A 46,664-nucleotide genomic window follows, 5' to 3' on the forward strand; every position below is an offset into this window, starting at 1 on the left:
TTTCCGGCCGGTTTATTTTATGATTTACGATTGACGAATCCTCTTTTTCGCCGGAGAGAATAGTGTGTATAATCTATAATCGTAAATCTAAAATCATAAATCGTAAATCGTAAATCATAAATCCCAATATGTCCGGCCTGTCTCAATGCTGTTCGTAAAGCAATTGATAATCTTTTTCCTTGCCTTTTTTAAACCATCTTTTGGGGACGACTTTCCAATCGTTGCGGCATTGGGGGTCCAATGTTTTTTTGTCCCGGATGTATTCCGTGATATAGAAACGGACATCTTTGGGCATGATTTTGATGATCCGGGAGTCGATTTCCGCCTTATCCCAGCCCAGTCCTTTTGTCAAATGACCTCCGCCGCCGTTTGCCCGGTAAGAGTTGATGGCTACGCTATACGTCCGGTTTTCATCGAACGGCGTACCGTCGGACATCGAAAGGATGTCGACCCGTTCGCCCGGTTGCTTTGTGACGTCGACGGTATATTTAATTCCGGCAGCACAGGAGTAGTTGAAAAAATCCGAAGCAAGTATATAGTAGCCTTTGTTGTTTTTCAGCAGCTTGCCGGTAGAGTCACTTTTAAAACGCAGCAGATGGTCTTTGGCCGATTGCATGGTGTTGTATTGCAATCCATAGGCATATTCAAGATAACGGTCGATTTCCTTGCCGGTGAAAGACAGGGTGTAAAGTCCGTTTTCATAACTGTATAGGTTGAACATGTCCCGGATGGTCACAGTTCCTTTCTGTATGAGAGCATCCATTTGTAATACGGTACTGAAAGAAATATCGGCTCCGGTGGTTGCCAGTTGTGCGTTGTGGATGAAATCGGTAAAGGCAGAGGGACCGAACAGGCCGTCGCGTCCGGACAAAGGCTCTTTAAATTCTCCGATTTCGGTATTGATGTATGCTTTTACCTTTTCAATAGCCGGAGCAAAGCGGTTCAGGTAAGCCGTATCTTTTTCAATTTTTGACAGATCGATTAACGCTGTCGTGATATTTTTGTCGTAAGCGTTTCCCACGCGGGTCAGCGTAATGTCAATCTTTCCGAGGTAATTGGCATGGGATTTCGGGTCGAGGATCACAACCTTGTGTCCGGCATTGTTCGTAATTTCCATTTGTTTTGCCTGGTGGTCGTGGCCGAGGATAATGACGTCGAAACCGTCCACCTGTTGGGCAACCAATACGCCTGCATTTTCATTGCGCGGAGTTTCGGCGTTTTCTCCTGCATAATTGTAGTTGAAGCCGGAATGGAAAAGTCCGACGAGTAAATCCGGTTGTTCTTTCTTTTGGATTTCGCTTACCCAATAGCGGGCTGTCTTTACCATATCTTCAAAATCCATACCTTCCCACAATTTTTTCGGCAGCCATTTGTATATACCGGGAGTGGTCATGCCCAGAACGGCAATTTTCAGTCCGTTACGCTCAATAACGGTGTAAGGCTGAAAATACGGTTGTCCCGTGGCTGTATTTATTGTGTTGGCCGAAAGCCAGGGGAAATTTAATTCGTGAACGATTTTATCGTATACCGGATGCCCGGCTTCGATGTCGTGATTGCCGACGGATGCCGCATCGTATCCCAGATAATTCATCACTTCTGCCGTCAGGTTGGTCACACCGGTATCGATGAAATTATAGTAATAGTCGTTGGGCTGGCCTTGCAGAAAATCTCCGTTGTCCAGAAAAATAACACGGTTGCTGTCCTGCATCCGGGCGTTTTTGATTGCCGTAGACACATTGGCCAGACTGCTTTTGTTCGGACGATCCCGTTTCAGGTCGTAATCGTATATCGTTCCGTGGACATCCGAAGTACAATAAATAGTCAGCGTGGCCTTTTCCGGTTTGGAATTACAGGAAACAGCCAGAGCCGATAAAAGAATGAGGTTGATCAACAACCGGAAAAAATGTGGTTTCATTTTGTTAGCATTTGAATTTTACACCGTAACAAAAGTAATAAAAAGAAACATGTAATCGGCCGGTTGTATAAATTGAAAAAATGTAAAAAATCCGGAGAAAATTTTAATAAAATTGTATTTTTTATATATTTGCAGAATTCCTCTACTTATAGATAGAGTGCGACCCCAAAATACAACAGTTTTTAAATATTTACACTCCCTCTACTTATAGATAGAGATACAGCCTTTAATTGATAAGGACTATACCTTTTCACGGGACAAAGATAGTATCTCTGTTATAATATCCATTAACAAAACGTGCGAATCTTTTATCATTTCGTTTTACTTGCCTTTTTTTCCTTATTTTTCTGCGAATTAGTGACTAACTTCCTGTTGCTGTTTGATTAACTCTCCCGGAGTACAATTAAATTCGCGCATACAAAACCGGTTAAATTGTACAGGAGAGTCGAAATTAAACAGGTCCATCAGTTCCTTGATTGTGATGTTCGGGATCGCAGCTTTTATAAATACCTGGTGCCGGATTTGTTTCAGCATCCATTGCCTGGGCGACATTCCGAACTCTTTTGAGAATTTTGCATAAAATGCGTTCTTACTCATCTTTAAAAGTTCGATTAATTCTTCCACATTTTCCGCCTTGGTATAGTTTTTCAATACCATATCTTTAAACTTCAATTTTTTCCCCATGATGGGAAAAAACAATTGTACAATTTCTTCTTTTGTATAAAATCCACGCAGATACAGAAAGAATTCCTTGTGTTTAATCTCGTGTAAATGAGCGCAGTTCATTCCGCTTTTCAGGCAGAACACCAGCAGGTCGATAAACTCGTTGAGCGGATGTCTGATTTCCAAAGGCGTGAAATCATAGTGAATATCGTTGCATAAATCATAATAGGATTGCAGCATATTGACGTCGCATACGTTTCGTACCATTCCGAAGCTGAATAACAGCAGCTTACAGTCTTTTTGGGTATAAGCGTCAACCAAAGCTCCCCTGGGTAAAAGTACCATTTCCGAAGAGGAGATTTTACGGTTGTCATACTGATTGCAACTGATAATGCATTCACCTTCAATGAGAATGACGACGTTGTTGTATTGCAGTTTGGGTTCATATACGTGCGTGCCGGGTGGAACTTCCAGGTATTTGAATCCGGTGTCGATTTCTACCTGGTAATTTTTACAACTTTGGTGTTCGTTTACGTAAAGTAATTTGTTTAATAAGATTTCCCCCATGTTCTTTGTTTTTACTTATTTGAACAATATTATGTTGGCTGTGTTTCAGCAAAGTTTCAGTATATATTTTTCTAATCATCAGATATACAGGTTTTTATGATGCTTGTTTGTATGTCTGATTTACATGTAATTTTTGCTGAAACATTTTCTTATACATTCTTGTTGTTAATGTGTTGATATACATATGATTATGACTTTTTATTTTCATGCACACTCTATCTATAAGTAGAGTTGATTTTTTATGTCGGAGAGTGGTGTGCTGCTTGACGAAAAAAGTGTAATAAAAATAAAAACTGTGTGTTTATTAATCATCTTAAAAGTTTGACTATGAGAAAATTAGTGCAATTATTCGTTTTAATACCCTTGTTAGCTGCGGGCTTATTGTCCTGTAACAAGGAGGAAGAAGTAGTGAAAGACCGGGGTACCGGTAATGTGAAAATGTCTTTCGGCTTTTCAGAAAATCCGGAAGGCCGTGCAGTTCCTGCTTCCGGTAAGAAACCAACGACAAGCTGGAGAGACAATGTGAAAGACCTGATTATTTTGTTTGCCAAAGACGGGGTTGTCGTAGATGCCCGTTCGGTTACCCCGCCAACGGCGGCAGATTTAAGCGAGCAATCGGTGAGCCTTAAAAATATACCGGCCAATACCGATTGCGACGTGTATGTTATAGCCAATTCCGGTCAAACCGGTATCAGCCGTCCGGGTTGGACGCCTGAAAATGCCAAAGGCCGGCGTACACAGGATTTGCTGATGGCTTTGACAACAGCCACTATGCCGGCCGGAGTAACCGGAACCGGTTATAATTCCCCGGCTGAAATTTTCATGGCCAATCAACGTGTGACAATTCAGGCGGACAGGGATAACAATATAACAACTCCTTTTGCCCTGACCCGTGTCGTGTCCCTGATCCGGGTGCGCCTGGTGCCGAAAGGAGACAACCTGAGTAAAATCGATTTTACCGGAACAGGTAAGGCTTTTATCTTTTTACGTCGCGTAAGTCCGTCGATGAATGTGCTGAAAGCTTTTACCGCTGTAGTTCCGACTGACGGGGTATTTGTAAATCAATCGTTTTTGGGCACAGAGCCGACTACCGGATATGCCGGTACGGGAAATATTCTGGGTAATGGAGTAACCTGCTACCGGGATTTCCTTTGTTTCCCCGGAGGTAGTGCAACTGCCGGAGCTCAGAAGTTCGATATTATGATCAAAGGAACGACCAAGACAAACGACTATATTCCGGCCGGAGCCACGAGACCGTTGGCGATTAATACACCGGTGTATTGGAGTGGAGCTATCAGTCAGGCTGTAGCCTCCAACGGAATTCTGGAAGTAGTTGTTACCGTTCAGAGTGTAGGTGACAAGGACGAACCTGAAGTCGGTTCTTACGGAAATCTTACGATCAAAGTAAATTTGGTAGATTGGGGTAATATAACTCAGACGGAATTACCTGTTTAATGTGTTGCCGCTTCTCCCGTAAAGGCGGTTTGGCGGGAGAAGCGGCTTTTATCTTGTTTTTTAATCGGAAAGGCTATGAAAGATATCAGTATAATCACGCTGGCAATGATCCTGCTTTGTATCATTTCGGTGGTGGCTGCCTCGCCGGTGACCTGTACAAAGAAAAGTAAGCCCGGTCGTAAAATCCAGTTGGAGGACCTGCCTGCCGAAATTCAGCATCTGCTGAAAGAAACCTGTTCCGGGGTTTGTTCTCCGCCCGAATATTTGACGTACCGCGGTAAATATTGTGTGGTATTCCATAACGGTGAGCTTTGGTTTGACGAACAGGGCGAATTGATCAAAGCTTGTTATTTGTTTACACAACTGACGGAAGGACTCCGGACATTGTTGCCCGGTAAAATCCGCATGCTTGTTGCCGAGCATTATCCGGGTACTTATATCTCCGGATTCGAACGTACGAAGGAAGGGTATACCCTTTTTGTTTTCGGACAGGTGGACGGTGAATTGTATTTTGATACTGACGGGGAAATCCGTATTCCGGGAAAGGATAAAAATAAGAGTGTGAAAAGTGTGAGGTTGCAGACCGTGGGAGATTTTGCCACCGGTGAGAGATTTTAGGAAAACAATTGTTTCCGCAAGTTGATTGTGGATTTGTGTGCTTCATTTACGGTTTACAGTCTGTTGACGGGGTGTGTGAAATGGATAAGAATAATAGAAATTGTAAATAAGATTTAAACGAGGGACGGGAAAGCGGGAAGAGAAAAAATAGACGTCAGAGCAATCTGTCGGCTGAAATAAAATATGAATATATGAAACTGAAACCAATGCGACATTTATGGAAGGAAAGAATCGTGGGGATGGTTTTGTGTCTGGGGTTGTTGTCCTGTAGCGGTGATTATTACGAGAAGGGAGAGGACGGGGAGCAGGGATTCCTGGCGCTGAAAGTGGGAACTTCCGGGACGGCTTTGACAAATTCGCCGGCCGGGGATATGCGCTTGTTGCTCTCCCGCCGGGGAGGGACGGACAACGGTAAGTTCAGTTACGAGATATACGGAATCAACCGCACGGGTACGACCCTTACATCTAAAATACGTACCGGTAACTGGTATCTTACGATGGTGTCCCCGCAGGGGGCTGCCTTGAGTAATCCGGTTGCCGGACGGCCACTGTCAGGACAACCCATGTACCGGTATGTACCGACTGTTGTAAACGGGAAAAGTACGTTTGCCCCTGAGTTTTTTTTCGGAAAAATCAGTCTGCCTGAGGTGCGGGAAGATCAGACGGTAACCGTCAATTCGGCCAATGTGGCACGCAATGTGGCGAAGGTGCGTGTGTATGTGGAAAGTGTGCGTAATATCGATCCTGCGCGGGAGCAGAACATACGTCTTTATAAGGTGCCCTTGCGGCTGGATTGGGAGGGGAAATTGCTGCCCTCAAAAACAAATCCCGATACGCTGGCATTGCCTTTACAGGGAAAACTGAATTTTACCTCCCGGGGGGACGGCACTTTCCGGAGTGATACGATGGTATTTATTATTCCGGCCCACCGTGGCACGGATTTCTGGAATGCAGACGGTACACTCAATCCCAATCCGACGGATTTGACTACGCTGCAGATGGATGTCGGGATCGATTTCAGAGACGGAAACGGTACGGTTGTCTGGTTGCGGAAGACGCTTCCTGCGGTGGTACGCTGCAATCAGATTCTGGATGTCAAACTGATCCTGAATGCGCTCGATATGTCTCTGGAATGTAATGTGACAACCTTGCCCGTTTGGGAGGAAGTTGCGGCTGACGATCCGAATTTACATTAATGTAATTAAAAGATATGAAATCGAAGATGAATAAACGATTCGGCAAAAAACAATGGTGGATGGCACTCTGTCTGTGCGTTTGTTTTCTGGCAGGCTGCGAAGAGGCAGAGCTGACTCCTGATCCTGTTCCGGGAATAAACGGGATGCTGCCCTTTAATCTGGGCTCTGCCATGTCGTCACAGAGCAAAGTGCGGGTAATCCTGTTTTCCGCTCCGACAGAAGCCGGAAACAAAAGTTTCCGTTATAATAAATTGTTTACCGGGCTCAGCGGATTCAATGTACCGCTTTATCCGGGGGAATACAACGATGTTTATACGGTTATCGACGAAGAGGAGGACCTTTCTTCCGTGGCCGGCTGGTCTTCTTTTGCCGCCGTGAAAATCAGCCGGAACCTGCCGGCGGTAAATGCCACTAAACAACGTTATTACGAATATAAAAATATACATGCCCCGAATGACGGGACGGGCAAAATACTCTATAACGGAGCCGATATCAGCAAGACGGGCTTGCGGAGCAGTGTGTATACCATGGCCCGCGTGTTTTTGTCTTTCGATCTTAATCCGGTTTTGGATGGGGTAAGCCTTCGTTTCCGGGAAGCGGAACTGAGTAACGTACCCGGGTTCGGTTACCTTTATCCCAAAGCCTATGACGGTACCGGTTACGTGAAAAAAACGATTCCTCTGGGGACTTCAACCGTAACCGGAGGCCTTTATAAGTTCGAAACCCAGTTGCTGGTGCCCGAATACCTGCTTGCTGCGGCTAACAACCGGCGTATGACATTGACAGTCCGGGCCGACCGTTACCGGGGAGCCGTGAAAGAGGGAAGTTCGGAGTATACCGTAAACGTGGGGAACGATATTGTTGCCGGAAACACGAGTCGGGATGTCAACCGGAATAAGGTATATACATTCAAATTTACGGGAGTAACCGGATTGGGGCAACAGGTGGACGACTGGCAGGTAAAGGCTGCCGTGGAAGCCTGGGATGAGCGTACTGTGGAGTCGGAAATCGGAGATGCCTACGGTTTTTTCCTGCAAACGGAGAAAATCGACGACTTTAAAGCTTACCGTATGCCGCGGTATGTGAGTTTTAAGGCTACGGGGCCGGGAAAGGTGTGGGTGGATAAGCCCCGGGAGCTAAACCGGGAGGATACGGTTGCCCGGAATGATTTTGTGTGTGATGTGGTGTGGGACGACGATAGCCACCGAAGCGGACAGTTGGCTTTGAAACTGGGCAACTGGCGCACGGGAGTTGGTTTTTCTGTCCGGATAAAGCTTAGGGCGAACAATATCGAAAAGACGTTGGTCGTCAACTGTGCCGGAGCCCGTTTTGCTAGCCGATATTTGGACGCAATGTCATGGGCCGAAGGTATGGGGTATACGAATGAAGCGAATACGGGTTTTAATAATGGCATATCGCAAGATGCTATGATCCGGTTGTATTCACAGGGGGACGAATATAGGGGGTGTGCCGGTTATTACGAGGGAACTGCGAACGACCCGTTGACAGGTCGGGGCTGCTGGCGGATGTCTACGATTCGGGAAGGTTTATTCTATATGAGATTAAAGGGTGGTCAGTATCTTTCTCATAAATTATGGGCTTCCGAAATTATGTGGAGTAATAAGGCGTATACAGCCAGTGGCAATGGACATATACCTACTGGTGATTTACATCATCCTGGTGATCCATATTATCCGCCTGCATATAGAAATTCTCTTCTCAAGGTACTTTGTGTGCAGGACGATAAACTGGAAAAGTATTACCAGGTGGAGGTAAACAGGGCCGATCATTCCGGGGAGGTGAATTTTGTAGAGGCTCAACGGATTTGTCAGAACCTGACCGAGGGCGGTAAAACCGGGTGGCGTTTGCCTACGGTTGCTGAAGGGGGCTATGCCCTGCTAAAGGCGGGGCGTGAAGGGATACCCAATAATTTCAATGCCGCTCTGTATTGGCTTGCGAACGGGCAGGCTGCCGGTCTTACTCAGCCCGGCGGGACAACGCCTCCGGGAGGTGTGGCCAATGTCCGTTGTGTCAGAAACAGATGGTAAGCTTATGAGTCGGGATGAAAGTATAAGACAGGGAACGGGTGAATGGGGAAGCTATTTTAATTTTTGATTTAAGATTGAAAAGTCGGAGAGTTTCAAAAAAGAATTTACAATGAAAGAAAGCTTTATGAAAAAAACGGTCGGAACTATTTGCCGGTGGGGGTGTTGCTGCCTGGTGTTGCTGCTTGGCGGCTGTCAGGAAGAGATCGTCTCCGGTCCGGATACCGGGGAGGAATTGTTTTCCCTGGGCTGCAAAGCCGAATCGATGAGCGAGGTGATTACCCGTGCGACTGCAACCGAGGAAAACAGGATCAATAACTGGGCGGTACTGATATTCAGAAAATCGGGAGCCGGCACTGCCGCCGATAATGTGCTGGAACGTATGGTTTCGTTTACGGGCAATGGCAGCAACCAAATGTTTGCCGTACCTCAACGGGAGGGAGAGCATTATGTATACGTCGTGGCTAATGCCAATAATTTGCTGGGCGGTATGCAGGATGGCGTATCCCGGGAATCTGCTTTTCTGGCACTGAAAAAAGCAAGCGCTCCGGGATCGGTGGCGCCTCCTTATGTGATGTGTTCTTCAAAAATCGTGCTGCCCCGGCTAAGTGTAAATGCTTTTAATACGGCTACGGGAGGAACGGTCCGGGTCAAAAGGAATGTGGCGAAGTTTACGGTAGAGGTTACAACTATAGATACAACTTTCCGTGCCGAAACGATCAGCTATATGTCGCTGGCGACAACGGGCAGCCTGGCGGCTTCAAATCCCGATCCGGCGACTTTGACACTGACCGGACGGGTAGATTTTTCAGGCACTCGTTTGTCCGAACCGGTTTATTTGTTTGAACAGCGGACTTCCATGCGGGATGTCAACTGGAAAGGTCCGGGTTTTTATCTGATACTGAAGGGGTATTATCAGCGCAGTACTTTGCCTTCCTACTATAAAATTGCTTTGCCTTCACCTGCCAACACGTTTGCCGACATAGAACGGAATGTGTACTACCGTCTGCGGATTACAGCCGTGAAAAATGCCGGTCATGCTACTTTCGCCGAAGCGCAAAACAGTGTCTTTGCGAACGACGTTTCGGTGGTGATCGATCCGGATATGACGGGTCTGGATGGGATAAATGAGGTGTATACAAACGGCTTGTATGAGCTGGGGTTGAATGCTTCGGAGTTCCATTTTTGCCGGGACGGTCATTATACTACGGTTTTGACTAAGGTTGTTACGAAAGTACTGGGGGACGGAGCGGGTGCTTCTTTGGATATGATTTACGAGACCGGTAATACGAATTGGCAGTTGAAGAATAATGGGGGCGGTAAATATGAGCTGAGTTTTATAAATAACGGAGCCGGCCAGCCGGATTCCGACGGTTTTTATACGATCACTCTTCGTTTCGGGACTTTGCGTAAAAAAATCAGAGTCAGGGTGAAAGAAGCTGTACTCCGGAACGGGGCGACCGTTCAGAAATTCAGGGCCGGTAACGGCCGGATTGATAAAGCGGATTGGCTTCCGGAGGATTGGATCGGTTTGGGCGTAAATTCCACCTACGATGTTTCTTATTTCTACGGTGAAATCATGAACTCATTGAACGAAAACATTTTTATCCTTACCCGGCCCGGTGGTCGTGCCGGCGAGTGGAGGAAAGTTTTCCTGATGGCTCCCGACCATGTGATAGAAGTGCATATCTATAAAAAATGACATATAAACAGACACATAAAATAATGAATTCGATGAAAACGATCTATTTCTTACTGTTGACCGCTTTGTTGGCGGTCGGGACGGCTGCATGCAGCAAGGAAGACAACGGCGGAGGGGCTGCCGGCGACGGTTTTGGTAAAGTAAATATGGCTTTCAGCCTGGAATCCGAGCCCGGAATACGTGCGATACCCCGGTCAACAGCCATGCCGACGACCAGTTGGAACGGTAATATCAAAGATATGCTGATTCTCTTTGTGGAAGACGGAACCGTGAAGGATGCCCGCAGTATACTGCCGGTTCCTGTCTCCGGCGATATGGCGGCCAAGCATTTTGCATTAACGAACATCAAGGCGTCGGCGACGGGTAAAACGTATGACGTTTACGTGATCGCCAATTCCCAGCAGTCCGATATCCGTGCCGAGAAAGCTACGGGAGGCTCCTGGGATGTGAACAGTTGTGTCGGTTCGCCGGTTACGGGCCTGCTGATGAAACTGGCCGTGAATACTGCTTTTACCCCCCAGGGAGCAGCCGAGGCCGGGTCTACCGGTTACCTTGAGTCTGCAGAGGTTTTTGTGGCGAAGAAAACGGGGGTCCGGATTCTGGCAGACCAGACCAACGACCTGACTGCGGCGCCGTTTCGTCTGACCCGTATCATTTCGATGCTGCGCGTGCGTATCGATCAGTCGAAAAACGGTAACAATGTTGTCGATTTTACCCATGCGGATGCCGGTTTCCGTATCCGTCGCGCAACCGTTTCTGCGAATCCGCTCGGTACGTTAGTCCGCGGGGGCATCAAAGACGTACTTTATACGAAAGGAGCTTTTCACGATGCGGAGCCGGCCAGCGGTTACAGTGGCGGAACGATATTGAATCCCGACCGGCACATTACACTGTGGAAAGACATCCGGATGTTTCCGGGCGGTTCCGTTGCCACCGGAAGCGAGAAATTTGACATCGTACTGACGGGCAAGGCCCCGGCCGGATATGTGCCTATGGGACATACGACGGGTTTGGCAGCAGCAGCCGATGTTGCGTGGACGGCAGCCGTAAGTACGGCCGTCAACCCGAATTATATCCTGGAGATCAATCTGACACTCGAACGGAAAGGTATATGGCTGGAGGATCCCGCTAATCCCGGTATTCCGGAGGTGGGCCAGTACGGAAATGCGGATGTGAACATCGAGCTGGTACCGTGGGCGGGAATCGTATCGGAAGATATTCCCGTTTGAGCCGGCACAAGGGAAATATCCGGTAAGATATTGATTCCTCCGGACGGCGGACTTAGGCCGGAAAGGGCGGGGCGGTTTCCATAACAGGGGATACAAATAATTCAAAGTGGAATGATGATAATGAATAAAATAATAAAAAACGGCAGAACCTTATTGGGCGGGTTATTGCTTGGCTGTATGGCCGTATCCTGTACGAAGGACTATTTCCTGGACGAAAATAATTACTGGATTTATGTCCCCCAGATAAAGGACCGCAGTATCCAGGATTTCTATGTGGCTTTTCACGATGCTGCCGGCAATCATTTGCGTACCAGCCGGTTTGCGGCCGCTGATTTTAACCAGCCTTACGTGACGGACGGTATTATCCGTTCGAAACTGAAGCCCGGAGAGACAAATGTGATGTGTTTCGCCCAACTGAATACGATCGAGGTGACGGAAGGACAGCCTTTGGCAGATTCCTGGCTGGCTCTTCCGGTGGTGGACAAGAAGGCCGGGATTTATGCTCCCGGAAAATTGGATTGCCGCATGCTGCAAAAAGTGGCGGAGGTGTTGCCTATAGGACATGCCGGTGCCCGGGTAGCCGATACGGTCGATATAAAAGAGGACCTGGTGTATCTGGGGACTCTCGTGCTTAAATTTAAGAAGCTGCCGAAGGTTGTCGACCGGGTGGAGGTGATTTATTCGGGACTGGCGACGCGGATGAGTTTTAGCGGCAGTTTCACCACTTTTACGCCCGGCGACCGGGTGAAGGCTTCCTATTTGCCTTTGCATCAATCGGACAACGAAGAGTTTAAGGATAGTTTTCTGCCTTCTTCGGGAACCTTATTGGAAGGGGTCGCTCCCGAACGTCCTCCGCTCGGGCTGGAAGTGTTTTTCTATAGCGGGGAAGATCAGGTCGGTTATTTTACTGAAAAAAACCTCTCTGAAAATTGCCCGGTGACGGACGGAAACGGTGAACCGTTGCCAAAACCCTGGTTTCTGGAGCCGCGTCATACGGTCAGTTTTTGTTTCGAGGGCTTTACGATGGTAAGCGTACAGCTTGTGGGATGGGAAGATATCGGACAGGGTGAAACAACTCCGGTATAATAAAATGATTCTGTACTAAATGAACTATAATATGAAAAAAGTATTGTGTGTGTGTGCCGCCGGATTGATGTGTTTTTTCGGATCCCGTGAAGTCAGCGGTCAGGCTGTCAAAACGAATGCGCCCCTGCTTCTGGCAGGCACGCCTAACATCGGCTATGAACAAACGGTCAGCCGTCAGATTTCTTTGAATGCCGATATACTCTGGGCTCCTTATATGTTTAAGAAAAACGAGACGGTTTTTCGGGCACTGATCGGAAGCCTGGATGTACGTTACTATTTTAACCCTAAATACTACTATACCAACGACCAGTATGACGGTTTTTACCTGGGTCCCTATATTGAAGGCGGAAACTTCAATATAGGCCTGGACCGTGGGGAAGGCCGGAATAGTAAACGCTATAAGGGCTGGGGCATTTCTACGGGAGTGTCTTTCGGCTATAAATTTTACCTGTCAAAGCGTTTTCGCCTGGATCTGAATGTGGGAGTGGGATATGCCCATTTACAGTACGACACCTATAAGCTGGGCGGTGAATGGGCAAATGTCCCGCTTTCCCTGAAAGATACCAGGGCTTGGGTAGGTCCGACCAAATTCGGGGTGCATCTGGTGTATAATCTGTTCCGTTAATTTAAAGCAATATGATAAGAAATTTACGAATACTAGTGATCTTTTGGTCGTTGACCCTTCTTTTTCTTCTGGCTCCGGGGAATGTCCGGGCCGAAAGCTGGCTGCGTGCTTTCCCCTGGTTTCGTTCCACAGAAAGCTCTGCCGACCTGGCCTTTATCAAAGGCAAATACGACAAAGCCATGCGTTCTTACGAACAGGTTTATAACCGGCTGGACGAACAGGACGAGCGTAAAAATGTATTGGCCTTGAAAATCGCCCGTTTTTATATGCTTTTACAGCAGAATGAAAGGGCGGTGGATTATTTCGACCGTGTTTTTTATGCCGCCGATACGCTGATGGGTGTCGGTGATGTGTGCTATTATATCGATGCCCTGCGCGGACGGGATGAAAATCAGCGTGCGGAGGTTATCGCGCGTCATTTTGCTTTTATGCAGCCTTTCAGCCGCAACCAGCGTTATCTGAACACTCTTTTTTCGCTGGCTAACCAGCAGCATTATTACCGGCGGGGAGATGCGGAATATGAGGTACGGCTGTTCGAAGGGTGTGGCCCGGAGGCGGAATACTGGATGGGCGAATGGAACGGTAAACCTTTTTATGCCGTTAGTCACGGAATGATTCAGGACCCTCAGAAAATTTATTATCACCGAACCCAGTTTTACTCGATGCGCAGCCAGCGACCCGAAATATTCCGGGATATCCCGCGTGAATTGCAAAGCGGTCCGGTGGCTTTTTCAGATGACGGCAAGATCATGGTGGCTACGAAGATCATTTACCGGAATAAGGGGCGTATCCTGAAACCCGGAGTGGATAAAAGCGTATTTATCAATCAGTTGTATTATTCGGTTTTCGATACCCTGCGTGGCGGCTGGAGTGATTTCATTCCCCTTTTCAACTACCAGGAAGGTGTTTCCTATGCGCATCCGGTGTTTTTCAATGCCGGCAAATCACTTATGTTTTCTTCCGACCGTCCCGGAGGTTACGGAGGTATGGACCTTTATATGTGTCACTGGGACGAAGAGAGACAGCAATGGGGAGAACCTGTGAATATGGGGCCTGAAATCAATACGGAGGGGGATGAAGTTTATCCGCGTATCGTCGGTGATGCACTTTTTTTCAGTTCGAACGGCTGGGAAGGTTTCGGTGGCTATGATATCTATCGTGTGAGTTTCGGTCACAATATTGTGATGTCCGGGACGCTTTATCATTATCCCTGGCCTGTGAATACGGTATTCAATGATTTCGGGATGTTTTTCGACGGAGAAACGGGTTACTTCGTTTCTGACCGCCGTGGCGCTGCCGGTAAAGACGATATCTATACATTCAATGCAGCTTCGACGCCGTTGAGCAGCAAAGCGGCCGTGGGCGTTTCCGACGAATATTCGGCCATGGTGGGTAACCTGAACCTTGTCAAAGGGTTGCTTAAGACACACACCTCTTCCATCGAAAAGGAGGTGAAAGAGACTCCGGTTTATATGTTGCCCGAATCCGGCCAGTTGCTGACGAGTATTTATTTCGAATTCGACAGTTACCGGATTCTTCCCCAGGCCAAAGAGCGCCTTTTCCAGATACTGGCGATGCGCGGTTTCGACGATATCACGGAGATTTCTGTGATCGGTTATGCCGACGAACTCGGTACACCCGAATACAATCTGCGTCTTTCCGAGCAACGGGCGAATGCCGTTGTACAGTTTTTTAAGGCAGAACGGGCACGGCCCCGTTTTTTCCCGGAAGGTCGCGGACAGTTGCATATTCCCCTGGAGGATTACGTTTCTCCGGCCGGTTACCTTTCACTGGATAATAAGGAAGTGCAACCTCCGCGCAAGCCTTTGACACGCAAAGAGCGTATCGTGGCTTACCAGAAAGCGCGTCGTGTGGATATTATCGTAAAGAAAAAACAATAAATATACTCCAATATGAAATCAAACAAAATTTTCTTTTTGGCTCTGGGAGTTTGCCTGATACTGGGATTGCTCGGAGAAGTGAAAGCCCAGTTTATGCCCACGGTTTATGACCATGTTTATGGTAAAGACGTCCGTTTTACCCGTTTGTGTGCGGATTTTCCCAATGGGGATGTGGTGACGATAGGTGAAAACGGAGGCCGTGTCATGGTGTCATGGTTCGACCGTCAGGGCGAATGCCTTTTGTCGCGCACGTTTAATCCGGATGAATTTACCGGCATCCTGAATGTGCTCCCTTTGAAGGACGGTAAAGTTTTGCTGACAGGGGTACGTTCGTCTTCTGACCGTACCGGCGACGCTCCGGGCGGTCAGATGCTGGTACTTTCCCGTCAGGGGCAAATTTCCCACGACATCAGTTTCGGACGTCCCGGTACGCGGGTAACAGGCGGTCGTATGCTGGCATCCGGCGGGTTTGTCATTTGCGGCGATACCCCGGTAGACGACGGTGGGCGCTCGGGGTTTGTGTGTAAGGTGTCGGCCGATAACCGGTTGGTATATACGTACATCGCGACGGCAGGTGAAACCTGTACCGGTATCGATGTGCTGGGAGGACATACGGAATACCTGCATGCGGCTTTTTCGGCCGGAGAAAAAGAGGGAGCTTCCGTCGTGCGCCTGGATGAAAACGGCAAACCTTTTTTTATTACCCAGTTGCCTGACCGGACTTTTCATATCGAGAAGATGATATCGACCAACGAAGGTAAAATCTATATCGTCGGAGAAGGGGAGAAAACGGGAGGTGCAGTGATTAAAATCCGTGAAGAAGGGGATATCGTTTTTCAGAAACAGATTATCCCGGTGACTTCCGCCACAAAGCTTGATCAATTGATCGTTTGTCCTACGGGCGAAGTCCTTGTGGGGGGAAATGACCTGAACAATTCTTATTATGCCCTGCTGCGTTCCGACGGTACGGAACTGACGTCGAGCATCGATAAGGGCGTTATCGCCGGAATGACCCACAATCCGTTGAACGGCGATTGTGTGGTAAGCCTTTATGAGCCTATTACCGAAAAGGGCAAGATTGTAAAGCTTTCCCGCCAGGGACGCCATCTGTATGAAAAAGCAACGGCAACGGATTATACGGAGTTGCGTATTAACAGCAGCGGCGACTTGCTGATGGCGAGTGCCATGAGCGGCCGGTTGAGCATGCTTTCGGGCCTGGGCGAGTTGCAGTTCGACCGTTATGTGACGGAGGGTGCGCCGGCTCATTTCCTGTCCGTGTCCCTTCCGGCAAACGGAGAGGCTGTATTTCTGGGTGAGGGAGCGCGTATTGCCAAACTGGCACACGGGGTATTCCTGAGCGATATTCAGATTATGAAGCCGATAGCGGGAACGACGACAGCCGTATTTACAGTGTCTTTGTCGGGTTATTCCTATTCAGAAGAGGGAGCCCCGCTTCCTGTAACGGTAAATTACAAAACCCGTCCGATTACAGCCTCCGAAGGAGTGAACTTCGATCCGGTAGCGGGTACGCTCTCTTTTATCCCGGCGACGGACGGCAGCGACCGTTACGTAAGTAAATTCACCGTAGAGGTGCCTGTAAATGCCAATGATCTGTTGGAAGGCGACCGGGTATTTGCCCTGGACCTTTCCGATGTGAAAAACAGTTATATGATCCGCAACAGCAGTAAGGCAACCATCATCGATCAGCCTGCGCTGGTGCAGTTGATCGGGACCAAGCCCGGTCTGGAAGGTGAAAGCGATATTATTTACGAGCTCGGTATCTTCAAAACAAACGGAAAAGCCCTGACGAATTCAACGAAATCGAATATTATTGTCGACGGTGTGTACGGTAAGAGCACGGCTGACGGGCTGGATTTCGAAATCGGCCGTTTACCGCGTCTGATTATTGAGCCGGGTAAACACAGCGGTACGTTCAATGTTGTGACACGTGAAGATACCCGTTATGAATCGGTGAAAAATGTGGTGATCGATTTCAATAAGATTTATGCAATGAGTGATGTGGATCTTTCTTTCGGGTCTACCCAGTTGAGTTGTGCCGGACTTTTGTATGATCAGCCTGCGATGGTGGCTATCGAGGCACTCGGCGATTACGGCCGCAAAAACAATGTGATCTCCGGTTTCTGTAAGATTTCCCTGTTGCGGGCCAAAGACGGCGCCTTACAGACGAATAACAGCGGTGGCGATGTGGTGCTTACGGTAGCTGTAGACAGCAGCAGTACGGCGGTTCTGGGCAAGGATTTTGTTCTGACGAATATATACGATTTGCGAATCCTGCCTGATGGAAACAGCAGTGCTGTAAATTTGAGCGGTGTTGTATTGTATTCCCTGGAAACGGACCCCCGTAGTGTTATGGTGAATCTGGAGGGTGTACAGGGCGTGAAGGATGCAGGCAAGATTACGGTCAGTCCGGACAAATCGAAAGCCAGATTTATGATCAAAGGTAATAATTGACAGAATAATCATTGAGACTTATGAATAAGCCGGCGCTGAATAAGATTATAATGGGGACATTGACCGTATGCTTTTGTATGTCGCTTGCCCTTTCCGGGAAGGCCCAGGAATGCCGTGACAGGCATTCGCTGGCCCTTCGCTGGGGGGTATCGGTGCCGCTGGGGAATCAGTTTTTGTCGAAGGCCGGTTACTCGGGCGGAGACCTGAAATGGGACTGGCATTTTTCTTCTTGTTTTTCGGTGGGATTGGGTGTCGGTTACCGTTCTTCTTCGGAGAAAGGGATGACGGAGGACCGTTATGACGGAGGCAGTGTTTCCGGTTATTCGGACCGCAGTTACAGTAGCCTGCCTTTGACGGTACATGCCCGTTACCTGCCATTCGGCAGGAACGGTTTTAAGCTTCAGCCCTACCTGAATTTGTCGGGGGGAATGCAGTATGTTGTTTTCCGGATTACCGGGGACCAGATCAACACTTCCCGGACGAAGGACTGGGGAGGGTTGGTGTTGCCGGGTATCGGCTGCCGTTATGCTCCTTGGGAAAAGGGACGTATCGCTTTCGATTTGCGTTGCAGCTGGAAACTGGCTTCCAACCGGTGGTCTTTGCTGGATGCCGATTCGGAACAGGGAATAGAGGTGATGGCCGGAGTGGTGTTTAGATTTTAGATGATATTGATTTTTGATAGACGCCCCAAGGAAAAAATTACACACTGGGACGGACTCAATTGTGTAATTTACAATTCATAAATTTTTGACGGGAGTATGTGTTTGCCGTCGGAAATGTGAAAACATTAGCGGGGATCGTGCATTTCATTTACAAATGAAAACCGTCGTTGCGGATTGAGTCGGGATGAAATTAAAATTATAACCCATAAACACAGATGCAGTCAACTGAATCGGTACATAGAAATAGAATGGCAGAACGTTTTTCGGGGTATTTGTTCCGTGGTTTATTGTTATTACCCTGGATTGTGTCGATGGGAATCGCCTTTTTGTTTGTATTACCGGTTTGGGTGACTGAAAAATACAGAAAAGTGTTTTGATTTACGATTTACGATTTTTGATTTACGATTATACGCACAATCCGGCCCTGCAGAAAAGGGAAATTGTAGGTTATAAGCTGTAGATCATAGATAAATGAACTGTTTAGATTTACGATTTTTGATTTTTGATTTACGATTATACGCACAATCCGGCCCTGCAGAAAAGGGAAATTGTAGGTTATAGGTTGTAAATCATGGGTAAATGAACTGTTTTGATTTACGATTTACGATTTATGATTTACGATTATACGCGCAATCCGGCCCTGCAGAAAAGGGAAATTGTAGGTTATAAGCTGTAGATCATAGATAAATGAACTGGTTAGATTTACGATTTATGATTTATGATTTACGATTATACGCACAATCCGGCCCTGCAGAAAAGGGGAAATTGTAGATTATAGATTGTAAATCATGGGTAAATGAACTGTTTTGATTTACGATTTACGATTAAAAAGTTTGATAACGAATTAAGTTGCCGGTCAATTTAAAATTTACAAACCGGAATTTACAGTTTATATGAACGATTGATTAACGGGAGCAATAAAAATAATCAAATGAGAAACGATCTTATATGCATGTTCATGGTTGTTATTTGTGTTGTGTTTGCTTGCGGCAGAGTTACGGACAAGGGGGGATCTGAAAAAACGCATTTCGAATTACCGGTTATTCCTGCCATGCTTGGTTCGGAGGAAGAGAAGACGGTTTATTTGGCGGAACATTATTGGGATCATTTCGACTTTTCCGATACGGTTTTGCTCCGGAATGAGGAGGTGACGGAACAGGCTTTTGCGGATTTCTTGTCGGTGTTGAATCAGGTGCCGGGACAGGTGGCCGGCAAGAGTGCCGGTAGTTTGTTGGGAAAAGCCTGGCAAGCGGACCAGTCGGCAAAGGCCGGGGGGAAAGATACTGTAACCTGGGCTCTTTATAAGGAAAATTTCCGCTTCGATTATTTCACGGAACAATTTTCGCATTACCTCTATGATCCGAATTCCCCTTACCGTAATGATGCGCTTTACGGGGTGGTTTTGCAACAGTTATTGTCTATGCCAGAAGTACCTGAATTGTTAAAGGAGCGTTCCCGTTACGTGTATGATAAGTTGTTGAAGAACAGGGTAGGTGATAGCGCAACGGATTTTTATTATACAGCGGTTTCCGGGAAGAAGAAATCGCTGTACGGGGTGGAAGCTGCGTATATCGTGTTGTTTTTTTACGATCCGGACTGTCCGGCTTGCCGGGCGACACAGGTTCAGCTTGCAGCTTCGGAGGTGGCAGGGAGGATGATCCGAAAAGGGCGTCTGGTTTTACTGGCGCTGTGTGTCGGGGCGGATGTTTCGCATTGGCGGGAGAATCTGACGGGAATGCCTTCGGTTTGGTTGCACGGCTGTGATTCGGGACAGGAGATAAAAAAACGTGAACTTTACGATTTGCGGGCGATGCCTTCGTTGTATCTCCTTGACCGGGACAAGAAAGTGATGTTGAAGGATGCCGTATTTCCGCAATTGGAAGACCGGTTGTTGCAGTTAAGGTAATGTAAATATGAATGGAAGTCTGAAAGCATGATGAACCGGATCGGACGACTGGAATATAGCCGCTTAAGCCCGGTTGTGTTTCTGGCTTTTTGCCGGAGAACGGAGGCTGTGATTATGGATGCGCGGGTAATGGTGACGTTACTGGAAGTGGTTGTGTTCCGGAATGCTTTACAGACTTACGGTGATAGCGTGTTGCTGATATCCTCTGTCGAGGCCGGGGAGTGGAGTGGAGATAAATTTGTAGCCTTACGGGAGCGGGTTTATGGAAGTGCCCGTAAGACGCTGGAAGCGGCTTTGCAATTGTTGTGTAGTAAACTTCAAAGCTTTTCGGGAGTTCTGGCGGAAGCCGACACTGCACTTTCGGATATCGGTGAATGGAGTGACTATTATGCAGAGCAGGTTGTAAAAGAACATGGATTAATAAACGGAGATTAAAAACGAAAGGGTATGTTGAATTTCAGTAAGACCAAAGAGGAGCAGGAAGGAATCTCCATGCCTGTAAGTCCGACGCTGATCGGAGCTTCTGTGCATTGTGAGGGGCATCTGTCCGGTAATACAGACGTGGTTATCGACGGAAAGTTTTCGGGAACGATCCAGATTGACGGGCGTCTGATCATACGCCCCGGAGGATGTATCTGTTCCGAAGGCGTCGAATGCCGTACAGCGGATATATCCGGTTTGGCGGAAGGCCCTTTTACGATAAGAGAGACGTTGCATATCCGTGAAAAAGGAGCCCTTACGGGGGATGTTTCCGTGGCCGGGATCAGAATCGAGGAAGGCGGTATGTTCAACGGTAGTTGTAAAACTTTGAGTTCCGGGAATCAGCTTTGTGCGGTATCTCTCCGGCCTGTTGCTCCGGAATCTCTGGCTGAAAAGCCCCCGGTTGTGGCTAAACCGGAAAAAAAGAAAGAGAAACGATAAATGTAAATATAAATAATAAACAATGAATATATAAATATAATGCCGGTTTCCTGATCTTTCCCCTTGTGATCCGTCCGGATCCATCATATTATACATAATACATGCACATATACACCTACTTTTTGGAAACCGGCATTTTTTACGATACCCCGCCATGTCTGCGGGACCGGTCGTAAATTAAAAACTTCCTGAATCTTAGCTTGTGCGGCAATTTAAAAATACGTAACTTTGTGATAGTATTACATTTAAAATCAGAATTATGGCACTACCTCATTATGTACGATTCGACTGGGCTATGAAACGGTTGCTTCGCCATAAAAGTAATTTTGTGGTGTTGGAGGGTTTTTTGAGTAGTCTGTTGGGTGAAAAGATAACAATTTGCAATATTCTCGAAAGCGAAGGTAATAAAGAGGACATTACCGATAAATTCAATCGTGTGGATTTGCTCGCTGAAGATAGCAAAGGGGAATTGATCATTGTAGAAGTACAGAATAACCGTGAAATCGATTATTTCCTACGTATGCTTTACGGTGTGTCTAAAGCCGTGACGGAGTATATTTCTGAAGGTGACCTGTATGAGAAAATCCGTAAGGTATACTCTGTAAATATCGTTTATTTCGATCTTGGACAGGGTACGGATTATGTTTATCATGGCCGGACGGAGTTCCGGGGCATTCATAACAATGATGTTCTGAAATTATCGAAACAGCAGACAGAGAAATTTATTTGTCAGGAAGCAGGGGATCTTTTCCCTGAATATTATGTATTGCGGGTAAATGAATTTGACAAGAAAGCTATCACTCCGCTCGATGAGTGGATATCTTTTCTCAAAACCGGTGAAATCGGCGATAATGCGAAGGCTCCCGGCCTGGCCGAAGCACGGGAGCGTTTGAAATTTTCGTCTCTCGGCAAAACCGACCGTGCTGCCTATCTTCGTAATATCGAAAATTTGCGGGTACAGCGAAGTGTTATGGATACAGCTATCCGGGAAGGCAAAGCAGAGGGCAAAGCGGAAGGAAGAGCAGAAGGTAGAGCAGAAGGCAGGGCAGAAGGCAGAGCAGAAGGTAAAGCAGAGGGCAAAGCGGAAGGATTGGCGGAGGGACTGGCAGAGGGAAGGATAGAAGGGCGTATGGAAGGGCTTGCTGAAGGTGAAAAGAAAAAACAGCAGGACATTGCCCGGAATATGAAAGCACTCGGTCTTGACCCGGAAGTGATTGCCAAAGCCACAGGGCTTACTTCAGAAGAAATCAGTTACTTGTAAATTTGTCTTCTGTAGGTCTCGCCCGTGTAAGAAATTTACCCTTTCTATTCACGAATTACCGAAACATAAAATTTTCCGGTAATTCGTGAACAGGATGAGGGTGTTTCAGTCGATCTCTATTTCATCAAGGAATACATATGCTGCGTTTCCGGCTCCCGGATGGTCTTCCGGTAAGAATTTCTGACGTTCGACAACTACTTTTACGAAACGGGATTTCCCGTTTTCGATATTTAAAGTAATATTGTGAATGCCTTCTTCTTTGAATTCTTCGCGGTTAGCTATATCTTTTATTTCGGCTACCTGGGTATAATCATTTTCGTTTTCGGAAGCATATACTCTGATAGCTACAGGCAAACAGATCCAGTCTCCCACTTTATTCAGGCAACCGACATTGACTTTCGAGTAAGTTGTCGGTTGTTCGAAATCAACCACCAGAATCATATCATCGTTACAGGTGCCAACCCAATTGCCGTCGCGAAAATCTACCGTTCCACGTATGCCGTCTGTGAGGGTACGGGAACCCTGGGCTGCGTATACTTCGGATATTTTATTCTGTAACCGGGCCTTTTTCTTTACGGCCTGACTGATTTTGAACGATTGGTTGAATTCTTTGCCTATTGCTTTACCGTTCCGGAAAAGTTGGGCCCGGATATCGCAATCGGAGGTAATGTCAAGCGGTTCTTTATACACCGGCGACTGCAATGTCGGTGTGCTGCCATCTACAGTATAATGGATGGCTGCTTGTTGATAATTGGGAGCCAACGTAAGGCGGATACAACTTTTTTCTTCATCGAAACTTGTTTTGCCGCTCACAGACATAATGTGTTTGGCGTAGTTGTAGCCCAAAGCGTCATAACGTTCCATCAGGGCGATTGTCCGTCCGACAAAGTTTTCGTAGTTTTTAAGCTTTGCCGGGGTCCAGCCGATTTCGGCAATGGCAGCCATACGGGGTAACACCATGTATTGTACTTGTGAGAAATTCGGGATATATTCCGTCCATAGATTACCTTGTACGCCGATAATCATATTGCCCTCTTCCGGTGTCAGTCCTTCGGTCGGTTCCAGGCTATATACCTTTTCAACGGGGACATATCCGCCGATTGCAAAAGGTTCGTTTTTGGTATCCAGAGATTGGTAGTAGTCCAGATAAGCATAGGTGTTAGGTGTCATGATGACTTGGTTGCCTTTCTGCGCAGCTTCGATGCCGCCTTTCGTTCCTCTCCAGGACATGATCGTAGCAGTTTGGGATATGCCGCCTTCTAAGATTTCATCCCAACCGATTATTTTTTTCCCTTTTGAATTCAGGTAGTTTTCGATCCGGTGAATGAAATAGCTTTGTAATTCGTGCTCGTTTTTGAGACCTTCTTTTTTGATTCGTTTTTGACATTTCGGGCACTTTTTCCAAGCCGTTTTCGGGCATTCGTCGCCGCCGACATGAATGTATTCCGAGGGGAATAATGGAATAATCTCATCAAAGACATTTTGGAAAAACTCAAAGGTTTTGTCATTACCGGCACAGAATACATCGTCGAAAACGCCCCATTCCCCGACTACTTTGTATGGTCCGCCGGTACATCCCAGTTCCGGATAAGAAGCTAAAGCTGCAGATGCATGACCGGGAAGTTCTATTTCCGGGATAACCGTGATATAACGGTCGGCAGCATATTGTACGATTTCTTTTATATCTTCCTGGGTGTAGAAACCACCGTATGCTTGTCCGTCGTATTTGCCGCTGTTGCGTCCGATGACGGTTTCTTTACGCATACTTCCGATTTTGGTGAGTTCCGGATATTTTTTGATCTCGATTCTCCAGCCTTGGTCGTCCGTCAGGTGCCAGTGAAAACGATTCATTTTGTGCATGGCCAGCATGTCGATATATGTCTTGATCTCATCCAGAGAAAATAGGTGGCGGCATACATCCAGCATAAGTCCCCGGTAAGCAAAACGGGGCTGATCCTGTATCGTTACATCCGGAATTTCAATGGCCGGTTGTTTTTCACCTTTTTCTATTGAAACCGGCATCATCTGACGCAAGCTCTGGAAAGCATAAAATACGGCAGATGAACTACCGGCTTTTATGTCGATTGCTTTACCGGTGACATGCAGTGTATATGCTTCTTTTGCTAATGTCGTATCGATGTATATGTTGATCGCACCTGTTTTCGTTTCTCCCTGTTCGGTAAGCAACGGACTACCTAAAGAACGGGCAACGAGTTCACTGAAAAATTTGCAGGCCGGTCCGAGGTCATCGGCTCCTTTTACGATATTGAGAGGGGTTTTGGAAGTTAAGGTAAAATGTCCTTGTGCCGTTTGTAAACTTGTGGGTTGAGGGATAATACCGATTGTTTGCCCGGAGTCGGATTCCTGGCAAGAAGTCAGGCATATACTGTAAAGTACGAATAAGAATAGTAAATTGATTGTCTTCATATGTCTATTGTTTTTACTGTTTTTAGGATTGCAAGATATAATAAAACTGAATATTGTGCAAATATTTTAAAAATGAAGAAATAATAACAAGAAAATTGAGAAAGTAAATTCGATATTTTGTGGGAAAAGATATTGTCAAAATATTCGCTTTTTGCATAAAAAGGTTTAAATTGCACGCCCTAAATTAGAAATCTGATTTTATGAACGGTGTGTTGAAAAAAATTTTATGTCTCGTGCCTGTGTTATTACTTTTGACGGCAGGGGGACTTTATGCTCAACAAGGGAGCGGTATACAAAGTGCTGTCAATATCGAAAGTCACATGTCTGTCATGTCTGTATTGAGGGGTTTGTTGGGAATAGCAACATTAGTCGGTATTGCCTGGTTGTTTAGTAATAACCGGAAGGCTATTTCCTGGAGAGTGGTCGGAATCGGACTCACCATACAGTTGTTGTTGGCAGTCGGAGTGTTGTATGTGCCTTTTGTACAGGCGTTTTTTGAATTTTTTGGGAAAATATTCGTGACAATTCTTGATTTCACGAGGGCGGGCAGTGTTTTCCTTCTGGGAGATTTGATGGATACGACCAAGGCCGGTTATATTTTTGCTTTTCAGGTGCTTCCTACAATTATATTTTTCTCGGCATTGACTTCTCTGTTGTTTTATTTGGGAATCATTCAAAAGGTCGTATACGCTTTGGCATGGGTGATGACAAAATTGATGAATATTTCAGGGATGGAATCTTTGTCGGTGGCCGGTAATATTTTTTTAGGACAAACGGAGGCTCCTTTAATGATTAAGGAGTATTTGGATGATATGAGTCCTTCTGAGATTTTCCTGGTGATGACCGGGGGTATGGCGACAATTGCAGGTGGGGTATTGGCTGCATATATCAGTTTTTTGGGAGGAGAGGATCCTGTGCAGAGGCTGGTATTTGCCAAGCATTTGCTGGCTGCTTCGGTAATGGCAGCTCCCGGTGCGGTTGTATTTGCGAAATTGCTTGTTCCTCAGACTGAAAAAGTGAATAATGATATTCATGTGTCGAAGAATAAGGTGGGAAAAAATATATTGGATGCTATTTCCAACGGAGCATCGGAGGGGGTAAAGCTGGCAGTTAATGTGGCCGGTATGTTGTTGGTTTTTGTTGCTTTTATTGCTTTTGCCAATTATTTGTTTGTGAAGTTCGGAAGTATGACCGGTTTGAATGAATATATTACACAGATTACGGATGGCCGGAATACGGAATTGAACCTGCAATTTCTTCTGGGATATGCCATATCTCCTCTGATGTGGTTAATCGGTATTTCTGCTGATGATATGGTTTATGCCGGAAGCTTGTTGGGGCAAAAAGTCATAATGACGGAGTTCATCGGCTATGTGGATTTAGCTAATTTGAAAGCGGCCGGAGCTTTTGCGGAGGCGAAGTCAATCATCATGTGTACGTATTTCTTATGTGGTTTTGCGAATTTTGCCTCCATTGGTATTCAGATCGGGGGGATCGGCGGCTTAACCCCCAAGAATAAGCCTTTGTTGGCTAAGTTCGGCATGCGTGCTTTGCTGGCCGGTACATTGGCGTCTTTATTATCTGCGACGGTGGTGGGAATGATTATCGGATAATCAGGGATGAACAGTTTGCAGACAGGGTAAGAGATTTTTCCAGGTTGCATCGGTAAGGGTCAGTTGTCCGAAAAGATCTGCCAATAGTGCAGGCGTATAGCGGTCGAAGTCCTCTTTACGGGGGGTGACGAGCAGGCCGGCAAAGTCGACACAACCGGGGCTGAACAAGATTTTTCCGGCCCCTTCTGCGAAAAATTGCCAGGGCCTTAGTTCCCGCCGGGGAAAAATAGCGACCGTCCATATTCCTTCACTGTACCACGTCAGTAGGTTAATCATCGGTTCCGGACAGGAAGGAATAAAATTTTCCAATATCTCTGAAATATGAGTAAATAAGGAAGAAAGCAGATCACAATCCCCGGAACTGCACAGAATATTTTTCCGTAAATAGTTGTTGAGCGTACTTATCGTATATGCGTGTCCCTGTTGTACGATCTCCCCGTGTTGAATGTCTTTTTCTAAAGGCATGACATGGCGTTGAGCCATTTGAAAGTGGAAATGGTCCGGGGCGGAGGCTCCGCTGCGGGGACCGTTATAGAAGATCGTATAAGCGGGAAAGTCTTTGGCTAATGCCAGCATGTCCGTAAACCGTCCTTTTATGAGCTGAGGGGAGTGTGTCGTGGCCGGAACTGTGAAATGCTTTTGAAAAATCGGATAGGGATTGACGAAGATATTGTAGTCTTGTCCGTATGGAATACCTTTTTGTCCGGCCGGTAAATTTTCAGAGCATAGGAAACATTTTCGGGATTGCAATACCCGGGGGGTAATATTGGCTGCTGTCGAACGAATCCGGTCCGGATTGTATTGCAGTTCGAATGTGTATGTTCCAATGGGAATCGTTTTATAGGCTGCTTTTTTTAAATTCGCATAATTAATTTTTGCCAGTTCGAATTCCTGAAGCTGGGCTTCTGCTAACTTTTCCGTTTCTGTAAAAATATTCATGGGTATTAACTGTTTTTATCACAAATTGTCTGAATAAGGAAAATTTTAATCAAAGATATATAAAATACGAATTTAAATTAAATATCTTTGTTTCGTGCATTCGAAAAAGAAACGGGAATGATTTTACGTTTAGGTACAGGTGTTTTTATATTGTGTGTGATTATTTTCCGCACCTTCTCTTGTTGGGCTGTTGCAAATGAAAGGCCTATCCTGATCATTAGTTCGTATAATCCGGAAGCTTATCAGACTGCTCAAAATATTTCCGAATTTATAGAAGAGTACAAATCATTGGGAGGGATGCAGCCGGTGATTATCGAGAATATGAATTGTAAGAGCTTTTCGGAAGCACCGATGTGGAAATCCCATATGCATGAGATTTTGGTAAAGTATTCGGAGAAAAACAGACCTTCGTTGATTATTTTATTGGGACAGGAGGCATGGGCTTCTTATATTTCCCAGGATAATATCATGCCGGAGGTTCCCTTGTTGTGCGGAATGGTAAGTCGGAATGCGATTATATTGCCGGACGATAAAGTGGTGTTGTCGGATTGGGAGCCGGAGAGTATGGATGTTTTGCAAGAGCGTAATTTTAAGGTCGGTGGCTTTCTGTATGAATATGATGTCGAGAAAAATATAGAATTGATACAGCGGCTTTATCCGGATGTCCGGCATATTGCATTTATTTCGGACAATAGTTACGGTGGGGTTAGTTTATTGGCTCATGTAAAGAAGGAAATGAGGCATTTCCCCGAGCTTGGCCTGATATGTCTGGATGGACGGAAGCATACGATTTACACGATCGTGGACGAGATTGCGGCATTGCCTGAAAAAACGGTGATATTGATGGGAACCTGGCGGGTGGATAAAAACGAAGGGTATTTTATGAAAAATGCGACTTATACGATGATGTCCGCCAATCCTAAAATACCGGTGTTTTCGATGACTTCAATCGGCTTGGGTTATTGGGCTTTGGGCGGTTACATTCCGGAATACCGGAATGTAGGAAGAGATTTGGGTAGGCAGGCTTATGAGACTATTCATAGCAACCGGGAGTATAAAAATGTACTTCAATTTATTCCCAATGGATATTCATTCGATTTGCAAAAGGTAAAGGAATTCGGTTTTTCTGAAAAAGATTTGCCGAAGGATGTTGAATTCTTGAATAAAGATGTTTCTTTCTGGGTTAAATATAAAGTGCAATTGCTTTTTATCGGCTTGACTTTCGGGTTTTTGTTATTCGGTTTTATCATTACCTTGTATTTCTATTTACGGACAAAGCGGTTGAAAGACGAACTGGAGGATTCGGAAGTTGAATTGGTGGCAGCTAAAGAGAGAGCAGAGGAATCTGACCGGCTGAAGACGGCTTTTTTAGCCAATATGAGTCATGAGATACGGACTCCTTTGAATGCGATTGTGGGGTTCTCGAATGTTTTGATATCGGAGGATTTCTCTTTGGAAGAGCAGAAAAATTTTGTAGAGATCATACAGACCAATTCCGATTTGCTATTGCGTTTGGTGAACGATATATTGGATATTTCCCGTTTGGAGACGGGGAAGCTTCAATTGACCTATGAAACCTGTGATCTGATTTTACTTTGTCAGGGGGTGTTGGCCACTACCTCTCCGGCGAAAAAGGCAGGGGTAAGTTATGTTTTTGAGCCGCCGGTAGAGAGTTTTGAATTGGAAACGGATGTACAGCGTTTGCAGCAGATACTTATCAATCTGATGTCGAATGCCAATAAGTTTACGGAAGCGGGCGAAATACGGCTGGAATTGAAAATCGACGAAGCGAAAAAACAGGTTGTATTTGCTATTTCCGATACAGGTTGTGGAATTCCGGAAGAAAAGCAGGAAGTTGTCTTCGACCGATTCTCGAAGCTGAACGAATATGTACAAGGTACCGGTTTGGGACTGGCCATTTGCCGGATTACGGTAAATATGCTGGGTGGCGAAATATGGGTGGATCGAAGTTATAAGAAAGGAGCCCGTTTTGTCTTTACTCATCCCATGACCCGTTCTCGTTAGGGGAGATGTATCCTGTCCGGAATTCCGGATGATGTAAGCAATTCCGGATGGTATCGTAGTCGAATCCCCGGGAAAGAGCAAAACGGATGAGCTTATTTTTATCTTTTAAAGGATCTTCATTTTTTAAACTTTTCTTTTTTTGAAGCAGTAAGTTCAGGCAAGCCGTATCGTATTCCTTTTTATCGAGTGTTTCGACCGCTTGCCGGATAATGCCGGCAGGGATTTGTTTTTGTTTGAGCATCAATATGATTTTTTGTTTGCCCCATTTGTTGAAGCGGAATTTATCCCGGGCGTATGCAAAAGCAAAGCGGTTTTCATCGATGAATTTATTTTGGATCAGAAAATCCAAAATCCGTGCTGTGTCTTTTTCCGTAATATCCCATTTTTTGAGTTTTTCCCGGATTTCCTGAAGACAGTATTCTTTTTTGCTGCATAAACCGGCGACGATGTTGAGGGCATTTTTTGCATCCATGAGCGATGAAGTTAGTAGGTACATTTTATGAACCGGTCTTTTCCTAAAAAATCTTTTTTTATTTCAATGCCGGAATATGGATACCGGGCTAATAAATCTACGGTGTCTTGTCCAAGGGCTTCGTTGATCTCGAAAAAGAGCAGTCCGTTCTTGCGGAGATGGGTTTGGCCGAATTTTGCAATTTGCCGGTAAAAGAGCAAGGGGTCTTTATCCGGGACAAAGAGGGCGGTCGGGGGTTCGAAATCCACTACCTGACGTTGCATGTACTGCTTTTCACTCATACGTACATAAGGAGGGTTGCTGACGATGATGTCGAATCGGCTGCCGCTTTCGGGCCGGTAATCGAAGATATCGGCTTGCCGGAATTGTACTTTCGTGAGATTGATCATGGCATTGTGAGAAGCCGTTGCCAGAGCATCGGCAGAAATGTCTATGCCTGTAACCCGGCTGTCAGGCAATAGATGTGCGAGAGTTATTGCAATACAGCCGCTGCCTGTTCCGATGTCCAATATGTGTGATGAAGGTGCAGCCAGGGATTTGATCCACAAAACCAGTTCTTCTGTTTCCGGTCGGGGGATAAGGGTTGAGGGATTGACTGTAAATGTCAGACCGGCAAATTCGGTTGTGCCGATGATATATTGGATCGGTTCGCCCTGTTTTAAGCGGGCTATGATTTCCTGAAATTTCCCGAGAAAGCTTTCCGGTAAATTTTCGTGTTTTTGGATATGGATGTCTATATTTGTGTAATGAAAGACATCCATGAAAATGAGACGACAGATGCTGCGGATTTCTTCCGGCTCATATGTATCTTTAAGTTCGCCGGATGCGTATTGGGATAAAGTATAAATACTGATATTCATAAAACAAAAATAAGAAATTAATTATAAATAGTCTAGCCTGTTTCGAATATATGAGTTGGTCTGTCATCGTCATCTACACCTTAATTGTACTGTATTTACTTACCGTATTGATGGTGGCATTCAATATCGTTTTGGAAAACCGGAATCCGGTAAGGACACTGGCCTGGGTGGCGGTATTGTTGTTTGTCCCTCTTGTCGGTATGATTTTTTATTTGTATTTCGGTGTCAATTACCGTAAAATCAAGATGTTTTCGATGAAGGGATTGGGGGATATGAAGTGGTTGCAATATATGAGTGAGGACCAGAAGCAGCGGATACAGAAAACGGAATTCCTGAAAAAGGAGGATATGAAGGATGTCCGGAAACTGATGACACTATTGCTTAATAACAGCAAGGCACTGTTGACTCGTTACAATAAAGTGGATATATTGAAAAACGGAGAGGAAACTTTTCCGGCTATTTTCACTGCATTGGGGAGGGCTAAACGGTTTATTCACCTGGAATATTATATTATCGAAGCGGGAGAACTCGCAACCCGATTGAAAGATATCTTGATTGCAAAAGCAAAAAGCGGAGTTGAGGTAAGGGTGATTTTTGACGATGTCGGTTGTTGGAGTCTGCCGAAAACTTACATCCGGGAAATGCGGGCTGCCGGGATACAGATTTACCCTTTTCTGCCGGTACGTTTTCACCGGATTGCCGATAAGGCGAATTATCGTAATCACCGTAAGATTATTGTCATTGACGGAGAAACCGGCTTTGTCGGAGGCTTGAATTTTGCAGATCGCTATATGAACGGTTTGCCCGGCATCGGGATCTGGCGGGATACGCATCTGCGGGTGAAAGGGGAGGCTGTGACTTCTTTGCAGATTGTTTTTCTGATAGACTGGTATTTTGTCCGGCAGGAGTTGTTGTTAAATAAGGAAGATTATATGCCTTATAAAAAAGAAGACGGCAATGTAATTGTACAAACCGTGGCTTCCGGACCCGATAGCGATTGGGCCTCGATACAACAGGCTTATTTTACGCTGATCAATACGGCAAAGAAATACGTTTTTATTTCTACCCCTTATTTTATGCCCGGAGAGACAACGCTGAACTGCATTAAAGCTGCGGCGATGGGGGGAATCGATGTCCGCATATTGTTACCGCATAAATCCGATTCGTGGCTGACACAGTGGTGTTCGCGTTCTTATGTCGAGGAATTACTGGAAGCCGGAGTAAAGGTGTATTGGTATCAGAAAGGCATTAACCATAGCAAGGTTATTGTTGTAGACGGTATGATGGCGAGTGTGGGTACTGCCAATATGGATATGCGTAGCTTTGACGAGAATTTTGAAGTGAATTTGATTATATACGACCGGAATGTTGCTAAAAATCTGGCGGCTTCTTTTGTTGAAGATATGAGAGACAGCGTGGAAGAGAGTATACATAAATGGAAATTCCGTCCGAAGCGGCAGAAAATACGGGAGTCTGTGGCACGTTTGTTTGCTCCTTTGCTGTGATCCGTCCGGGATTTCGGTTGTGTTTTTTGAGAATGGTGTTTTTAATTATATAAAGATGGAAATCAGTATTGACAGCCGTTCGGTGAACAATCCCGAATCGACGATGTTTTTTGCATTGAAGGGAAATAATCATGACGGTCATGATTATATTACAGGTTTGTATGAACGGGGGGTGCGTAGTTTTGTAGTGAGTGAGAAGAGGAAAGAGTTTGAGGCATTGGAGGCTAAATTTTATGTGGTGGACGATGTGCTGAAAGCTTTACAAACTTATGCCCGGACTCACCGTGAAAAAATGAAGGCGGAGGTTGTTGCTATTACAGGTAGTAACGGGAAGACGATCGTCAAAGAATGGCTTTATCAATTGTTATCGGATGATTTTGCCGTTTACCGGAGTCCCCGGAGTTATAATTCACAAGTGGGGGTACCGCTTTCGTTGTACGGTATAGAAGAATCTACGGAGATAGCGTTGATCGAAGCGGGTATTTCCCGGAAAGGCGAAATGGTTCGTCTGGAAAGTATGATCCGTCCGGATGTATGTATTTTTACTCATTTGGGGGATGCTCATGGAGAAAATTTTGCTTCGCTTCAGGAAAAATTGGCAGAAAAAGCCGTTTTGTTCCGGTATTGCCATGCGATTATCGGCAGAGAAGGTGAGGCTTTGAGTTATATTGCATCCGTTGCGGATAAGCAGGCGCAGGTGATATTGTGGGGAGAAGGCGATGGCGTTGCAGTGAAGTCGAGGACATTGGGGGTAACCGATAAAGGCCGTAGGGTAGAGCTTACATATAAAGGAAATGTTTTTCAGATCAATATTCCTTTTCCGGATGAAGCTTCCTATGAAAATTGTATGAATGCCGTATGCGTGTTGTTGATGAAAGGGATTGCACCGGAAAGAATCGCCGAGAAAGTAAGCCGGTTACAGCCGATAGCTATGCGGATGGAAATCAAAGAGGGGATCAACCGTTGTGTTTTGATCAACGACTATTACAATTCGGATTCAGCTTCTTTTCATTTGGCATTGAATACATTGACGATGCAGGATAAGGCGAAATCCCGGACGGTTGTATTGTCTGATTTTGTCGATACCGGGTCGGATAAGGATGCGCTTTACCGGGAGATAGCGGAAATGCTTGAAAAAGCGGGGGTTACCTTATTTATCGGTATCGGAGAAGATTTGATGAAGCATAAGTCTTATTTTGGGATGAAGGCTCGTTTTTATCCGGATACGGACCGTTTTTTAAGGCTGGAGGACCGGGAAACTTTTCGGGATCAGGTCATTTTGATAAAGGGAGCCCGTAAGTTCAGATTCGAATTTATCGCCGGTTTTTTACAGCAGCAGTCTCACAATACGATTCTGGAAGTGGATATGGATGCTATGGTCGCTAACTTGAATTATTTCCGTTCTTTAGTGCCGGAAGGAACGAAACTGGCGGTGATGGTCAAGGCTTTTTCCTATGGCTCCGGTTCCGGAGAAGTTGCCGGTTTACTGCAATATCAGGGAGTTGATTACCTGATGGTAGCCTTTGCTGATGAAGGAGTGGCTTTGCGGGCTGACGGTATCGATATTCCGATCGCCGTGATGAATCCTCAGCCGGAAGCTTTTGATAATATGATCGAGTTTAATCTGGAGCCGGAAATCTATTCTTTGGATATATTGAAGGCTTTTGACCGGACATTGATGAAGCATGGAATCCGGAATTATCCGGTACATCTGAAACTGAATACGGGAATGAACCGTTCCGGACTCGATCCGGAAGATATGCCGGCATTGTTCGAATTTTTTGCGCAACCGCGCCGGGTGGTTATACGTTCGGTGTTTTCTCATCTGGCAGGAAGCGATGAGACGGTACATGATGAGTTTACAAAGCAGCAAATCGATTTGTTTATTGAGATGACCGGACAGATTCAGGAGCATTTTGATTATAAGATTATGCGTCATATTCTGAATTCTGCCGGGATAGAGCGTTTTACTCAGTATAGTTTCGATATGGTACGTCTGGGAATCGGTTTGCATGGGATCAGTGCTGTCGGAGCTGCTTTAACGCCTGTCAGTACTTTCAAAACGTATATTGCTTCTATCCGGAATGTAAAGGCGCATGAAACCGTCGGATATGGCCGTAAGGGAATTGTCGGACAAGACTCCCGGATTGCCGTTGTTCCGGTAGGGTATGCCGACGGATTAAACCGCCGCTTGAGTAACGGAGCGGGTGAAATGTTGGTAAAAGGCTTGCGGGTACCGATTATCGGGAATATATGTATGGATACCTGTATGTTGGATATTACCGGAACGGATATACAGGTCGGGGATGAGGTCGAGATTTTCGGAAAACATATTCCCGTGACCGAATTAGCTGAAAAGTTGGGGACCATTCCCTATGAGGTGCTTACAGGGGTGGCACACCGGGTAAAAAGGGTTTATTTCAAAGAATAAGCAACAATAAACAGGTGGTATTTTTTCCACCTGTTTATTTGTTTGTTTAAAGTTTCTTCAACGCATTGACCAGTTCTTCTATGGTCAGCGGTTTAGCCAATATGGTGTGATTGTTGTCGAGTAAAAACAGGCTGGGGGTCGCAAATAAATTATATTCTCCGGCTGTTTCACTGTAAAATCCTCCTTCGATAAACGTGTTTGAAAAATTCAGTTTGTGACCGGCAGAATAGCTAATCCAGTCTTCCCGGTTGTCGTCGATAGAAATGCCGATAATATTGATGTCGTAATGTTGCAGCATTTGCTGAATCTCCGGTTTAGCCAGATCGGTGAGAAACTGCCGGCAGAAACTACAGTTTGTATGCCAGAAGATCAATAAAGTATAGGGATGAATGTCGGCATATAAGCTGACGGGATTATTGTGTACGTCAACGGCGGTAAAGTCGGGCACCTTTTGTCCGATAGCCATTTTCTGATATTTTTCCAAACGGCGTTTTACAATTTCCATCGAACTGTTGCATTGTTGTAAGTAGTTTTCGGAAATATGTGCCAGTACTTCTTCCATTTTCATACTCTCGAATCCTTGAATCAGAAACTGCAACAGATGAGTCCGGACGATTTCATTGCTTTCCAGTTTGGGCATAATGTTATCCAGAGCTTTGATTATTGCAGCTTCATTCTCCCGCGGACTTTGATTCGGTTTTATAAAGAACTGAATATATTGGTATAATTTGTCGGTGTAGGCGTTTGTATACAATAAGGTCGTATCGTTGAATTCGAGTTTGTCCAGAAAATGATGCTTGTATATGGAGTCCCTGTCTGTGGGAGACAGATTTCCGGCTGTAAAGGGCAGGCGGCGGGTATTTAAAATTTTGGTGGCGAGCATGTGGGGGCGGGCTGCATACATACTATCCAGTAATTTTTCCCGGTCTGTCTGGTATTTCTGGTAATATTTCAGAGCCGAGTGATAAAAATCGTCTTGTTCCGGATATTGGAGTACTACCTGCTCGAGCAAAGCCAGTTTCCGGAAAAACAGGATTTCGTGCCGCAATGCTTCAAAATAAACCTTGTTTTCTTCCGACCGGATAATTTTCAATGTCTTTTCCGGGTTGTTGAAATCAAGGGAGAATTCGATGTCTTCCCGGTTAAACAGGAAATCGACCGCAGTCGGTTGGCCGTTCGTGTATTTGGCATATGCCGAAGGTCCCAGAACGACTTTCAGCATACCGCGGGGGGTATTGTCCGGGATATCAAATGTCAGTATTTCTCCGTTTTTTACCGGAATACTGTCCAGCATAATCATATTGCCGTTGTATATCCTCAGGAGAACAGGGACGTTGCCTTCGGGCAGGTTTTTTATGGCCAGCCTGACCTGAAAATCTTTTCCCGTTGCGAACAAGGGAAGGAGGATAAAAAGTAAAAGTAATTTTTTTAGCATATATGTTGATTATCGGGTTGTTGAATTCAGCCAGTTAAGGATGTTGTCGATGACAATCCGGATGCGATCGCCGAAAGCTTCTCTTGTTGCATATCCCATGTGGGGAAGCATTAATAAATTGGGTGCGTTGAATAATTCGTAACCTCCCGGTAACGGAGGTTCCTGATCGTATACGTCTACGGCAGCTCCCGCAATTTTACCTTTCCTCAATGCCTCATAGAGGGCGTCCTTATTGACAATCGGGCCTCTGGCCGTATTGATTAAAACGGCATGTGGCTGCATGATATTAAATTCTTCTTCTCCGATAAAATCTTTGGTCTCTGCTGTGAGCGGAAGGTGTATACTGATGATGTCCGCTTCCCGAAGAAGAGTGGGTTTGTCAACCGCTTGAATGTTTTCAAATATCCGGGGGGTGCGGTTGTATGCGATTACCCGGCAACCGAACGCCAAGGCTAATCGGGCTACTTGTTGCCCGATGGCACCGGCGCCGATGATTCCGACTGTTTTACGGTGTAATTCGGAGCCGAGAAAACTTTCCCGGCTTCCTCCGATGCGTGTGATGGCATCTCCCCCTACAATCTTACGGTAAACGGCAATCATCATACCTATTGCCAGCTCGGCTACGGCATGGGTAGCATAACCCGCGGCATTCACGACGGTGATCCCCCGTTTTTTACATTCTTCCAGGTCGATATGATCGAGACCGGTAAATGCAACGGAAATCATTTTCAAACAGGGGCAGGCATCCAGAAAACTTTTCCGGAGAGGAATGTTGCTGACGATAATAATTTCAGCGTTTTGAGCTCTTTCGATAAGTACTTCTTCTTTTTCGTTCCGGTCGGGATAGAAGGTTATATGATGTCCTTGCGCTTTTAAAGGTTCACAAAGTTGGGCGATTTTACATTCGCACATGCCTAAAGATTCTAAAAATACGATTTCCATATCTGATGTCGGTCGTTAATTTGTGATGTAAAATAAAATATTGGATATAATGAGAAATCGTACCGGATAAGCTTAAACGTTTGCAAATACCTTTAGGGGATGACAGGTTTTGAGTTCGGTGTTTATCCTGCTTGTGTGGCTGTCATGCACGGCACATAGAGCGTCTGCGGTATCGCTGGCTTTTGCGGTTTCCGGTTCTTCGATTCCTGATTTTTGTCGTTTGCAGGCAAAGTTAATTACTTTTTTCTCAAAAAGTTTTGTTTTCCACCTTTCATTCTGTCTTTACGGACGTTTTATATTTTAAAATTTACTTTCTTAACCGAATTTTCAATTTCCGGCTTTCAATTTTCAATTTTTACTTTTTACTTTTGTAAAAAAAAGAAGTGGATATAAAAGATATACTTCAATCTTATCTGACGTCGCCTGTGGTAGAGAAGTTGACGGAAAAACTCAGGGGCGACGGAAAATACAGACTCATCAATAATGTAGGCTCTGTTACAGCCGTTATCGTAAGTGCGATGGTCAAAACCCGTCCCGGTTTTCGGGTGGTTGTGTTGTCGGACCGGGAAGAAGCGGCTTATTTTTATAATGATGTCCTGGCATTTTCAGACGAATCGCAGGTGTGCTTCCTGCCTTCTTCTTATCGCAGGGCGATCCGTAAGGATGAAAAGGATAACGATTCGGTACTCGTGCGGACGGAAGTGCTTAAAAATATCGTAAACGGGAATGCCAGTATGTTGATTACCTATCCCGAAGCTTTAGCCGAGCGGGTTGTGGATAAGAAGGTTTTGACAAAATTGTCGATGACCGTCCGGACAGGTGATAAGCTGTCGATTTCTTTTTTGGAGGAGCTATTCGAACAATATAATTTCGTCCGGAGTGATTTTGTTTACGAACCGGGGCAGTTCTCCATCCGGGGCAGTATTGTCGATATTTATTCTTTTGCCGAGGAACGGCCTGTCCGGATAGACTTTTTTGGAGATGATGTGGATAGTATCCGTTTTTTCGACGTCGAGTCGCAATTGTCGGAACAGGTCATCGATGAGGTCGCTATTGTACCGGATTTGAGTGATGCTGCCGACCGGGTAGAGTTTACCGATCTTTTCAGTTATTTTCCTGAAAAATCCGTATGGTGGGTGAAGAACGGTATGTATATGTACGATAAGATCAAAACGTTGCGGTCGGAGTTGGACGAGAACATGCTTAGTCCGGAAGATACGTTATTCGGATATATAGATCGCTGTTCGGTGGTAGAATGGGGGCCTGATGTGTATTTCCGGGGAATGACCGTTGATGTGAAGTGTGATGCCCAGCCTGCTGTCAATAAACGTTTCGATATTTTGGCAGAGACATTGCAAACCAAACAGGAAGCCGGTTACAAATTGTATGTTTGCTCTGTAAATGCGATGCAGATACAACGGTTACGGGATATTTTTTCGGATAAAGGTTTTCCCATTGAGTTTACCCATTTGAACGGTGTCATCCATGAAGGATTTTCAGACGAGCAACTGCGGATGTGTGTGTACACCGAGCACCAGATTTTCGACCGTTATCACAAGTATCGCTTGCAGACAACGCGGATACGGAAAGGGCGGGAGACGATCACATTGAGTGAGTTACAAAATTTGCATCCGGGCGATTATGTCGTACATGTCGATCATGGAATCGGGCGTTTCGGAGGATTGGTTAAGATCAACAACGACGGACGGGAACAGGAAGCCATCCGGTTGGTGTATAAAAATAATTCCGAGTTGTATGTCGGTTTGTATTCCTTGCATAAGATTTCAAAATACAAGGGGAAGGATGGGGTAGCGCCGGTTGTAAACCGTTTGGGAGGGGATGCCTGGAACCGTTTGAAGCAGAAAACCAAATCCCGGGTGAAAGATATTGCCCGGGAACTGATCGCTTTATATGCCCGGCGTAAAAAAGAACCGGCTTTTGCTTTTAGCAAAGATACTTATTTGCAGGAGGAAATGGAGGCTTCGTTTATGTATGAGGAAACTCCGGATCAGATGAAAGCGATAGAAGCTGTGAAGCACGATATGGAACGTCCGGAGGTGATGGACCGTTTGGTGTGCGGGGATGTCGGCTTCGGTAAAACTGAAGTAGCTATCCGGGCGGCATTCAAGGCAGTAGCCGATAGTAAGCAGGTGGCCGTCTTGGTACCGACGACGATATTGGCGTATCAGCATTACAATACGTTCCGGAAAAGACTTGACGGGATGCCTTGCCGGGTGGAATACATCAGCCGGATGAAAAAAAGTTCGGATATAAAGAAAGTTCTGACGGATTTGAAAGCGGGCAAAGTCGATATTATCATCGGTACGCACCGTCTGACCAGTAAAGATGTGGAGTTTAAAGACCTGGGATTGTTGATCGTCGATGAAGAGCAGAAGTTCGGAGTGGGCGTGAAAGAGAAGTTGAAACGTTTGAAAGTCAATGTGGATACGGTTACGATGACAGCTACGCCCATCCCCAGAACGTTGCAATTTTCGCTGATGGGGGCGAGGGATATGTCGATTATCCGGACTCCGCCGCCCAATCGTTATCCGATCGTTACAGAGTTGCACCGTTTTGACGAGAAGCTTATAAAAGAAGCGATATTATACGAGATGTCCCGCAACGGGCAGGTGTTTTTCATTCATAACCGGGTGGATACAATCCGGGATATACAGGATATGCTGCATCGGAGTATACCCCAGGTGAAGACTTGTATCGCTCACGGACAAATGCCCGGGGAAGAATTGGAAAAAGTGATGCACAATTTTATCCGGGGCGATTATGATGTGCTTATTGCCACTACGATTATTGAATCGGGCCTGGATATTCCGAATGCCAATACGATGATTATCAATCAGGCCCAGAACTACGGTTTGAGTGATTTACATCAGTTGAGGGGAAGGGTAGGCCGTTCGAACCGGAAAGCTTTTTGCTATCTATTGACACCTTCGTTGGATTTGATGAATCCGGATGCCCGTCGCCGCTTGAAAGCTATCGAGGATTTCAGTGGTTTGGGGAGTGGGTTTAATATCGCTATGCAGGACTTGGATATCCGTGGAGCCGGGAATATTCTCGGGGCGGAACAGTCCGGTTTTATCGCAGAAATCGGTTACGAGACTTATCAGCGGATTTTGAACGAGGCTTTACTGGAGTTGCGGGAAGAAGAATTCCCGGATTTGCATACCGGTGAATCGAATACGCGGAAGGAGTATGTTACGGATTGTGTCATCGAATCGGATTTTGCCGTGCTGATTCCGGAGTCTTATGTAGAAAATGTCAGTGAGCGAATTAAATTGTACCGGGAATTGGATAATATATCGGAAGACAGCGAGCTGGAGAAATTTACCCGGGCTTTGCACGACCGGTTCGGAGAATTACCCCCGCAGGTAAAAGGTTTGATGGAAATTGTCCGGGTACGGAGGCGGTGTGTGGCAATGGGGGTTGAGCGTTTGTTTGTAAAAAACGGTAAGATGGTGATGTATTTTGTTGCAGAACCCTCTTCTGCTTTCTATGCTTCAACAGTATTTACCAACCTGTTGAAGTTTGTACAACATCAGGAACTGCCTTGCCGGATGAATGAAAAAAATGATAAGTTGTCTTTGATTTTTACAGAGATTACCAATGTCGAGAAGATGTCGAGGTATGTGGATAAGATGTTTCAGGAAACCGTAAATTCTCAGGGGATATGAATTTAGTGATAGATGTTGGCAACACCCGCTTGAAATATGCTTTCTTTCATTTGGGAGAAATGCGGATAAAAGGTGTCGGAATGGAGGAACTGTTCCGGACAATTACGGATGTGCGGAAAGAGCATGAGGTACATGTGTTTTTATCCGGGAGCGGTAAGATCGAGGAGGATTTGCGGATGAGATTGCGCCGGGAAGCTGTTTTTTGGCTGGAGGCTTCCCCCGGGCTTTTATTGCCGCTGGAAATCGGATACAATACCCCGGTGACACTGGGGTTCGACCGGATCGCTATTTGTACGGCAGCCCGGCGGATTTACCCGGCCGGGAGATTGTTGGTGATAGATACCGGAACAGCATTTACCTACAATTATGTTGAGAATGGTGTGTTTCTGGGGGGGAATATTTCTCCCGGTCTGGAAATGCGTTTCCGGGCTTTGCATGCGTTTACCGAGAAACTGCCTTATGTGGAGGCCCGCGGAACATGTACGGATTGTGGACGGGATACGGAAGAGGCTATCCGTAACGGTGTCGTGAATGGTATGGTTTTTGAAGTGAAAGGATATATAGATGATTTTTTCCGCTATACTTCCGAAGGACAGGTTGTGATTACCGGCGGAAGCCTGTGTTTGCTCGAAAAGCTACAGGGAGAAAGAATACATTTCGAGGAATCGTTGGGAATGATCGGGTTAAATGATATTTTAGAATTCAATAAAAAAAGTAAGTAAATCTTAAATTGTAGCTTTTATCCTGCGGATTTTAAAAAAATAGTCCTAATTTTGCACAGAAAGCTGAAAAAAGAGATTTTTGCAGTATGAGTCGGATATTTTAATTTAATAATAATTATGAGAAAAATTATTGTTTTAGCCTTGGGGTTGTGTTTTGTGGGAAGTTTTGTCAAAGCCCAGACACTGGATTCAAAATTTGGACTTGATAGTACGAAAACGATAGAACAAGCTTCCATTTACACAGAATTTGTAAAACAGAAAAATTATAAAGATGCATTACCCGCATGGAGATATGTGTTCAATAATGCACCGAAATTCCAGTTGAACACTTATGTCCGGGGTGAGGACATCATGATGGGAATGTATAGTAAAACGAAAAATCCCGCTTATGTGGATACATTGATGATGATTTACGATCAATGGATAAAATATTTCGGGAATCATAATCGTTTGGGCGAAGGATATGCGATAGGTAAAAAAGGTTTTAATCTATACCGTCTGAGAGGTATTTCCGATGTGAATGCCGCTAAGGAGGCCTATGGCTATCTGACAAAATCAATTCAGATGGAAGGGATGAAGACGCATCCTCTTACTGCAAAAATGACATTTGCCGTTGCTGATGAATTGTTGAAAAAAGATATGATTACCAAGGATGAGTATGTCGATCTTTATATGAAATTGAGTGATTATGCTGAAAAAGGAATCGCTCAGGCTCCGGAAAAATCCAAAGAAGCTTATGAAGATGTAAAAACAACGGTGAATGCATTGTTCTTTAATGCCGGTGTTGCCGATTGTGCTACCTTGGTGGGATTTTTGCAGCCCAAGTTTGATAAATCTCCGGATGATCTGGCGACATTGAAAGAAATTGCCAGTATATTGAGAAGAAGCGAATGTACAGATCAGGTTTTGTTTGCCCAGGTGGCTGAAAAATTATATCAACAGGAGCCGACAGCCGATGCTGCTTATAACCTGGCGATGTTGTTCTGGAAAAGACAGGAGTTTGATAAAACGGAGCTTTATTTAGCAGAAGCAATTGAAAAAGGAAGTAATGAGGATCCCGCTAAAGCTGATTATTATTTCAGACTGGCACAGATCAAGCTTTCCAAAAAACAATTCGTTGAAGCGAAGAAAAATGCTCTGGAGGCTTTGAAGTTAAATCCGAACATGGGTGTGGCTTATATACTTATCGGAAATGCATATGCCGCATACAGCAAGAATTACGGAGAGGATGATTTCGATCATGCATCTGTGTTCTGGGTTGCTGTCGATAAATTTATCAAAGCAAAACAGGTTGATCCTTCGGTGGCAGAAGAAGCCAATAAACTAATTGCTGTATATTCACCGCATTTCCCGAGTAAGGACGAAGCGTTTTTCCGTAGCGTTACTCCCGGAGTTTCCGTGAAAGTCGGTGATTGGATTAACGAGACGACAACGGCGCGTTTCAGATAGTAAACGGAATATGTCTGTTATAACACGAAAATCTTTTTATAAAAGCATTATTGTCCTCTGTGGGGCAATAATGCTTTTCGCTTGTAAAAACGATATCCGGAAGGTAAGCCGGATTACCGACCAGGAAGTCTTGCCCGAAATGTCGGGAGAGAACCTGATTATGACTTATTCCGATTCAGCCCGGGTGAAATACCGGATGTACACACCCTTGTATTATAAAATACATACGGAAGAGGAGGAGTATGATGAATTTCCGAAAGGAATTCACGTCATATATTACGATAAAACCGGGAATGTGATCGGAGAAATCCATTCCAAATATGCAAAGAATTTTGTCAAAGACGGTTTGTGGGAGGCCCGGAATCAGGTGGTCGTAAAAAACAGTGAAGGAAAGAAACTGGAAACAGAGCTATTGTATTGGGATACCAAGAAAGAATGGATATATTCCGATCGCTATACGCGTTTGACAGACGGGAATAATATTTTGGAAAGCAGTGACGGTTTTGAATCGGATCAGAATCTGGAGCATCCGGTTTTCAAGAATATAACAGACGGAGAGGTTCAATTTGAAATGGATACAAGTAACTGATGTCTATATTAACAGTCATATTGATTTGTCTTTTATTGTCGGCTTTTTTTTCCGGGATGGAGATTGCTTTTGTCGCTTCGAACAAATTGCGTATCGAAATCAGCAAGTCGGATAAAAGTATAGCCCAGGCATTGATCGACCTGTTTGTTTCCAATTCGGGCATGTATATTACGACCATGCTGGTCGGAAATAATGTGGTCATGGTCATCTACGGTATCTTTATGAAAGATTATCTGGTCGGACAGTTCGGTTTTTTAAGCGATCTTTCTTTGGGAATGAAGATGTTGGTGGAGACCTTGATATCTACTTTGATCATACTGTTTTTTGCCGAATTTTTGCCTAAAACTCTTTTCCGGCTTCGTCCGAATGCTTTTTTGCGTTTTTTTGCTATTCCTGTATTTTTGTTTTATCTGTTGTTTTTTCCGGTGACTTATTTCTCGGTGTGGCTGGGAGGGCTTTTGCTACGTTTGTTTACCGGTAAAAAAATGGGGCAGACAGAACAAAACCGGGCCTTTGGGAAAGTCGATCTGAATAACCTGATCGAAGAAGGTGAAATGGCGGACGAGACGCAAGAGGAAGTACATGAAATTAAGCTTTTCCGGAATGCTCTTGATTTTTCGGAAATAAAATTGCGCGAATGTATTGTTCCGCGTACGGATTTGAAGGCTTTGCCGATAGATGCGACCATGGAGGAATTGCGGGATTTATTTATATCCACAGGATTGTCCCGCATATTGATATATAAGGAAAATATAGATAATATCATCGGATATGTGCATTCCTCTTCTTTGTTCAAAAATCCCAGGAATATTGTCGGAGCCCTCAGTGGTGTGATTATCGTTCCTGAAACGATGTCCGCCTCTCATTTACTGAATCTGTTTATCAAACAGCAGCGGAGTATTGCTGTCGTTGTGGATGAATTCGGAATTACGGCCGGAATTGTCACCATAGAAGATATTATGGAGGAGATTTTCGGCGAAATTGAAGATGAGCACGATCATCCCAACTTGAAGGAAGAAGTGGTTTCGGATCATGAATATATTTTTTCCGGCCGTCTGGAGGTGGATTACCTGAATGAAAAATACGGATTGGATTTACCGGAAAATGAAGAGTATGAGACCCTGGCCGGTTGTCTCTTGTATTACAATGAAAGTATACCTACAGAAGGAGAAAAAATAGTAATCGGAGATTATCTTTTTGAAGTCTTGTGTGTTAAAAATGCGAGAATTGAGGAAATTAAGGTGGTTGTGTAATTTTTTTTGTTTAGTTTTGCTATAAATTTTTAGTAAGCTTTAATAATTTTATCTATTTTTACAGCAAATTGCTAAACTCGGTATGGTGCGATGAGAAGATGTTTAATAGTTATTGCTTTACTGGCAATAAGTGTGTTGGTAAAAGCACAGCAGGACCCACAGTTTAGTCAGAATATGTATAACCATATGACGGTAAATCCCGGATTTGCAGGAGAGCGGGGAAATTGGGCGATTTCAGGGATATACCGTAACCAATGGCAAAAAATGGACGGAGCACCTGAGACGTATGCTTTTAATATAGATGCCCCTTTACGTTTGGGACGTGTGGACGGTGGTATCGGTTTAAATATTATGAGTGATAGGTTAGGGATGCAAAGTCATTTGCATTTTATGGTGAATTATGCTTATAAGAAGATATTTAATTTTGGAATATTGAGTGCGGGGATTAAAATAGGTGTTGTGAATTCTAAAATTGCAGGAGATTTTCATATTCCTGTAGGTCCGGGGTTTACCCCTGCGGATCAGGACCCGGCATTGGGAGCGGCGAACGTAGATTTATCCAAGATTATGTTCGATGCAGGTGTAGGCGTATTTTTGTCCGGAAAGAATTATTATGCAGGTGCATCTGTAAGCCATTTGACAAAGCCTAAAATGACTATCGGAGAGATCGGAGAGTTTTTTTGGAACAGGCATATGTATTTTACAGCCGGTTATACGATTGCTTTGTCTCCGAAAATGGATATTCAGCCGTCTGTTTTTTATAAGACGGATTTTGTGATTTCACAGTATAGTGTGAATTCTAACTTTATTTATGATAAAAAATATTGGGCAGGCGTTTCTTATCGTTATGAGGAAGCCTTGACATTTATGGGGGGGATTGAGCTTAAAAACGGGGTGTTGATCGGATATAGTTATGATTGGAATGTTAGTGATGTCGGTCGGTATACAGGAGATTCACATGAAGTGACTCTTTCTTATTGTTTTGGTATGCATATCGGCAAAAGAGAGAAAATATATAAGAGTGTAAGATTTTTGTAAAATATCAATATTATGCAAATTAAACGGTTCGTATTTTTCTTTATAGCAGTAATGATGGTTGCCTGTTCTCCTTACAACGGAGGCGGAGAATTGGTGGGAACGCGTAAAGTAAAAAGATGGTTTGAGCCCCGTCCGTATGGTATGGTTTTAATTCCGACCGGTAGCCTGAATATCGGACAGAATGATGAGGATATTGCCTGGTCGATGTCTGCTCCGCAACGTACGGTGTCGTTGGCAGCTTTCTGGATGGATGAGACGGAGATCACCAATGACGAATACCGTCAATTCGTTTATTCCGTACTGGATTCGATGAAAAGACAACGGCTGGTAGATGAAGGGTATGAAGAATTCCTGATGAAAGACCGGAAAGGCAATGTATTGGAGCCGCCTGTTTTGGACAGAAGAATGCGTATTGAGGGAAAAAAGAATGAAGAGTATAAGGAACTTCTGGAAGGTATGAATTACGCCGGGGACGACCGGATTGTTGCCGGCGAACTGGATGTGCGGAAGCTGGTGTATAAGTTCAGTTGGTATGACTTTAAGCAGGCTGCTGCCAATGACCGTTTTTATGACCCGGAAACCGGGACTTATAAAGGGGGAACCGTAATCAATGCCAACGGCGAACGGGAAGCGGTAAAGGGGCGTTCATCTTTTATCATGCGCAAGTCTGTCCGTATCTATCCGGATACTTTGTGCTGGCTGAAGGATTTCACATATGCCTACAATGAGCCTTATGTGAAGGAATATTTTTCACATGTGGGTTATGATAATTATCCGGTAGTAGGCGTTAACTGGCATCAGGCGCAGGCTTTCTGTCACTGGCGTACTGCTTTGTTCAACAATGCCTCTTCCAACCGTGTTCAGGACTGGCGTTTGCCTTCGGAAGCCGAGTGGGAATATGCAGCCCGTGGTGGCTTGAGTGGTGCTACTTATCCCTGGGGGAGTTATTATACACGGAATAAGAAAGGTTGTTTTATGGCGAATTTCAAACCGATGCGTGGAAACTATATCGGCGACGGCGGTAGTATTACGGTACCTGTCGGAACTTATG

The 46,664-nt window shown here is 45.2% G+C and carries 34 protein-coding genes; 26 read left to right on the forward strand and 8 right to left on the reverse strand.

Annotated elements, in window-relative coordinates; all coding sequences use genetic code 11:
* Window positions 1-142: 142 nt before the first annotated feature.
* Window positions 143-1,915, reverse strand: a complete 1,773-nt coding sequence (locus DD657_RS01085) for a bifunctional metallophosphatase/5'-nucleotidase (RefSeq protein ID WP_021986602.1) — start codon at window positions 1,913-1,915, stop codon at window positions 143-145.
* Window positions 1,916-2,269: 354 nt separating this feature from the next.
* Window positions 2,270-3,145, reverse strand: coding sequence for a helix-turn-helix domain-containing protein (locus DD657_RS01090; RefSeq protein WP_287048082.1), 876 nt, complete (start codon window positions 3,143-3,145; stop codon window positions 2,270-2,272).
* Window positions 3,146-3,472: 327 nt separating this feature from the next.
* Between DD657_RS01090 and DD657_RS01095 the strand changes: the two genes are divergently transcribed.
* The 15 genes from DD657_RS01095 to DD657_RS01165 all read left to right on the forward strand — a co-directional run bounded on the left by DD657_RS01095 (window position 3,473) and on the right by DD657_RS01165 (window position 22,224).
* Window positions 3,473-4,600, forward strand: a complete 1,128-nt coding sequence (locus tag DD657_RS01095) for a hypothetical protein (protein WP_287048083.1) — start codon at window positions 3,473-3,475, stop codon at window positions 4,598-4,600.
* Window positions 4,601-4,675: 75 nt separating this feature from the next.
* Window positions 4,676-5,218, forward strand: coding sequence for a PepSY-like domain-containing protein (locus DD657_RS01100; protein WP_021986599.1), 543 nt, complete (start codon window positions 4,676-4,678; stop codon window positions 5,216-5,218).
* Window positions 5,219-5,409: 191 nt separating this feature from the next.
* Window positions 5,410-6,414: a hypothetical protein gene (locus DD657_RS01105; protein WP_287048085.1), complete on the forward strand. Its 1,005-nt coding sequence runs from the start codon at window positions 5,410-5,412 to the stop codon at window positions 6,412-6,414.
* A 26-nt stretch (window positions 6,415-6,440) separates the two neighbouring features.
* Entirely contained in the window at window positions 6,441-8,462 is a 2,022-nt protein-coding gene (locus DD657_RS01110; protein ID WP_287048087.1) for a hypothetical protein, read from the forward strand.
* Window positions 8,463-8,571: 109 nt separating this feature from the next.
* Entirely contained in the window at window positions 8,572-10,161 is a 1,590-nt protein-coding gene (locus tag DD657_RS01115) for a hypothetical protein (RefSeq protein ID WP_287048088.1), read from the forward strand.
* Window positions 10,162-10,193: 32 nt separating this feature from the next.
* The gene (locus tag DD657_RS01120; RefSeq protein ID WP_287048089.1) at window positions 10,194-11,390 is read left to right on the forward strand and encodes a hypothetical protein; all 1,197 of its coding nucleotides are present in this window, start codon (window positions 10,194-10,196) and stop codon (window positions 11,388-11,390) included.
* A gap of 120 nt (window positions 11,391-11,510) precedes the next feature.
* Window positions 11,511-12,476, forward strand: a complete 966-nt coding sequence (locus tag DD657_RS01125) for a hypothetical protein (protein WP_148453413.1) — start codon at window positions 11,511-11,513, stop codon at window positions 12,474-12,476.
* A 31-nt stretch (window positions 12,477-12,507) separates the two neighbouring features.
* Window positions 12,508-13,101, forward strand: coding sequence for a DUF3575 domain-containing protein (locus tag DD657_RS01130; protein ID WP_021986593.1), 594 nt, complete (start codon window positions 12,508-12,510; stop codon window positions 13,099-13,101).
* A gap of 11 nt (window positions 13,102-13,112) precedes the next feature.
* Window positions 13,113-15,002, forward strand: coding sequence for an OmpA family protein (locus DD657_RS01135; protein ID WP_287048090.1), 1,890 nt, complete (start codon window positions 13,113-13,115; stop codon window positions 15,000-15,002).
* Between the two features lie 12 nt (window positions 15,003-15,014).
* Window positions 15,015-17,474: a Calx-beta domain-containing protein gene (locus DD657_RS01140; protein WP_068691923.1), complete on the forward strand. Its 2,460-nt coding sequence runs from the start codon at window positions 15,015-15,017 to the stop codon at window positions 17,472-17,474.
* Window positions 17,475-17,494: 20 nt separating this feature from the next.
* Window positions 17,495-18,136 carry an outer membrane beta-barrel protein gene (locus DD657_RS01145; protein ID WP_287048091.1) on the forward strand — a complete coding sequence of 214 codons (642 nt, stop codon included), beginning with the start codon at window positions 17,495-17,497 and terminating at the stop codon, window positions 18,134-18,136.
* Window positions 18,137-19,067: 931 nt separating this feature from the next.
* Window positions 19,068-20,042, forward strand: a complete 975-nt coding sequence (locus DD657_RS01150; protein WP_287048092.1) for a DUF5106 domain-containing protein — start codon at window positions 19,068-19,070, stop codon at window positions 20,040-20,042.
* Between the two features lie 27 nt (window positions 20,043-20,069).
* The gene (locus DD657_RS01155; protein ID WP_287048093.1) at window positions 20,070-20,477 is read left to right on the forward strand and encodes a hypothetical protein; all 408 of its coding nucleotides are present in this window, start codon (window positions 20,070-20,072) and stop codon (window positions 20,475-20,477) included.
* A gap of 12 nt (window positions 20,478-20,489) precedes the next feature.
* Window positions 20,490-20,963, forward strand: coding sequence for a bactofilin family protein (locus DD657_RS01160; RefSeq protein WP_021986586.1), 474 nt, complete (start codon window positions 20,490-20,492; stop codon window positions 20,961-20,963).
* A gap of 259 nt (window positions 20,964-21,222) precedes the next feature.
* A complete protein-coding gene (locus tag DD657_RS01165; RefSeq protein WP_287048094.1) occupies window positions 21,223-22,224 on the forward strand; it encodes an Rpn family recombination-promoting nuclease/putative transposase in 1,002 nt (333 codons plus the stop codon).
* Between the two features lie 105 nt (window positions 22,225-22,329).
* Here DD657_RS01165 and DD657_RS01170 read toward each other — a convergent pair whose 3' ends face one another.
* Entirely contained in the window at window positions 22,330-24,651 is a 2,322-nt protein-coding gene (locus tag DD657_RS01170) for a beta-N-acetylhexosaminidase (protein WP_287048096.1), read from the reverse strand.
* A gap of 200 nt (window positions 24,652-24,851) precedes the next feature.
* On the opposite strand from DD657_RS01170, the gene DD657_RS01175 reads away from it, so the two are divergent.
* Window positions 24,852-26,264 carry a NupC/NupG family nucleoside CNT transporter gene (locus DD657_RS01175; protein ID WP_021986583.1) on the forward strand — a complete coding sequence of 471 codons (1,413 nt, stop codon included), beginning with the start codon at window positions 24,852-24,854 and terminating at the stop codon, window positions 26,262-26,264.
* Here DD657_RS01175 and DD657_RS01180 read toward each other — a convergent pair whose 3' ends face one another.
* Entirely contained in the window at window positions 26,265-27,203 is a 939-nt protein-coding gene (locus tag DD657_RS01180; protein WP_287048097.1) for a DUF4922 domain-containing protein, read from the reverse strand.
* A gap of 117 nt (window positions 27,204-27,320) precedes the next feature.
* Here DD657_RS01180 and DD657_RS01185 point away from each other — a divergent pair, with 117 nt between their 5' ends.
* The gene (locus DD657_RS01185) at window positions 27,321-29,228 is read left to right on the forward strand and encodes a sensor histidine kinase (RefSeq protein ID WP_068692436.1); all 1,908 of its coding nucleotides are present in this window, start codon (window positions 27,321-27,323) and stop codon (window positions 29,226-29,228) included.
* Here DD657_RS01185 and DD657_RS01190 read toward each other — a convergent pair.
* Both DD657_RS01190 and prmC read right to left on the reverse strand, forming a co-directional pair.
* Entirely contained in the window at window positions 29,200-29,700 is a 501-nt protein-coding gene (locus DD657_RS01190) for a regulatory protein RecX (protein WP_021986580.1), read from the reverse strand. The two genes, DD657_RS01185 and DD657_RS01190, sit on opposite strands and share 29 nt — an antisense overlap.
* 11 nt (window positions 29,701-29,711) lie before the next feature.
* The gene (prmC, locus tag DD657_RS01195) at window positions 29,712-30,560 is read right to left on the reverse strand and encodes a peptide chain release factor N(5)-glutamine methyltransferase (protein ID WP_021986579.1); all 849 of its coding nucleotides are present in this window, start codon (window positions 30,558-30,560) and stop codon (window positions 29,712-29,714) included.
* Between the two features lie 50 nt (window positions 30,561-30,610).
* On the opposite strand from prmC, the gene cls reads away from it, so the two are divergent.
* Window positions 30,611-32,065 (forward strand): cardiolipin synthase, encoded by a 1,455-nt coding sequence (cls, locus tag DD657_RS01200; RefSeq protein WP_021986578.1) that lies wholly within the window; start codon window positions 30,611-30,613, stop codon window positions 32,063-32,065.
* 55 nt (window positions 32,066-32,120) lie between these two features.
* Window positions 32,121-34,496: a bifunctional UDP-N-acetylmuramoyl-tripeptide:D-alanyl-D-alanine ligase/alanine racemase gene (locus DD657_RS01205; protein ID WP_287048100.1), complete on the forward strand. Its 2,376-nt coding sequence runs from the start codon at window positions 32,121-32,123 to the stop codon at window positions 34,494-34,496.
* Between the two features lie 46 nt (window positions 34,497-34,542).
* Here the strand turns inward: DD657_RS01205 and DD657_RS01210 are convergent, their stop codons facing one another.
* Both DD657_RS01210 and DD657_RS01215 read right to left on the reverse strand, forming a co-directional pair.
* Window positions 34,543-35,931 carry a TlpA family protein disulfide reductase gene (locus tag DD657_RS01210; protein WP_287048102.1) on the reverse strand — a complete coding sequence of 463 codons (1,389 nt, stop codon included), beginning with the start codon at window positions 35,929-35,931 and terminating at the stop codon, window positions 34,543-34,545.
* A gap of 9 nt (window positions 35,932-35,940) precedes the next feature.
* Complete coding sequence (locus DD657_RS01215; RefSeq protein ID WP_287048103.1) at window positions 35,941-36,843, reverse strand: NAD(P)-dependent oxidoreductase; 903 nt, start codon at window positions 36,841-36,843, stop codon at window positions 35,941-35,943.
* A 413-nt stretch (window positions 36,844-37,256) separates the two neighbouring features.
* Here DD657_RS01215 and mfd point away from each other — a divergent pair, with 413 nt between their 5' ends.
* The 7 genes from mfd to porK all read left to right on the forward strand — a co-directional run.
* Window positions 37,257-40,562: a transcription-repair coupling factor gene (gene mfd / locus DD657_RS01220; RefSeq protein WP_021986574.1), complete on the forward strand. Its 3,306-nt coding sequence runs from the start codon at window positions 37,257-37,259 to the stop codon at window positions 40,560-40,562.
* Window positions 40,559-41,284: a type III pantothenate kinase gene (locus DD657_RS01225; protein ID WP_068691946.1), complete on the forward strand. Its 726-nt coding sequence runs from the start codon at window positions 40,559-40,561 to the stop codon at window positions 41,282-41,284. Before mfd ends, DD657_RS01225 begins: the two co-directional genes overlap by 4 nt.
* A gap of 117 nt (window positions 41,285-41,401) precedes the next feature.
* Window positions 41,402-42,733 carry a tetratricopeptide repeat protein gene (locus DD657_RS01230; RefSeq protein WP_021986572.1) on the forward strand — a complete coding sequence of 444 codons (1,332 nt, stop codon included), beginning with the start codon at window positions 41,402-41,404 and terminating at the stop codon, window positions 42,731-42,733.
* Between the two features lie 10 nt (window positions 42,734-42,743).
* Window positions 42,744-43,322 carry an LPS export ABC transporter periplasmic protein LptC gene (lptC, locus tag DD657_RS01235; protein ID WP_021986571.1) on the forward strand — a complete coding sequence of 193 codons (579 nt, stop codon included), beginning with the start codon at window positions 42,744-42,746 and terminating at the stop codon, window positions 43,320-43,322.
* Entirely contained in the window at window positions 43,322-44,575 is a 1,254-nt protein-coding gene (locus tag DD657_RS01240) for a hemolysin family protein (protein ID WP_021986570.1), read from the forward strand. Before lptC ends, DD657_RS01240 begins: the two co-directional genes overlap by 1 nt.
* 90 nt (window positions 44,576-44,665) lie before the next feature.
* The gene (locus DD657_RS01245; RefSeq protein ID WP_021986569.1) at window positions 44,666-45,613 is read left to right on the forward strand and encodes a PorP/SprF family type IX secretion system membrane protein; all 948 of its coding nucleotides are present in this window, start codon (window positions 44,666-44,668) and stop codon (window positions 45,611-45,613) included.
* A 12-nt stretch (window positions 45,614-45,625) separates the two neighbouring features.
* A partial coding sequence (porK, locus tag DD657_RS01250; protein WP_287048108.1) for a T9SS ring complex lipoprotein PorK/GldK occupies window positions 45,626-46,664 on the forward strand: 1,039 nt, incomplete at its 3' end.

It is taken from the genome of Culturomica sp., assembly GCF_003524185.1.
GTDB classification, from domain to species: domain Bacteria; phylum Bacteroidota; class Bacteroidia; order Bacteroidales; family Marinifilaceae; genus Culturomica; species Culturomica massiliensis.

What these genes read in the sequence shown, in the direction of transcription:
- DD657_RS01085 (WP_021986602.1), bottom strand. Translation starts at nt 1,915, where the DNA reads ATGAAACCACATTTTTTCCGGTTGTTGATCAACCTCATTCTTTTATCG.
- DD657_RS01090 (WP_287048082.1), bottom strand. Translation starts at nt 3,145, where the DNA reads ATGGGGGAAATCTTATTAAACAAATTACTTTACGTAAACGAACACCAA.
- DD657_RS01095 (WP_287048083.1), top strand. Translation starts at nt 3,473, where the DNA reads ATGAGAAAATTAGTGCAATTATTCGTTTTAATACCCTTGTTAGCTGCG.
- DD657_RS01100 (WP_021986599.1), top strand. Translation starts at nt 4,676, where the DNA reads ATGAAAGATATCAGTATAATCACGCTGGCAATGATCCTGCTTTGTATC.
- DD657_RS01105 (WP_287048085.1), top strand. Translation starts at nt 5,410, where the DNA reads ATGAAACTGAAACCAATGCGACATTTATGGAAGGAAAGAATCGTGGGG.
- DD657_RS01110 (WP_287048087.1), top strand. Translation starts at nt 6,441, where the DNA reads ATGAATAAACGATTCGGCAAAAAACAATGGTGGATGGCACTCTGTCTG.
- DD657_RS01115 (WP_287048088.1), top strand. Translation starts at nt 8,572, where the DNA reads ATGAAAGAAAGCTTTATGAAAAAAACGGTCGGAACTATTTGCCGGTGG.
- DD657_RS01120 (WP_287048089.1), top strand. Translation starts at nt 10,194, where the DNA reads ATGAAAACGATCTATTTCTTACTGTTGACCGCTTTGTTGGCGGTCGGG.
- DD657_RS01125 (WP_148453413.1), top strand. Translation starts at nt 11,511, where the DNA reads ATGAATAAAATAATAAAAAACGGCAGAACCTTATTGGGCGGGTTATTG.
- DD657_RS01130 (WP_021986593.1), top strand. Translation starts at nt 12,508, where the DNA reads ATGAAAAAAGTATTGTGTGTGTGTGCCGCCGGATTGATGTGTTTTTTC.
- DD657_RS01135 (WP_287048090.1), top strand. Translation starts at nt 13,113, where the DNA reads ATGATAAGAAATTTACGAATACTAGTGATCTTTTGGTCGTTGACCCTT.
- DD657_RS01140 (WP_068691923.1), top strand. Translation starts at nt 15,015, where the DNA reads ATGAAATCAAACAAAATTTTCTTTTTGGCTCTGGGAGTTTGCCTGATA.
- DD657_RS01145 (WP_287048091.1), top strand. Translation starts at nt 17,495, where the DNA reads ATGAATAAGCCGGCGCTGAATAAGATTATAATGGGGACATTGACCGTA.
- DD657_RS01150 (WP_287048092.1), top strand. Translation starts at nt 19,068, where the DNA reads ATGAGAAACGATCTTATATGCATGTTCATGGTTGTTATTTGTGTTGTG.
- DD657_RS01155 (WP_287048093.1), top strand. Translation starts at nt 20,070, where the DNA reads ATGATGAACCGGATCGGACGACTGGAATATAGCCGCTTAAGCCCGGTT.
- DD657_RS01160 (WP_021986586.1), top strand. Translation starts at nt 20,490, where the DNA reads ATGTTGAATTTCAGTAAGACCAAAGAGGAGCAGGAAGGAATCTCCATG.
- DD657_RS01165 (WP_287048094.1), top strand. Translation starts at nt 21,223, where the DNA reads ATGGCACTACCTCATTATGTACGATTCGACTGGGCTATGAAACGGTTG.
- DD657_RS01170 (WP_287048096.1), bottom strand. Translation starts at nt 24,651, where the DNA reads ATGAAGACAATCAATTTACTATTCTTATTCGTACTTTACAGTATATGC.
- DD657_RS01175 (WP_021986583.1), top strand. Translation starts at nt 24,852, where the DNA reads ATGAACGGTGTGTTGAAAAAAATTTTATGTCTCGTGCCTGTGTTATTA.
- DD657_RS01180 (WP_287048097.1), bottom strand. Translation starts at nt 27,203, where the DNA reads ATGAATATTTTTACAGAAACGGAAAAGTTAGCAGAAGCCCAGCTTCAG.
- DD657_RS01185 (WP_068692436.1), top strand. Translation starts at nt 27,321, where the DNA reads ATGATTTTACGTTTAGGTACAGGTGTTTTTATATTGTGTGTGATTATT.
- DD657_RS01190 (WP_021986580.1), bottom strand. Translation starts at nt 29,700, where the DNA reads ATGGATGCAAAAAATGCCCTCAACATCGTCGCCGGTTTATGCAGCAAA.
- prmC (WP_021986579.1), bottom strand. Translation starts at nt 30,560, where the DNA reads ATGAATATCAGTATTTATACTTTATCCCAATACGCATCCGGCGAACTT.
- cls (WP_021986578.1), top strand. Translation starts at nt 30,611, where the DNA reads ATGAGTTGGTCTGTCATCGTCATCTACACCTTAATTGTACTGTATTTA.
- DD657_RS01205 (WP_287048100.1), top strand. Translation starts at nt 32,121, where the DNA reads ATGGAAATCAGTATTGACAGCCGTTCGGTGAACAATCCCGAATCGACG.
- DD657_RS01210 (WP_287048102.1), bottom strand. Translation starts at nt 35,931, where the DNA reads ATGCTAAAAAAATTACTTTTACTTTTTATCCTCCTTCCCTTGTTCGCA.
- DD657_RS01215 (WP_287048103.1), bottom strand. Translation starts at nt 36,843, where the DNA reads ATGTGCGAATGTAAAATCGCCCAACTTTGTGAACCTTTAAAAGCGCAA.
- DD657_RS01225 (WP_068691946.1), top strand. Translation starts at nt 40,559, where the DNA reads ATGAATTTAGTGATAGATGTTGGCAACACCCGCTTGAAATATGCTTTC.
- DD657_RS01230 (WP_021986572.1), top strand. Translation starts at nt 41,402, where the DNA reads ATGAGAAAAATTATTGTTTTAGCCTTGGGGTTGTGTTTTGTGGGAAGT.
- lptC (WP_021986571.1), top strand. Translation starts at nt 42,744, where the DNA reads ATGTCTGTTATAACACGAAAATCTTTTTATAAAAGCATTATTGTCCTC.
- DD657_RS01240 (WP_021986570.1), top strand. Translation starts at nt 43,322, where the DNA reads ATGTCTATATTAACAGTCATATTGATTTGTCTTTTATTGTCGGCTTTT.
- DD657_RS01245 (WP_021986569.1), top strand. Translation starts at nt 44,666, where the DNA reads ATGAGAAGATGTTTAATAGTTATTGCTTTACTGGCAATAAGTGTGTTG.